This window comes from Kutzneria buriramensis (assembly GCF_003387475.1).
GTDB classification, from domain to species: domain Bacteria; phylum Actinomycetota; class Actinomycetes; order Mycobacteriales; family Pseudonocardiaceae; genus Kutzneria; species Kutzneria buriramensis.
Window position 1 is genome coordinate 55,699 of the sequence record NZ_QUNO01000011.1, and the last position, 57,671, is coordinate 113,369.

Consider the following 57,671-nt stretch of genomic DNA (forward strand, 5'->3'; position numbering starts at 1 on the left):
GCCCGTCGCGCCGCCCGTCGAACCCGAGCTGTCCGAATACGAGGACGCGCCCCGCTCCACCCCCGCCCGCGCCCCGTACCGGCCCCGGCCCGCCCTCAACGGCACCACCGTCGTCGACATCGACGACGAGGACCCCGCCTTCGAGGACCTCGACCTGCCCCACCGTCGCGGCTACCGGCGCGTCGCCGGCTGAACCAGGGGGGTGGCAAAACCACCCCGCGGCCCCTGCTATAGTTCTTGACGTACCGAAGCGAGAGCCGAAGTACGACGGGGCTGTAGCACAGTTGGTAGCGCGTCTCGTTCGCATCGAGAAGGTCAGGGGTTCGATTCCCCTCAGCTCCACGCGAGAGTGCGAGAGCTGTGTCCGCTGGAAAGCGCGGACACAGCTCTCGCTTTTTTTGTATCTGGGGGCCGAGCCCCCAGGCCCCACGGTGCGGTTGGTATCTGACCCGGCGTGGTCCCGTTTAGGGCAAGGCGGGGCTCTGGTCCCAAGACGTCTGTCCGAGCCGGGTGAGCGTCCCCCGGCGCTGGAAGTTACTGACGGTAGTTATCGGGGGCGTATGGAAAAGCGCATACGGGGTGGCAACATCCAGGTGCCTTGACTGGGGGCATGTCCTACAGCGAGCCGGCGCGGGCGGCGGATGGCGGGACCCGATTGCTGGCGGCCTCGTCGTTCTCGGCCGTTGCGAAAACGGGCATCACGGTTTACGGGTGCGGCCAGGACGAGGCGGCGGTGTTCCGGGCGATGGCGCCGAGGTTCGGGGTCGAGCCGGTCATTGTCGAGGCGGCGGTGGCCGAGGGGAACGTCGAGCTGGCGTACGGGAATCGGTGCGTCAGCGTCGGGCACAAGACTCGGGTTGCCAATTCCACGTTGCTCGCTCTGAGTCGGGTGGGGGTGGAGTACGTCTCGACTCGGAGCGTGGGGTGCAACCACATCGATGTGAAGTATGCGGAGAGTATTGGGCTCGAGGTGGGGACCGTCAGTTATTCGCCGGACAGCGTGGCGGACTACACGGTGATGTTGATGCTGATGGCGGTTCGGCATGTGAAGTCGGTCATGCGGCGGGCTGATGTCTTCGACTACCGGTTGGGGGAGGTTCGTGGCCGGGAGTTGAGGGATCTCACGGTGGGGGTGGTCGGGACCGGGCGCATTGGCGCGGCGGTGGTGGATCGACTGCGAGGGTTTGGGTGCCGCGTCGTGGCCCATGACAGTGAGCCGCGGGGTGGGATTGAGTATGTGGCGTTGGACGAGCTGTTTCGGGAGAGTGACATTGTTTCGCTTCATACGCCGCTGACGGTGGAGACGTTTCATCTCGTCGATCGTGAGCGCATTGCGGGGATGAAGCGTGGGGCGGTCATTGTGAATACGGGGCGCGGGTCGCTGGTGGATACTCGCGCGTTGTTGGTGGCGCTGGAGAGCGGGCGGCTGGGTGGGGCGGCGTTGGACGTCGTTGAGGGGGAAGAGGGAATCTTCTACGCCGACAGCCGGGAACGGCTGGTCGGAAATGAGCCGTTGGCGCAGTTGCAGCGGATGGGCAACGTGATCGTGAGCCCGCATTCGGCGTATTACACGGACCACGCGTTGAGCGACACGGTCGAGAACAGTCTCATCAACTGCCTGAACTTCGAGGATGGGAAGCGGAATGACTAGGTTGAAGGTCGGGATCGTGTTCGGGGGCTCCTCGGAGGAACACCCCATTTCGGTCAAGTCCGCGCAGGAGGTCGCTCGGAACCTCGATGCCGAGAAGTACGAGGCGTTCTGGATCGGGATCACGAAGGGCGGGGAGTGGAAGCTCTGCGACGGGCCCGGTCCGGAGTGGGAGAGCGGCGAGAGCCGGCCGGTGGTGTTGTCCCCGGACCGCGGGGCTCGCGGGCTTCTGGTGTTGGACGAGGGGAAGTACGACACGGTCGGGCTGGACGTCGTGTTTCCCGTTCTGCACGGGCGGTTCGGTGAGGACGGCGCCATGCAGGGGTTGCTGGAGCTGTCGGGAATTCCGTACGTCGGGTGCGACGTGCAGAGTTCCGCGCTGTGCATGGACAAGTCGCTTGCCTACGCGGTTGTCCGGAGCGCGGGGATTGCGACGCCGAACTTCTGGGTGGTGCCGGCGGGTGGGAGTGTCGACGCCGACGGCCTCGAATACCCCGTGTTCGTGAAGCCGGCGCGGTCGGGGTCGTCGTTCGGGGTGAGCAAGGTGACCCGGGCTGACGAACTGTCGGTGGCGATGGACGCGGCGCGGAAGTACGACTCGAAGGTGGTGATCGAAGAGGCTGTTGTCGGCAGCGAGATCGGCTGCGCGATCATGGGCAGCGGCGCGGATCTGTTCGCCGGCGAGGTGGACCGCATCGCGCTGTCCCACGGCTTCTTCCGGATCCACCAGGAGGCCACCCCCGAACAGGGGTCCGACAACTCGACTCCGATCGTGCCCGCCGACATCTCGCCGGAGGCGCGTGCGCGCGTTCAGGAGACGGCCAAGGCCATCTATCGGGCCCTGGGCTGCGGCGGGCTGGCGCGGGTGGACCTGTTCCTCACGGAGGACGGGACGGTCGTGCTCAATGAGGTCAACACGCTGCCGGGGCTGACTTCGTACAGCCGTTACCCGCGGATGATGGCGGCGGCCGGGCTGCCGATGGCCGAGGTGATCGATCGGATCATCGCGGCGGCGGTGGCGGACAAGGTCCGATGAACGACGATTTCGTCTTCGTCGACGAGGTCGTGCCCGGAATACGCTGGGACGCCAAGTACGCCACCTGGGACAACTTCACCGGCAAGCCGGTGGACGGGTACGTGGCGAATCGAATCGTCGGCACCCGGGCCCTGTGCGCGGCCCTGGGAACCGCGCAGGAGAAGGCCGGACCCCTCGGGTTCGGCCTGCTGCTGTGGGACGGATACCGCCCGCAACGCGCGGTGGAGTGCTTCCGGCGCTGGTCGGAGCGGCCCGAGGACGGCCGGACCAAGCCGCGGCACTACCCGAACATCGACCGGCCGGAGATGTTCGAAAAGGGCTATGTGGCGGTGAAGTCGGGCCACAGCCGGGGGAGCACGGTCGACCTGACCCTCTACCACCTGGACACCGGCGAGCTCGCGCCGATGGGCGGCGATCACGACCTGATGGATCCGGTGTCACATCACGGGGCACCTGGGATCACGGCGGTCGAGGCGAGGAATCGCGACCACCTCTGCTCCATCATGGAGGACTGCGGATTCGCCCGGTACGACGGTGAGTGGTGGCACTACACGCTGCGGGACGAGCCCTATCCGGACACCTATTTCGACTTTCCCATCGCATAGCCGGGCGGGGCCGCCGGAAGGCGCACGGTGACGAGGAGCCCGCCGGCGACCCGTGGGGTGAGGGTGAGGGCGCCATCGTGTGCGTGCGCGATGCTCTTGACGATGGCCAGGCCGAGACCGACACCGGCATGATCGCCGTGAATGCGTTCGGTGCCGCGCTGGAAAGGCTCGGTGAGGGTCGAGACGATGTGCGGCGCCAGCTTCTCGCCGGTGTTCTCGACGGTGAGCACGACCGATTCGGCGCCGATGGCGGTGCCGACCTGCACGGTGCCGTGTTCGGGGAGATTGTGGACGATGGCGTTGTGCACGAGATTCGTGGTCATCTGAAGCAGCAGCGCGTGTGAGCCGTTGGTGGGGGTGATGTCCCCGGCGGTCTCGATGGTGACGCCGTGCTTCTCCGCGAAGGGGAGCAGTGTTTCGGCGGCCTCCTCCGCGATGAGGGAAAGATCGATGCGCTCCCGGTTGAATGCGCGCCGATCGGCCCGGCTGAGCAGCAGCAGCGCCTCGGTGAGTTCGATCGCCCGGGTGTTGACGGCGCGCAGGCGCTCGTCGATCTCGCCGCCGTCGCGGTGCGGATCCTTGCTGGCGACATCGAGCAGGGCCTGCATGATCGCCAGCGGCGTACGCAGCTCGTGCGAGGCGTTGGCGGCGAATCGCTGCTGTTCGGCGTCATGCGCCTCGAGTCGGGCGAGCATGGCGTCGAAGGCGTCGGCGAGTTCGCGGAACTCGTCCTGACGGCCCGGCAGCCGAATTCGGTGCGAGAGCGATCCGTGCGCGGCCATGCGGGTGGCGTCGGTGATCCGACTCAGCGGCGCCAGCATGTGGCCGGCGAGAATCCAGCCGCCCAGGAGGCCGAACACGAGCAGGAACGCCAATACGACGGCGGCAGTCGGCGCGAAAGCACGCAGCACGGCCAACTCGTAGTCGGGCATGAGGAGCAGACCGGGATGGGGCACCCTACTCAGGAACACCCAGCCGGTGGCGAGCAGCAATACGCCGGCAACCATCAGGAATCCGGCGTAGCTGAGGGTGAGTTTGAGGCGGACGCTCCAACCGGGCTCCCTGTCCACGATTCCTCCCTCGCCCGGTGGCCCGGTCCGTCATGGCGCACATGCGCCCCCGATGCTACGAGACGGGGTATCTCGTCGGCATATCCAAAACCGCAGACGTGCCGGCAACACGAGGCTGCCTTCACTGAAGGCATGAACCGCAACGCAGGAACTCGCCGGGCGCCCAGGATCGTTCTCGTCGGCCTGGCCGTGGCCGGCACGAGGCTGGTCGGCGCCCTCGGTCACCGGTCCCTGGCGTCCAGGTCCTTCTCGGCCGTCCGGCGCGTCCTCGGCAAGGCGCACGGCGCGGTCCCGCCCGGTGTGACGGTTTTCGACGACGAGATTCCGGCCGTGGCCAACCTGGATCCCGCTTTGCTGCGCGCCCTGCGCCGAGCCGCGACCGACGCCGCGGCCGACGGGATCCGGTTCTTCGTCAACAGCGGCTGGCGTTCCCCGCAGTACCAGGAGCAATTGCGCCGTGAGGCGGTGATGAAGTACGGCTCGGAAACCGCGGCGGCCCGCTGGGTCGCCACTCCCGACACATCCGCGCACGTCGCGGGGGAGGCCGTCGACATCGGACCGATCGGCGCCGCGGCCTGGCTGACCGTGCACGGCGTCAAGTACGGGTTGTGCCAGATCTACCGCAACGAGCCTTGGCACTATGAACTGCGGCCCGAGGCCGCCGTGCACGGCCGGCCGCCGATGTACGCCGACCCCAGCCAGGACCCGCGGATGTGGCGATGAGATTTATTGCCAGTAATTGGCGATTGAACGGCATCGACGGCGTCGCGGTTGCCGGCGATCGGGGCAGCGCTCCGGTCCATCGCGCTGTGCGCCGCCTGCCAGTACAAGTGCGTGATCGTGTTGCCGGACAACACGAACCGGGAGCGGTGCAGATGCTGCGGCGTTCGGCGCCGAGAGCGTGCAGACGCCGCGCGAGAAGGGCTACGCGGCGGCGATCGAGAAGGCCGAGGAGGTCCACCGCGACTGGCCGGGCTCCTGGTTCGCCTGCCAGCACGAGAATCTCGACAACGTGCGGGCGCACTAGTCCACCACCGGCACGGAGATCTGGAGCGACACCGAGGGCCGGATCTCCGTGCTGGTCTGCGAGGGCGGCACCGGCGGCACGCACGCGACCGGCGTCTGATCGGCACGCCGCCTTCATGTACCTGATCGGCGCGGTCAACCTGGTGGGCCTGGCCGGCGCCAGCGTCGCGGCCGGGCTGCCCTGGCACGCCCCCTCGGCTGCCGGTGTTGTTCGCGGCCGGGATGAGCCTGCTGGACACCCTCGACGGCGCCTTCATGAACTTCGCCCACGAATGGGCGTTCGCCAAGCCGGTGCGCAAGGCCTACTACGACATCACCATCACCGGTCTGTCGGTGGCGGTGGCGCTGTTCATCGGCGCCATCGAGTTGCTGTCGATCGTCGCCGACCGATTTCACCTGGTCGGCGGATTGTGGGATTGGATTTCGGGGGTCGGCCTGAATCGGATCGGATTCGGCGTGGTCGGGTTGTTCGCGCTGACCTGGCCGGTCGCGCTGGGGATCTGGCGGTTCGGCCGGATCGAGCAGCGGTGCGCCGGCGCGGACTGACGCCGTCCGAGATCGACAGTCGACGCGTTCCGTCCCGGGCGTGTCGGCTTTCTCGCCGCAGGGGTGCGGGATGGATCCTCGGGCGGTCGGCGTCATCAACTTTGATTACGCCGATCGGGTGATGTTGCGCGGCCCCGTCGGCGGTCCGCGGCGGGGCCGCGTCGCGATGAGCTGGGCCGATGCTCGTTGAATGATCAACGGTCCGGTGTGGACGGTTTCGGGCGACCGGCGCGAGACCCGTTGCGGTCCGTGTTCCTAGGTCGATAGTGGTGGCATGACCGAACACGGAACGTTGCCCGGTGAAAAGCGGATGGTTTTCGGGTAAACTACTTGCAATTTGCTCCAACAAGATCCGAATTCAATTCGCCACGTCGGGAGCAATCATGAAGCCGGGTGCCGATCAGCACGCAGACTCCGTCCACATCCGCCGCGACCGCTCGCTCAACCCCGTCCTGCTGCCATTCATGATCGTGTTCTTCCTGCTGACCGCGGTCGCCATCGCGGTGCTGATCACCGTCGCATCGGCGGTCTACCTGCTGGCCGTGGCCGGCGCCGCGCTGTGGGGCCTGGTCAGACCCAGACCCGAGGGCCTGGACCGCCGGCAGACCGTTCGCCGCACCGTCGAGGTGATCAACCAGCTCGCCCTGCGGTCCCGCCGGGGCAAGCACGCCCGGCCCGGATTCGTGCCACGCGCGCTGGTCCCGTTCACTCGCTGAAGGTGATCCACTCCACCACCCTCTCCACCACGAATTCCTCGTTCTCCTCGCAGGTGCCGTCGATCTCCACCAGCACGTCGTCGATCTTGAGCCGCCGCGCCGCGGCCCGCGACGACTCGACCGGCACCCGGGTGTCCTTCGTCCCGTGCACGATCAGGGTCGGCGGCAGGATCTCGCCGAACACGAAGCTGGGCCGCACCCAGAACGCCTCGTTCAGGAACGCCCGCCCGTGCCTGACGCCGGGACCGTGCTCCAGGTAGCCGACCTCCGCCAGTTGTGGCGTGGCCAACCGGCCGTGCGACCAGTTGGGGTTCTGGTCGATGTAGTCACCCTTGAAGTTCAACTGCGGTGTGAGCAGCGCGAGACGGTCCAACTCCGTCGGCCGCCGCGCGGCGTAGAACGCGGCCAGCCCGCCGCTGAACCGGTTCCCCACGAGGGACACTCGGCGGGCGCCCGTCTCGGTGCGGACGAACGCGAGCGCCGCGCGGATGTCGTTGAGGTGCTCGGTGAACGTCCGCGTCTCCTGGGCGCCGTCGCTCTCGCCGTGCCCACGGTGATCGAAACGCAGCGTCGCCGCACCCTCGGCGGCCAGCGCGTCGGCCAGCAGCGGGAACAACCCGTTCTCGTCCCGGTCCAGACCCTCGCTGTGGGCCAGCACCACGGCTCTGGCCGCGTCGCCCGTCGACGGCACCGTCAGGGTCCCGGCCAGCCGGAGACCGTCGAGCGACTGAAAGCTCCCCATCCACCGATGGTCCCACGGCGCCGCTAGCCCACAGCCCCGTCGACGACGACGGTCGGCTCATCGCTGCCGCGGGCACACACGGCATGGCCCAGCGCCACCAGGCGGGCCCCGAAGTCGGCGTGCTGTTCTCGGCTGAAGGTGCCGTCCAGCATCGCCAGCGTCACCCGGGGCACGGCGTCGTTGACGCTCATGAGTTCGGCGAGCAGTTCACGGTCCGCACGAATCACTGCTACCTCCCGTCCGACCAACCCACGCGCCCCGGTCGCTGCTAGAGACGACTGGCGGGGGCTCGGGGTTGCGTGGACGGAGAGCGCTCTCCGGCCGTGCTACAAATGCGGTATGAGCACCGAGCAGGCGCCGCCCACGCTGGAGCACGTCGCAAAAGTCGCCGGCGTGTCCCGGGCGACGGTGTCCCGCGTGGTCAACGGCATCCGCAACGTCGACCCCGAGCTGCGGGAGGCGGTCGAGCGGGCGATCGAACAGACCGGGTACGTGCCCAACCGGGCGGCGCGCTCGCTGGTCACCAGGCGGACCGGCGCGGTGGCCCTGGTGGTCTCCGAGCCGAGCAAGCACACCGACGCGTTCCCCGGCGGCGTGTTCGCCGACCCGTTCTTCGGGCGCGTGGTCAGCGGCGTGCTGAGGGTGCTCGGGCCGATGGACGTCAACCCGGTGCTGATGCTGGTCGACTCGGAGAAGGCCCGCAAGCAGCTGGTGAACCGGCTGCGGCAGGACCGCTTCGACGGCGTGCTGCTGATCTCCATCGACCCGCGCGACCCGCTGCCGTCCCTGCTCACGGTGGCCGGCGTGCCGACGGTGATGTTCGCCCGCCCGGTGCAGTCGATCCCGATGAGCTACGTGGACGTGGCGCACGAGGACGGCGCGCGGCTGGCCGCCGAGCACCTGGTGGCGCGGGGCTGCAAGCAGGTGGCGACGATCAGCGGACCGCTGGACACGCCGGCGGGACAGGACCGGCTGGCCGGCTTCCGGTCGGCGATGGCCCGGCACGGCCAGGCGTACGTGCCCAGCGCCGAGGGCGACTTCACCCAGACCGGCGGCGAGCGGGCCACCGAGACGCTGCTGGCGCAGTCCTTCGACGGCCTGTTCGTGGCCAACGACCTGATGGCGATGGGCGCGCTGGACGTGCTGCGGAAGCATGGAAAGCGCATTCCCGAGGACGTCGCGGTGATCGGCTTCGACGACAGCGGGGCGGCGCTGAGCTGCCGGCCACAGCTGACCACCATCCGGCAGCCGGTCGAGGACATGGCCGCCGAGATGGCCCGACTGGTGATCGAGCGCATCGGCGGCGAGGGCGAGCGGGTGACGTCGGTGATCTTCGAGCCGTCGCTGGTGGTCCGCGACTCCGCCTGAGCATCGGAGAGCGCTCTCCTTGACGGGTACGGGGCGTCGGGGTACAACTGCCTGGCAATACGGAGAGCGCTCTCCCGCCAGAGGGGCTACTCGGTCCGCTGCCACGACGTACCTCTGGAGAACCGATGAAGGCTCTCTCCTGTGCGCTGCTGCTCGTGCTCGGCCTGTGCGCACTGGTGCTCGACCCGCCCCCCGTCCACGCCGCCGGAACCCTGCTCTCCCAGGGCCGGCCGGCGACCGCCTCGTCCACGGAGGGCGCCGGCTACGCGGCCGGGAACGCCGTCGACGGCGACCCGAACACCCGCTGGGCCAGCTCCTGGCACGACGACCAGTGGGTCCAGGTCGACCTCGGCTCGTCGCAGGCGATCGGCCAGGTCGTGCTCCAGTGGGAGGCCGCCTACGCGTCGGCGTTCGAGATCCAGCTCTCCGACGACGGCAACACCGGCTGGCGCGACGTCTACGCCACCACCACCGGCACCGGTGGCACGCAAACGCTTTCCGTGAGCGGAACCGGCCGCTACGTCCGCATGCACGGCAGCAAGCGCGCCACCGGCTACGGCTTCTCGCTGTGGGAGTTCCAGGTCTACGGCGGCGGCGCGTCGCAGCCCGGCTGGACGCCGGTCTGGACGGACAACTTCCCCGGCGCGGCCGGCAGCGTCCCCAACGGGGCCAACTGGATCACCGACACGGGCCCGAACCCGTCCAGCGGCGAGGTGGAGACCAACACCGCCGCCAACGTTGCCCTGGACGGCAACGGACACGTGAACCTCACCGCCGTCAACAGCGGCGGCAACTGGACCTCCGGCCGGATCGAGTCCCAGCGGACCGATTTCGCCGCCCCGGCCGGCGGCCAGCTCATGATCACGGCGTCCATCAAGCAGCCCGACGTTTCCAACGCCCTGGGCTACTGGCCGGCCTTCCGCGCCTACGGGTCCGCCTACCGCGGCAACGTCGGCGCGTGGCCGGCGGTGGGCGAGACCGACATCATGGAGGGCGTCAACGGCCGCGCGCAGTCGTCGGAAACCCTGCACTGCGGCACGGTTCCCGGCGGCAACTGCAACGAGTACAACGGGGTGACCAGCGGGCTGGGCACTTGTGGCGACTGCCAGACCGCGTACCACACGTACGCCGAGGTGATCGACCGGACGCTGAGCGACGAGCAGATCCGGTTCACCATCGACGGACAACAGGTCTGGCAGGTGAGGGAAAGCCAGGTCGGGGTCAGCACCTGGCAGGCCGCCGTCGATCACGGGTTCTTCCTCGTGTTCGACCTCGCGATCGGCGGCGGCTACCCGAACACCGTCTGCGGCTGTACCTCGCCGAGCCCGCAGACGTCGTCCGGCGGCGTGCTGTCCATCGGCTCGGTCGGCGTGTACCAGAGCACCGGCGCGGTGCCGCCGCCGCTGTCGGCGCCGCCGGTGCCGGGCGGGTCGAGCGTGGTGAAGGTGACCGGCGGGCAGGGCAACTGGGGCCTGTCGGTGAACGGAAACCCTTACTACATCAAGGGGGTCACCTTCGGCCCGCAGAGCGCGACCGCCGACGCGCACATGCAGGACCTGCGGGAGTTGGGCGTCAACACGGTCCGGACCTGGGGCACCGATGCCTCGAGTCAGCCGCTGCTGGACCGCGCCGCCGCCAACGGGATCAAGGTGATCAACGGGTTCTGGCTCAACCAGGGCACCGACTTCGTGAACGACACCGCGTACGAGGACAGCACGCTGGCGTCGATCGTCCAGCAGGTCGACGCGTACAGGAACCATCCCGGCGTGCTGATGTGGGACGTCGGCAACGAGGTGCTGCTGACGTTGCAGAACACGTATTCCGGCGCGCAGTTGGAGGCCGAGCGCAACGCGTACGCCCGATACGTGGAGCGGGTCGCCCAGGCGATCCACGCGGCCGACCCGAACCACCCGGTGACGTCGACCGACGCCTGGACCGGGGCCTGGCCGTACTACAAGGCCAACACCCCGTCGCTCGACCTCTACGCCGTCAACTCCTACGGCGCTGTCTGCACCGTGCGGCAGGACTGGCTCAACGGCGGCTACACCAAGCCGTACATCGTGACCGAGTCCGGCGAGCCGGGGGAGTGGGAAGTTCCGGGCGACGCCAACGGTGTCCCGACCGAGCCCACCGACCAGCAGAAGGTCGCCGGCTACGCGAACGCGTGGAACTGCGTGCACGGCCACACCGGTGTGGCGCTCGGCGCGACGTTGTTCAACTACGGCAATGAGAACGACTTCGGCGGCATCTGGTTCAACCTCGAACCGGGTGGCTGGAAGTTCCCGACCTACTACCAGGTCGCGCAGCTCTACGGCGGGTCGCCGTCGACCCCGGCCGGTCCGGTGATCACGGACATGTCCGTGCCGCAGACCGTCAGCGCCGGCAGGCAGTTCACCGTCAGCGTCGCCGTGCCGGGCACCGTCCGGTACAACCTGATGTACACCAGCAAATACGTCGACGGCGGCACCACCTTGCGGTACGCCGACTTCATCCAGACCGGCGCGAACTCGTTCAGCGTCACCGCGCCGAACCAGCTCGGCGTCTGGAAGGTGTACGTGTACGCCTATGACGGCCACGGCAACGTCGCCGTGGAGACGCGGTCGATCAAGGTGACCGTGCCGCCTGTCAACGGAACCAATGTCGCCCTCGGCAAGCCGACCACCGCCTCCAGCTACCAGCAGACCGGCAACGGCGCGCCGTACCCGCCCTCGAACGCCGTCGACGGCAACACCGGGACGCGGTGGGCCACCGACTGGAGCGATCCACAGTGGATCCAGGTCGACCTCGGTCAGACCACCGCGATCCACCACATCCAGCTGGTCTGGGAATCCGCCTACGGCAAGGCGTACACCATCCAGGTGTCGCCGGACGGGGTGTCCAACTGGACCACCATCCACAGCACCACCACCGGCGCCGGCGGCGTGGAGGACTTCGACGTCAGCGGCTCCGGTCGGTTCGTCCGCCTCACCGGCACGCAGCGCGGCACCACCTACGGGTACTCGCTCTACGAGTTCGGCGTCTACCAGTAGCCGGGGGCCGGAACGGGCCATTCCACCACCAGGAGCGGTGGAATGGCCCGTTCACGCCGTTGTCCGGTTCCGGCCAGAAGCGCGGCGAGGGGATGCGGGGTCGTGAGAGCGCTGCCATCCTGCGAAGGGTGATCAGGCTCCTGCCGCTCCTCCTGATCGTCCTGGCGCTGCCGCCCGCCCCTGCCGCGGCGGCCACGACGACCGTCTGCGCCCTGTCCTGCGACACCCTCGACCCGTCGAGGGCCCAGCAGGAGACCTTCCCCCTGCCGGACAAGAACATCAACGGCCGCAAGATCCAGCTGCACGTCTCGGTCCCGGACGGCATGGACTGGGCCAGCATCGACCTGGGCCAGGCCGGCGACTCGGTGTGGCTGGACCGCTCCTGGGACGGCGGCGCCACCTGGGAGGGACTGCTGGGCAAGGCCAGCATCCCGAGCACGTGGACCGGCACCAGAACGCTGATGTACAACATCTACGACCCGGTCGGGCACCGCCGCGGCGTGATCCGGGCCTGCGGCGACGCGAACGCGGTCGGCTGCACCGATTGGCTCTATCCCAACGTGTGCGACAAGCTGTGCGACAACACGAGCCCGTCGCAGGCGGTCGGCGACACGCAACCCGTTGCGCCGACGAGCATCTACGGTCGGACGATCCGGCTGCACACCGACGCCAACGGTATGGCCTGGGCGACGATGGAGGGCAACGGTCCCGGCGACGAGGTCTGGCTGGACCGGAGTTGGAACGAGGGCGCGAGCTGGCCGGACGGGTCCTCGCTCGGCCGCACGACCACCGGCAGGACGACCATGTTCGCCACCAGGGATCCACGGGCCAAGCTGTACGGCGGCGCGATCCGGGCCTGTGGCAAGGAAGCCACCCACTCCAACGGAAGCTGCACGGCGTGGGCGCGCCCGACGCCGACGCGGGCCGGTGCGGCGGCGGACGCGCTGATGTACTCCTACGACACCTACCAGGCCTGGTGGCCGAGCAGCTGGTGGAACTCGGCGGCGACGCTGACGGCATTGATCGACTACGCGAGGCAGACCGGAAACCATGACTACGACTGGGTCATCGGCCGCACCTTCGACGTGAACAAGGGGTCGTTCCCGGCCGGCGTCAAGTCGAGCGACCCGATCGACGGCGACTTCATCAGCCGCGCGATCGACGATTCGGCGTGGTGGGGCCTGGCCTGGATCGCCGCCTACGAATACACCCACGATCAGCGATACCTGACCGAGGCGACGACGATTGCCAACTACGTCAACGGGTTCTGGGACACGAGCACCTGCGGCGGTGGCGTGTGGTGGGATCGCGAGCGTACGTACAAGAACGCGGTGACCAACGGCCTCTACCTCAGACTGACCGCCGCGTTGCACCTAGACACACCCGGCGACTCGACCTGGGGCCAGCGCGCGATCACCGCCGGCAACTGGTACCTGAACAGCGGCCTGATCAACGGTGCCAACCAGGTCAACGACGGCCTTACCGCGGACTGCCGCAACAACGGTCAGACGGTGTGGACCTACAACCAGGGCCTGGCGATCGGCGGCTTCGACGAGCTCTACAAGGCCACCGGCAACGGCGCTTGGCTGACCATCGCGTCTCGGCTGGCCAACGCCGCCAGCACCGGCATCATCACCGAGTCCTGCGAGCCGAACTGCGACGACAACCAGAAGCAGTTCAAGGGCATCCTGGCCCGCTACCTGGCCGAGCTCGGCGACCAGCCGTTTCTTCAGACGCAGGCGAATTCGTTGTGGGCCAACGATCGCGACGCGCTGAACCACCTCGGTCTGCGCTGGGCCGGCGGCTCGCCGAACCCCGCCGACTGGCGGACGCAGGCCAGCGCCCTGGAAGCCCTCACCGCGACGCAGAGTCCAGCAGGAGGTTGACCAGCGCGATGACGTTGTCGGTCTCCGGCTCGTGGCCGCCGAGCAGGTGGGTGTACATGAACGAGTCGCCGATGCGCACGATTGCCTGTGCCAGGACGCCGGTCGGCACGGCGAAGTCGACGCCGGCATCGGCCAGCAGCTTGGCGAACAGCGTCGTGGCGCGCTGCTCGACCAGGCCCGGGGCGAGCACGGTCCGGATGAACAGCAGCGGGTCGCGGGTGATGAACGCCCGCAGCGGCTCGGCGCCGATCACGGCGTACATGAACCGTTCGAAGACCGCCCGCACCCGGTCCAGGCCCTCGGCGGACACGCTCTCCAGGCAGAACCGGAAGGTGCGCTCGGTCTGGTCGGCGAGCACCATGCCGACCAGTTCGTCGTGGTTGCCGATGCGTCTGTACAGCGTGGCGCGGCTGAGACCGAGCTCGCCGGCCAGTGCGGACATGTCCAGCGGACGGCCGGCGAGATAGGCGGCGGTCGCCGCGCGGACCACGTCCTCGGTGCTGTTCCTTGTCAAATCCGACCTCCCTGTGAGACAAATGAATGGATTGTCTCACAGGGAGGCGCGGCGTGACGCACTTCGTTGACCACGGCGGCGGCGGCCCGGCGGTCGTCCTGCTGCACAGCTTCCTCATGGACGGCGAGATGTTCGCGCCGCAGGTCGCCGCGCTCGGCGATGCGTTCCGCCTGGTCACGGTGGACATCCGTGGCCACGGCCAGAGCCCGGTGGACGGCCCCTTCACCTACTGGGACGTCGCCAACGACGTGCTCGAGGTCCTCGATCAGCTCGGCATCGACCAGTTCGCGGCGGTCGGCACCAGCCAGGGCGGCTTCGTCGCCATGCGGCTCGCGCTGATCGCGCCCGAGCGTGTCACCGCGATCGCCGTGCTGGGCAGCTCGGCCGCGGCGGAGGACCCGCAGGTCGCCGAGGCGTACCGCGGCCTGGGCACGCTGTGGGCCACGCAGGGGCCGACCGACCAGCTGCTCGACATGGTCGCCACCATCTGCATCGGCGCCATGGATTCATCGGCGTGGCGGATCAAGCTGCGGGCGTTGCCGATCGACCGCGTGCACGTGCTGCTGAACGTGCTCGTCGACCGCGACGGCCTGCTGGACCGGTTGGGTGAGATCTCCTGCCCGGCGCTCGTGCTGCACGGGGGCGCCGACGCCGCCTATCCGGTGGAGCGGGCCGAGGAGATCGCCGCGGCGGTGCCCAAGGCCGAGCCGGTGGTGCTGGTCGAGGGCGGTGCGCACTTCCTGAGCCTGACCAACCCGGACGAGGTCAATCCGCCACTACGCGCATTCCTGACGGCCAACGCCTAGCTCGACCGAACGGGACGGCACCGCTGCCCGTTCGCGGACCTGATTTGTTCGGCGCCGTGACCGTTTGTGATGCTGCTCCGGTGAGCAGACGGCCCTGGCGGATCCTGCTGCCCGTGCTGTGCCTGGCACTGGTCGCGGGCGGAGTCGTGGCCTACCGCTGGTTCAGTGTGCCCGGCGGCGCGACCTACGTCGACATCGCCGACGCGAGCCCGGCGCCGACGCCGGCCGCGTTCACGTCCGCCGGCTCGCGCGGCAGCTGGCACGTCGACTGCGGGCACAACCAGGAGCGGATGTACAACTCCGACAACCTGGTCGCGCAGCCCGGGGTCCCCGGCGGCGCGCACCACGTGCACGACTACGTCGGCAACACCTCGACGAACGCGCTTTCCACGGACGCGACCCTGGCCGCCGCGAACACCACCTGCCAGTTCGGCGACAAGTCGACGTACTACTGGCCGGTCCTGCTGATGCCGTCCGCGATGACGCAGATGGACGGCATGGACGGCATGTCCATGAACCACAGCACCATCGCGGTGCCGACCTCGGTGCGTGTCGAGTACCGCGGCAGCCCGGTCAGCAGCGTCATCGCGATGCCGCGATTCCTGCGTGGCACCACCGGAAACCCGCACGGCTACAGCGAGGGGCTCGTCAACACCGACCACGTGCAGTGGACGTGTTCCGGCGTCCGCGACAAGGCCACCGTCGACTACCCGGAGTGCGGGGCGGGGCAGCAGACGATCCGCGTGTTCGACTTCCCCAACTGCTGGAACGGCACCACCACCGACAGCCCGGACCACCGCGCCCACCTGGTGTTCCCGGCGGTGGGCGGTGGTTGTCCGCTGGGCACGTTCCCGGTGCCGGAGCTGCACATCGAGGTCGCGTACACGCTGCCGCCGGGCACGCACTACGCGATCGACGCCTTCCCGGAGGAGCACTACAGCTCCGTCACCGACCACGCCATGTTCGTCGACGTGATGCCCGATTCGCTGATGGCCACCGTCGTCGACTGCGTGAACTCCGGTCGGCACTGCTGATCACTTGCCCGGCAGCGGCGGGGTCTTGCCGCCGGTCGGGTTGACCGCGAACCACACGTTCTTGATGCCCTGGCCGTTGAGGTCACCCGGGTTGTGGTCGCCGGAGTAGTAGTACACGGGCCAGCCGTTCACGGTCACCTGGCAGGTGCCGTCGGCGCGCTCGACGTAGCCGATGAGCTGCGGGTCCACCCCGGTGGGGAAGATCTTGCCGGGGGAGGCGATCAGCAGCGGCGGCCAGGTCTTGGCGCATTCCCCGTTGCAGGTCGACTTCGGCGGCATGTTGCTGTCGTTGTCGAAGCGGTAGAGCGTGTTGCCGTCGCCGTCGGTCAGGTACGAGCCGATCTTGTCGGACAGGCCCACCTTGAGCTGGACGTCGTGGCTGCCCGGGGCGATGTTCGGCGTGGCCACCACCGGCTGGTCCGACGGGCCGCTGAAGATCTGCACGCGCTTCTGGGTCTTGGCGACCGTCGGCGGCGGGACGGCGACGGGGCTCGGCAACGTGACGACGTGCTCGACGTTCTTGATCTTCACCGCCTGCGGCGTGCCCGCGACGCTGCCGCAGGCCGTCACCGTGATCAAGGCGGTGACCAGGAAGGACGTGGACAGGATCAGCTTCGGTAGCCGCATGGCACTCAACTCCTCGATGGTTGCCGCAGACACGGCTGTCCGGCGCCGCCGGTTCAGGTCGAAATTTCTTTGAACCGATGCGGCGATCCGCTCGTGTGTCTCGCAAGGGCCGGGTCCGCGCGGTGTGCAGGGCGTCGCGCGGGCCCGGCCCTGCTCCACTGTGGACGGTTGTGCGAACGGGCAGGCGTCGGCGGCCGGCGGCACGCGGCGGTCAGCGGGCCGCGCGGCACGACCGTGTTCCTCGATGAGGCCGATCGGATTTGCCGGTCGGTGCACGGGGGTCGACACGGAAGGTGGTAGCGATGGCAGGGCTGAGCAGGAGCGCCCGCCAGAAGGTCGCCGACGAGGCGCTGCTGCGCTCGCTGTTCCGCGAGCACGGCGGCGCCATGCTGGCGTACGCGTATCGACTCATCGGGGACCGCGCCGCGGCGGAGGACGTCGTGCAGGAGGCGCTGGTGCGGGCCTGGCAGCACCCGGACGCCCTGGTCAACGGCCGCGGCTCGGTGCGCGGCTGGCTGCTCACGGTGGTGCGCAATCTCGTCACGGACCGGGCCCGCGCGCGGGCGTCGCGGCCGCTGGAGGTCGCCGAGCCGCCGGTCGAGGCGGCCGTCGCCCACGACCATGCCGACGGGGTCGTCAACTCGCTGGTCGTCGGGGCCGCGCTGGGGCGGCTGTCCGCCGAGCACCGCGAGGTGCTGGAGCAGATCTACCTGCTCGGGGCCACCGCCAGCGAGGCCGCGTCCGCGCTGGGCATTCCGCTGGGGACCGTGAAGTCCCGCTCTTTTCACGCACTCCGCGCGCTGCGCGCCTTTCTCCCGGGGCTCGAAGCGGGATTGGAACGGTCGGTGTCATGAAGAACCCTGATGTGGAGCGCTACCTCGCCGGCGCCCTGGACGAGGAGCGCTCGCGGCTGTTGGAGCGGCACCTGCTCACCTGCGAGCAGTGCAGCGACGAGGTCGCCGAGTTCCACGAGTTCCAGCGCATCGTCGACACCGTGCTCAACGGTCCACCGCCCGACGGCGACCAGGTGCTGCAACGGGCCCTTCGGCAGATCCGGGCCGAGTCCGCCGCCTCCCGCCGCCGTCGCGGGGCCTTCCTCGCCTCCGCTGCCGCAGTCGTCACCGCCGTCGCCGTGACGACCGGTGTGATGGTCGGGCGATCCGGTGATTCCCTCGGTCCCGTACGGGCCAGCGGTGTGGACGCCGGCACCGGCGCCTCGCTGGCCGTGTCCTTCGCCCCGACCACCGGCTGGTCGCACATCTCCGCCGCCGTCAGCGGGCTGCCGGTGGGGGTCGAGTGCGAACTCGTGCTCGTCGGCAAGGACGGCCGCCGCACCATCGCCGCCGGCTGGCGGGTCAGCTCCCCACAGTCCACGGTGGACGCCAGCGCCCTGGTCGATCCGGCCGACATCACCAGCATCCTCCTGGAAAGCCCCGCCGGCACGAAGTTCGTGTCGGTCACTCTCTGATCGACCTGCGAGAAGGGGACCGGCCGGTGGGCCGGTCCCCTTCTGGCGTGCGGGTGTCAGTCGGCGAAGCGGATGGAGGCGACCATCTTGTCGAAGCCGATGGTGCTCAGGTCCAGCTGGTTGCCGGTGACGATCATGGACTTGCCGGTGCAGTTGGGGCCGGTCCACAGCTTGTAGGTGCCGTCGGCCTGGATGGAGGACACGCCGGACGGGTTGCCGACGTTCTGGCAGCCGTGGCCGGCGACGGCCTGCGAGCCGTCGGGCTCCTGGAGGTTCTTGCCGCTGTCCAGGATGGCGCTGGTGGCGGTCAGGTTGCTGTTGTTCTTGGTCGTGGTGGTGGGCGGCGTGGTGGTGCTGCCGCCGTCGCCGAAGCGCACCGAGCGGATGGCGTTGTCGAAGCCGATGGACGCGAGGTCGCGGACGTCACCGTTGATGACGATGGACTTGCCGGTGCAGTTGTCGCCGGTCCACAGCTTGAGCGTGCCGTCGGTGGTGATCGACGAGGTCACGCCGGGGCGCGCCACCGGCTGGCAGCCGGGACCGGCCACGCCCTGCGAGGCGCCGGAGTCGGCGAAGTTCTTGTCGTCGAACAGGATCGCGCTCTTGGCGGTCAGCGCGGCGGTGGGGGCGCCGGTGGGCGGGGTGGTGGTGCTGGTCGCCGGCGGGGTGGACCCGGGCGGGGTGTGGCCGCCGAAGTTGCGCGAGCCGTCGGGCTCGACCGCCCACCAGATGTTCTGCACGGCCTCGCCGTTGGTGTCGAACGGCTTCACGTCCTTGCTGAACGTGTAGATCGGGTGGTGGTTCAGGGTGAGCTGGAAGTTGCCGTCGTCGGCGCGCTTGATGAAGCCGACCGCCCGCGGGTCGACGCCGGCGACGAAAACTTTGCCGCCCTTCGGGTTGATCTCCACCGGCGGCCAGGTGGTCTTGCACGCGCCGGTGCAGTTGGAGGTGTCCTCGGTGTCCTTGTCGAAGACATAGAGCACCTTGTGCGCGCCGTTGGTGACGACCGGATCCAGGTTCCCGGCGACGCCGGCGGACAGCTGCACCCACTTCTGGGCGACGGCGGCGGGCGCGCCGGGCGGGGCCCAGTCGCCGGTGCCCATGGTCGCGTTGTTGGACTTCGCGGTGCCCTGCAACAGGTTCAAGGGCGTGGCGTCGGCGGCGTTGGTGGCGGCGGGAGCCGTCTGAGGCTGCGTCGCCTCCTGGGTCCCGCATGCGGCGAGCATCGCGGCGCCGGCGGCGACGAGGGCAGCAAGGGACACAACATGCTTGCGGGACATGGGGTTTCTCCTGTGTGGGCTCGCGGGTTCCGGTCGTCCGGAAGCCGTTCGCGATCTACACGGGGACCCACGGCGAACGGTTCAACGATTTTTCGAGGAACCGTTCGCCGCCCGTCGTAAGTCAGGGAATCAGCACGATCTTGCCGCGGGTGTGCCGGCGCTCTAGCTCGGCATATGCGTCCCGAACCTCGGCCAGAGGGTAGGTTCGGGCAACGATCAGTTCCAGTTCGGACGCCGCGATCTTGCCGGCGAGCTCGGCCAGCACCTCGGCGCTGGCGCCCTGGGCGTTGCCCTCGGCCTTGATGCCGTACTTCTCGACGGCGGGGAAGTTGATGATCGTGTTGATCCGGTCCTTGTCGACGCCCAGTTCCAGCGCCAACTCGACGTAGTCCGCGCCGTAGGTGTCGATGAAGGCGTCGACAGTGCCCCCGGCGGCCTTGCGCACCCGTTCCGCGAGACCGTCGCCGTACTCGACCGCCGTCACGCCGTGGGCGGCCAGCCAGTCCTGATTGGACGGTCCGGCGATGCCGATCACATTCGCGCCCTCGGCCACCGCGAGCTGTACCACCAGCGAGCCGACGCCGCCGGCCGCGCCGGACACCACGACGGTGTCGCCCTTGGACAGCGCGACCGCCCGTACCGCCGCCCACGCGGTGGTGCCGGCGACAAACAGCGAGCCGGCCTGCTCCCACGTCACACCGGCGGGCTTCGGCGTGAGCTGCGTCACCGGCACCACGACGAACTCGGCCTGGCTGGCGCGATCGTCGGTCCAGCCGATCACCTCGTCGCCGACCGAGACCTCGCTCACATCCGCACCCAGTTCGGCGACGACACCGGCCAGGTCGCTGCCCTGCCCCGACGGGAACGTGGACGGCCACACCTGCGCGAACGCGCCCTGGCGGATGCTCGCCTCGCCGGGATTGATGCCGGCCGCCTTCACCTGCACGAGCGCCTCGCCGGGGCCGGGGACCGGGCGGTCCACCTCGACCACGTCCAGCACGTCGATGCCGCCGAACTCGTTGTACCTGACCGCCTTGGGCATGTCCGAGCCTCCTCGTCGGGTTATGTGAACCCTCAACCACCCGGTGGCGGGATTTATGCCAGCAGTCCCCGCTCGTATGCCAGCGACACGGCCTCGGTGCGGCTCGAAGCACCCAATTTGGCCATCACCCGGGACAGGTGCACGCTGGCGGTCTTCTCACTGATGTAGAGGCGGTCGCCGATCTGACGATTGGTCAGGCCCGACGACACGAGCTCCAGCACGGCGAGTTCCCGTGGCGTCAACAGGTCATCGCTGTCCGGTTCCACGCCGTCGACGGCGATACGCGCCCGTCGTGCCAACGACTCGATGGCCGCTCGAAGCGGATTGGCCCCGCAGCGGACGGCGTCGGCGTGGGCGGTGTGCAGCTCCGAGGCGGCCTCATCGCGCCAGCCGCCGGCCAGCAGCGCCTCGGCCAGCCGCCAGCGCGCGACAGCCTGCCAGTACTTGGTGTGCTTCCCGGCCTCCACCGCGACGCGCCAGGCCTCGACGTCGCTCTCGCCGCGGAGCCGGCTCAACTCGGCGTGCATCCGGGCGTCCATGCAGACGGCCTCCGGGCTGCGCATCTCCTGTCGCCACTGCCGCTCCAGCGTGCGGGTGTCGTGCGCCATCACCGATTCGTACAGCCGCTCGCCTTCGGCGATGGCGTCGCGGGCGGCCTCCTCGTCCCGACGGCTCCAGGCCTGTTCGGCGAGGTCGGCCAGCGCGGCCAGCGTGATCGTGCCGACGATCCGGGACCGGATCGGCACCGGATGGGGCAGCTCGGCCAGCCAGTCCAGGGTTCGCGCGCACTCGTCGACGGCCTCGCGGAGCCTGCCCCGCCACAGCGCCGCCTCGGCCACCGCGAGGCGCACCCGTTCGATGGTCACGGCGTCGTCGGTGCTGGTCATGATGCGCGCCGCCGCCGCGTCGACCTCCTCGAACCGGCCGGCGATCGCCAGCCGGTACAGGGCGGCGGACTCGATGATCAGCGCGGCCCGCGGCGGGGCGGCCGAGTGATCGCCGTCCGAGTCGCCGGCGGCCAGCTCGCCCGCGTGGAACAGGGCCTCGGCCCGCACCATCCGGCTCGTGACCGCGTAGTCCGACCAGGTCAGGCCGACGGCGGCGGCGCGGTCGGCGATCTCGTCCGCGATCGCGACCGCCGGACCGGTCCGCCCCTGGTCGAGCAGCAAGATCATCGCGTTCGCCAGGGCGCGGAGCTCGACGTTGTACGCGCCGACCGCCGCCGCGCGCGTCGCGGTGTCCCGGAGCATCGCCAGCGCCTCGTCGGGCTTGTCGTGCCAATAGGTGAAGACCGACAGCGTGACCATGGCGTCGACCGCGATGTCGTGCGCGCCGATCCGGGTGGCGATGTCGCGGGCACGGACGGCGAACCGCTCCAGCACGTCGAGGTCGAGGACCGCGCCGCCGTGCCACCGCCACTCCAGCGCCCGCAGCGCGAGGATCTTCGCCTGCACCACGCTCGGCGGGTGGTCCTTGATGAGGTCCCAGGCCTCGGCGGCGGCGGCCGCGATCTCCGCCGACTCCGACTGCATCGGGAACAGGGTCAACACGAGCTGGTGCCGGGCCTCGGCGCCGGTCTCCGGGTCGTCGGCCAGGGCCACCGCCGCGCGGGCGTAGGCGACCGCCCGTTCGATCTCGCCGGCGGCCAGCGCCATCCGGGATGCCAGGCGCTGCAACGAATACTCGGTGACGTCAGGGTCCGGGACCGCCTCGAACAGTCGAAGCGCCTGCTCGACGTGACGCAGAGCCTCGGCCGGGGCGCGCAGCTCGGCCGCCTCTTCGGCGGCCTGGACGGACGCCGTCAACGCCTTGGGGAGGTCGTTGCTCTGCAGGCTGTGATACGCCAGCGAGGCCGGCGAAGTCACCAGCCGGGCGTAGTTCCCGTGCAGACGGGCCCGCTCGCCCGGCAGCAGATCGCCGTACACGGCCTCGCGCAGCAGCGCGTGCCGGAAGGCGTAGCCGTGGTCGGCGGTGACCAACACGTTGTGCTGCACGGCTTCTCGCAGCGCCTCGTCGAGGTCGCCGATCTCGGTGACGGCTTGCAGCACCGAGTGTTCCACTGCGCCGCCGGCTCCCGAGGCGGCGCGGACCACCCGCTGGGCGTTGGGGCCCAGGTGTTCCACGCGCGCCAGTAGCACGTCGGCCAGGCCGGAGGGAACGCCCGTGCCGCTGCCGTAGACTGCGGTCAATTCCTCGCAGAAGAAGGCGTTTCCCTCGGAGCGATCGGCGATGCTCCGCAGCGTCGCCTCCGGCAACACGCTGTCCGACAAGGCCGCTACGAACGCCATCGCGTCGGTGCGGTCGAACGGGCGCAGCTCGATCCGTTCCACGGTGGACAGGCGGGCGAGTTCGGTCAGCAGCGGCCGAAGCGGGTGCCGGCGGTGCAGGTCGTCCAGACGGTAGGTGCCGACGATCAGCAGTCGTTGCCGGCTGAGCCGGGACACCAGGAACAGCAGGAGGCCGCGCGTGCCGGCGTCCGCCCAGTGCAGATCCTCCAGGGCCAGCAGGACGGTGTTGTCGGCGGCTCGTTCGGCCAGCTCGGTGTAGACGGCCTCGAACAGGCGCAGCTGCTCCATGGCGTCGTCGAGCCGGGAGCCGCCGGCGACCGGCAGCTGGCCCAGTGCCTCGACAAAGGGCAAATACGGCAGACCGGCGCCCTCGATGTCCAGGCAACGGCCGGTCAGCACGGTGACCCCCGCCCGTGCGGTCAGCTCGGCCAGCAGCCGGGACTTGCCGACGCCCGCGTCGCCGGCCAGCAACACCGCGCCGGCCCGGCCCTCGGACGCGGCGGCCAGCGCCGACTCCAGCGCCGCCAGCTCCGCCTGGCGGGCGACCAGCGGGACTCCGGATCCGATGCGCGGCACACTGCATGGTTGCACAGCTACGTGAGCAGCCCACGCTCGTACGCCACCGACACTGCCTCCGTACGGCTCGAAGCCCCGAGCTTGGCCATCACCCGCGACAGGTGCACGCTGGCGGTCTTCTCGCTGATGTAGAGCCGCTCGCCGACCTGGCGGTTTGTCAGCCCCGTCGACACGAGTTCCAGCACGGCGTATTCGCGAGGCGTGAGGAATTCCGTCTCCGGCTCCACCCCGGCCAGCGCGACGCGTGCCCGCCGGGCCAACGCCTCCACCGCTTCCCGCAGCGGCGTCGCTCCCATGTGGACGGCATCGGCGTGCGCGGCCTGGAGCTCCACGGCCGCCTCCTCGCGCCGACCATGGTCGAGCAACGCCTCCGCGAGCCGCCAGCGTGCCGTGGCCTGCCGGTACCGGAACATGTCGGCGGTGGTCACCGCGGTTCGCCAGACTTCGACGTCCTTCTCTCCGCGCAGCCGGCTCAGCTCGGCGTTCATCCGGGCTTCCTGGAGGATCGTTTCGGGGTGGCGGACCTGCTGCTGCCAGTGGATCTTCAGTGCGTAGTTGCCTAGCGCCAATACCTTCTCGTACAGGCGTTCGCCCTCCGTGACGGCGTTGCGCGCCGCCTCCTCGTCCCGGTTACGTCGGGCCTGCTCGGCGATGTCGGCCAGCGCGGCGAGCGCGGTCGCGCCAGCCATCCGCGAGTCAGTCACGCCGGCACTGGGCAGCTCGACGAGCCAGTCGATGACCCGGACGCTCTCGTCGACAGCGACGCGGGGGTCGCCGCGCCACAGCGCCGCCTCGGCCACCGCGAAGCGGACGCGTTCCACGGCGACGGCGTCGTGGGTGCCGGCCAAGATCCCGCCCGCGGCCTCGTCCACCTCGTCGAACCGGCCGGCGACGGCGAGTTGGTACAGCTCGGCGGCCTGCAACCGCAGCGCGGCCGACCGCGGCGCGGCCGAGTAGTCGCCGAACGGCTCGGCCGTCGACCGCTTGCCGATCATGAACGGCACCTCGATCAGTGCGATGCGGGCCTCCACCGCGATCTCCGCCCAGGTCAAGCCCACCGCAGTGGCTCGTTCGAGGATCTCTTCGACGACCGCGAGCATCTCGCCGAACGAACTCTGGTAGTAGCGGACGAACGCCAGATTCTTCAGGGCACGCAGCTCGATGGCGTACGTGCCGAGCGCGGCCGCCCGGCTCGCGGCGTCGCGCAGCAGATGTTCGGTCTTCTCGACCTCGCGTCGCCAGTGCGCGTACATGGCGAGCGTGATCTGCGCGTCGATGGCCACGTCCTCGGCCCCGACCAGGGTGCCGATCTCGGCGGCCCGCTCGGCCAGCCGCTCAAGGTGTTCGAGCTCGAGACCGGGTCCGCCGTACCAGACCCATTCCCGGGCGCGCAGCGCGAGGATCTGGGCCTGCACCACGCTCGGAGGCCGATCCTTGATCAGTTCCCACGCCTCGCCGACGGCGGCGGCCACCTCTGCCGCCTTTTCCATCGGCAGCAGCGTCAGCACGAGTTGATGCCGGGCCTTCGCGCCGTCCTCCGGATCGTCCGCCAGCGCCACGGCTGAGCGGGCGTAGGCGACGGCCCGCTCGGCATGGCCGGCGGCCAGCGCCATCCGGGATGCCATGAGCTGCAACCGATACTCCGTGACGCCGGGGTCCGGGACGGCGTCGAACAGTTGCAGTGCCTGCTCGATGTGGCGCAGGGCTTCGGCCGGGGCGCGCAGGTCCGCGGCCTCGTTGGCGGCCTGGACCGACGCACGCATCGCGGTCGGCAGGTCGTGGCTTTGCAGGCTGTGATACGCCAACGCGGCCGGCGAGGTGGCCAGTCGGGCGTATCGAGCGTGCAGCCGGGCCCGCTCTCCGGGCATCAGATCCCCATATACGGCCTCGCCGAGCAGTGCGTGCCGGAAGGCGTAGCTGTGGTCGGCGGTGACCAACACGTTGTGCTGCACCGCTTCCCGTACGGCATCGTCGAGGTCGTCGACTTCGGTGACGGCTTGCAGTACCGAATGCTCCACCGCGCCGCCGGCGCCGGAGGCGGCGCGAACCACCCGCCGGGCATTGGGCCCCAAGCGTTCCACGCGCGCCAGCAGCACGTCCGAGAGACCGGACGGCACCCCGTCGCCGTAGACGGCGGTCAGTTCCTCGCAGAAGAAGGCGTTGCCCTGCGACCGCTCGGCGATGCCCCGGAGCGTCGTCTCGGGCAGATCGTTGTCCGACAGGGCCGACACGAATGCCATGGCGTCGGCCCTGTCGAACGGTCGAAGCTCGATACGATCCACAGCGGACAATCGCGTCAGTTCGGCCAGCAGCGGCCGCAGCGGATGCCGGCGGTGCAGGTCGTCCAGCCGATATGTCCCGACGATCAGCAGCCGCTGCCGGCTCAGCCGGGACACCAGGAACAGCAACAAATCCCGGGTGGCCGCGTCGGCCCAGTGCAGGTCTTCCAACGCCAGCAACACAGGCCCCGGCTTTTCCGCCAACTCCGTATGTACGGCCTCGAACAGCCGCAGCTGCTCCATGGCGCCGTCGAGCCCGGAGGCGCCGGCGACCGGCAGCTGTCCCAGAGCCTCCACGAACGGCAGGTACGGCAAGCCGGCGACGTCCAGGCAGCGACCCGTCAGCACCGTGAATCCGTTTGCCCGCGCGCACAACTCCGTCAGCAGCCGCGTCTTGCCGACTCCGGCGTCGCCGGCGAGCAGCACCGCCCGCGCCTGCCCCTCAGACGCGGCCGCCAGCGCCGACTCCAGCGCCGCCAGCTCCTGCTGGCGGCCGATCAGCGGGACCCCCGACCCGGTGCGCACTACGCCAGCAGTCCCCGGTCGTAGGCCAGCGACACGGCCTCCGTGCGGCTCGAAGCCCCGAGCTTCGCCATCACCCGCGACAGGTGGACGCTGGCGGTTTTCTCGCTGATGTAAAGGCGTTCGCCGACCTGGCGGTTCGTCAGCCCGGACGACACGAGCTCCAGCACCGCCCGCTCTCGTGGCGTGAGAAGCTCGTCGCTCGTGGGGGTAATACCCGGCAGGGGTATACGTGCCCGCCTTGCCAAGGCCTCGATCGCTGCCAGCAGGGGTGCAGCGTTCATACGATGGGCCTCGGCGTGCGCGGAATTCAGCTCCTTGCCGGCTTCTTCGCGCCGGCCGGCATCCAGCAGCGCCTCGGCCAGCCGCCAACGCGCCACGGTGCGCTGGTAGATGAACCCGTCGCTCGGAGCCACCGCGGCTTGCCACAGGTCGACGTCGTTGACGCCGTGCAGCCGGCTCAACTCGGCGGCCATGCGGCCCTCCATGACTACAACCTCCGGATTCCCCGACTCGAAGGCCCACAGCGCGTGCATGGCGTGCGAGCCGTGCCGCTCGACGATCTCGCGGACACGCTCACCCTCCGCCACCAGCTCACGCACCGCCGTGTCGTCACGCCGACGCCGGGCCTCCGCCGCGAGGTCGGCCAGCGCGGTCAGCGCGATGGCCCCGGCCATCCGCGAGTCCGCCACGCCCGACCGGGGCAGGCTGGCGAGCCAGTCGAGGATCTGCCGCGCCTGGCCGAGGGCCTCGCCGGGATCCCCGCGCCACAGCGCGGACTCCGCCAGCGCGAACCGGATCCGTTCGAGGGTCCGCAGGTCGTCGATGTCGGCCATGAGCCGCTCGGCGGCCTCGGTGACCTCCTCGAACCGGCCGGCGATGGCCAGCCAGTACAGCCCGGACGCCTCGAACCGCTGTGCCGCCCACCGCGGCGCGGCCGACAGGTCCTCGATCGGCGTGTCCAGCGGCAGGTCGCCGAGGCTGAACCGGTTGAAGTGCCGGGATATCCGGGCCTCGATCGCCTTGTCGGACCAGGTCAGGCCGACGGCGGTGGCCCGCTCGATGATCTCCTCGGAGATGCGCAGCGCCTCGCGGGGCCGGCCGCGGACCGTCATGCTCACGGCGAGGTTGTTCAGCGCCCGGAGCTCGACCGCGTAGGCGCCGGTCGCCGCCGCCCGGGTCGCCGCGGCCCGGTACAGGCGCTGTGCCTCGGCCATCCTGCCCCGCCATTCGGCGAACACCGCCAGCGTCACCAGCGAGTCGATCTCGACGTCGTCGTCGCCGAGTTCCGCCGCCATCTCCCGGGCCCGTTCGGCCAGGTCCGTCAACTCGTCGACGTCGAGACCGCTGTGCCAGGCCCAGACCCATTCCCGGGCCCGCAGCGCGAGGATCTTCGCCTGCACCCGGCTCGGCGGCAGTTCCTTGACCAGCTCCCACGCCTCGGCGACGGCGACACCGATCTCCGGCGCGGCCGTCTCCAGCGGGATCAGCGCCTCCGCGAGCTGATGCCGTGCGTAGGCCCCGGACTCCGGGCCGTCGGCCAGCTCGATCGACGAGCGGGCGTACGCGATGGCCCGGTCGGCGTGACCGGCGGCCATCGCCGTCCGGGATGCCATCCGCAGCAGCGTGTACTCGGTGACGCCGGGCTCCGGCACCGTGTTGACCAGCTGCAACGCCTGCTCGATGTGCCGCAGCGCCTCCACCGGGGCCAGCATCGCGGACGCCTCCTCGGCGGCCCGGATCGACGCCGACAACGCGGTCGGCAGGTCGTGGCTCTGGAGGGCGTGATACGCCAGCAACGACGGCGACTCCACCACCTTCGCGTAGCCGGCGTGCAGCCGAACCCGCTCACCCGGCAACAGATCCCCGTACACCGCCTCGCCGAGCAGCGCGTGCCGGAAGGCGTAGCTGTGGTCGGCGGTGACCAACACGTTGTGCTGCACCGCTTCCCGTACGGCCTCGTCGAGGTCGTCGAGATCCGTGACGGCTTGCAGCACCGAATGCTCCACCGCGTTGCCGGCGGCGGAGGCGGCGCGGACCACCCGCTGGGCATCCCGCCCCAGCCGCTCCACCCGCGCCAGCAACACATCCGCCAGAGCGGCCGGCACGCCGGTGCCGCTGCCGTAGACGGCGGTCAGCTCCTCGCAGAAGAAGGCGTTGCCCTGCGACCGCTCGGCGATGCCCCGCAGCGTCGCCTCCGGCAACGTGTCGTCCGACAGGGCCGACACGAACGCCATTGCGTCGGCCCGGTCGAACGGCCGGAGCTCGACGCGTTCCACAGTGGACAAGCGGCCCAGCTCGGTCAGCAGCGGCCGCAGCGGATGCCGGCGGTGCAGGTCGTCCACCCGGTACGTGGCGACGACCAGCAGCCGCTGCCGACCCAGCCGGGACACCAGGAACAGCAACAGGTCCCGTGTCGCCGCGTCCGCCCAGTGCAGGTCCTCCAACGCCAGCAGCACGGGGCCGGGCATCTCCGCCAACTCCGTGTGCACCGCCTCGAACAACCGCAGCTGCTCCAGGGCGTCGTCGAGCCCGGAGGCGCCGGACACGGGCAGCCGGCCCAGCGCCTCCACGAACGGCAGGTACGGCAGGCCGGCGCGCTCGACGTCGAGGCACCGGCCCGTCAGCACCGTGGCCTGTGACCGTGCGATGAACTCGGTCAGCAGGCGGGTCTTGCCGACGCCGGCGTCGCCGGCAAGCAACACCGCCCCGGCCTTGCCCGCAGCGGCGGCCGCCAGCGCGGATTCCAGGACCGCCAGTTCCGCCCGGCGGGCGACCAGCGGGACTCCGGATCCGATGCGCGGCACATCGCATGCTTGCACATCGTCACCGCGACTGCGGCGGGTTGGACCGCTTCCACCAGCGCCGCCGCTGCCCCTTGCGAACCAGCCTGGTCTCCTGGGCCGCCTGCCTGAGCGCCTCCTGCTTGTCCAGCACGAACTGGTAGTTCGAGTCCTTGGCCTGCCACATGACGAACCTCCCCTTCCCGACGGTTACGAGGTTCGTGCTGAGGCGCCCCCGCCCACATTGGGCAGCCACGCAGTCCGGGCGCATGATCGGCGCATGGGCACTGAGGAGGGCTACCTGCTGGACAACGCCAGGACCGAGGCCGGCATCCGGTTCCGGGCGCTCGGCGAGCTGTTCGACCCCGGCACGTTCCGTCGCATCGAGGCCCTCGGAACCGGCCCCGACCTGCGGGTTTGGGAGGTCGGGGCGGGCGGGCCGACCGTGCCGGAGTGGCTCGCGACACGATTCGGTGACGTCCTGGCGACCGACTTGGACACCTCATGGTTCGCCGCCGCGCCGGGGGTAAGGGCCCTCAGGCACGACGTCGCCGAGCCGCCGCCGGAGGTCGGCTTCGACCTGATCCACGCCCGGCTGGTGCTGCTGCACGTGCCCGATCGGGAGCGGGCGCTGCGGCACCTCGTCGACGCGCTGAACCCGGGCGGCTGGCTGTTCCTGGAGGAGGCCGACCCCGCCGCGCAGCCGCTGATCTGCCTCGACGAGTACGGCCCGGAGCAGGAGCGGGCCAACCGGCTGCGGCGCGGGTTCCGAGAACTGCTCGCGGCTCGCGGCGCCGACCTGGCGTACGGGCGGAAGCTGCCGCGGCTGCTCCGCGAGGTCGGGTTGACCGAGGTGGGGGCGGAGGGTTACTTCCCGATCACCTCGCCGGCGTGCGTGGCGCTGGAGGCGGCTACCGTGCGTCAGATCCGCGACCAGTTGGTGGACAACGGACTGGCCACCGCGGACGAGGTCGGCCAGTACCTGGGGGACATCGAGGCCGGGCGGCTGGATCTGGCCACGTCCCCGATGATTTCGGCGTGGGGGCGCAAGTCGGGCATACCCGGCGGGCGACCTTGACGGCCCGTGATCACCGGCCTACCTTCTGGTACGCGGTAAGGAAACTTTCCTTACCAAATGTGGAGCCGCCGCCCTCCCCTTCCCTGCAAGGAGGGATGGATGTCAGCACGGTTCACCCGACTGCTGGTCGCGGTGCTGAGCCTGGGGCTGGTCCTCACGCTCGGGTCCGTGGCGAGCGCCTCCGCCGGCCGCAACACCGCAACCACGCCGGCCGCGTCGACGCCGAAGGCGTCCGACGCCCTGTTCTACGTGACGCTCTACGGCTTCGTGGACAACTCGCCGCCGAGCGCGATCATCAGCAACCCGGTCATCCACAGCAAGGCCGGCGGCACGGGGACCTTCTCCGACCCGGTCACCTTCGCCACCGACACGCGCGAGGAGAAGCCGGGCACCATCGTCTACTACGCGTACCTGAAGAAGTACTTCATCATGGAGGACACCTGCACGGAGTGCACCAAGGACTGGAACGGCAGCAACGGCGACAACCCGACGCCGGTCCGCAACGGTCACCACTGGCGCATCGACCTCTGGGCGGGCGGCAACTCCAGCGATCTGCACAACCCCGGCAAGCAGGCCCTGCTCGACTGTGAGGACGCCCTCACGCAGGACAACGGCGGCCAGGTGACCCTGAACCCGGCGTCCAACCTGCCGGTCGACACCACGCCGATCTTCAACACGAGCACGAACAAGTGCTACACGCCCTGACGGGCGGCTCGGCGGCCCGGACCGCGTGGCGGTCCGGGTTCACCGGGCTCGCGGCGATTCTGGTGGCAGGGGCGTGTTCCCAGCCGTCCGCTCCGGTGGCCCCGGCCGCCGAGACGACGGCGGCCGCCCCCGCCGACACAGCCGTGCTGACCCAGCGCGGCGACCCCACGCGGGTCGGCTGGAACCGGCACGAGACCGTGCTCACCCAGGCGACCGTCGCGGACGGCAGGTTCGGGCAGCGGATCGCCTATCCGCTGGACGGCGCCGTCTACGCGCAGCCGCTGTTCGTACCGGGGCTGCACGGCCACAACGCCGCCATTGTCGCGACCGAACACGGCAGCGTGTACGCCCTCGACGCGGACGCCAAGGGCGCGGCGCGGGCCCCGCTGTGGCAGCGATCCCTGCTGCCGGCCGGCGCGAAGCCGGTGTCCGCCAGCGACGACGTGAAATGCGAGTCCATCTCACCCGAGGTGGGCGTCACCGGCACGCCCGTGATCGACCCCGCCACGAACACCCTGTACGTGGTCGCGACCATGCACGGCCAGGCCGGCATCGTGGACCGCATGTACGCGCTGGATGTCAGCACCGGCAAGGACAAACTGTCGCCGGTGACGTTGTCGGCCGCCGTCGCCGGAAGCAACTCCAGCAACGGCAAGGTCCGCTTCGACGCCGCCTTCGAGCAGCAGCGCGTCGGGCTGCTGCTCCAGGACGGCGTCGTCTACGCGGCCTTCTCCTCGTATTGCAGCCGAATGCCGTACGAGGGCTGGATTCTCGGCTACCAGGCCAAGGACCTGCGGCAGGCCGTCGTCTACACGGACAACCCGGACCAGGGCAGCAGCGGCCGGCGCCCCGGTGGCGGCGGCATCTGGCAGTCGCAGACCGGGCTCGTCGGCTACCAGGGCTCGATCTTCGTGACAACCGGGAACGGGCCGTACAACCTGAACCAGCCGGGCGGCCGCAACGCGGGCATGAGCCTGCTGCGCCTGGTCCGTGACGGCGGGACGCTGCGCGTCGCCGACGCCTTCACCCCGTTCAACGTCACCTGTCTCAACGACCACGACCAGGACCTCAGCTCCGGCGCGCCGCTGCTGCTGACCGGGCAGGGCGAGGTGCTGGAGATCAGCAAGGAGGGCCGGATCGAGGTCACGAAGATCGACTCGCTCGGCGGCTTCCACACCATCGACGCCCCGTGCGGCCACCAGGACCGCACCGACGTCGACCAGATCGTGCAGGAGCTGCCGATCCAGACCGTGGCCGGCGGGGTGTGGGGCGCGGAGACCACGTGGACCGGCGGCGGCAGGACCTACGTCTACACCGCGGGCGTCGCCGACAAGCTCACCGCCTGGCAGCTGGTGGACGGCAAGATCGTCGAGCCGGCGGCGTCGCAGGCGCCGGAGGGACTGTCCTATCCGGGCGGCATCCCGGTCGTGTCCAGCAACGGCGACCAGCCGGGCACGGCGGTGGTGTGGATCGTCGGCAACCAGGCCGGCGGCCCGGTGCTGCGCGCCTACGACCCGACCGACCTGCGGCGCGAGCTCGTGCACGAGAAGCTGACCGGCTACACCAACTTCACCGTGCCGACGGTGGCGGACGGCCGCGTCGTGGTGGGCACCCAGCAGTCGGTGCTGATCTACGGCCCGCTTTAGGCTGCGTCCCATGTCGGCGACGAGGTTGTTGGTGTTGGGAGTGGTGCGGGGCTACGGCCGCGCGCACGGCTACCTGATCGGCCACGACCTCATGGCGTGGGGCGCGGACGAGTGGGCCAACGTCAAGTGGGGCTCGATCTACCACGCGTTGAAGCAGGGCGTGAAGGCCGGTTTCCTGCGTGAGGACTGGGCGGTGCCCGGACGCACCGACTACGAGCTCACCGAGAAGGGGGAGCACGAGTTCCAGCGGCTGCTCGCCGACGCCCTGCGCAAGCCGGACCCGCGGCCGGACATGCTGGCCGCCGGCCTGGCGATGCTGCCGGCGCTGACCCGGGCGCACGCGCTGGCCCTGCTCGACCTCCGGCTGGCGATGGTGACGGCCGTCCGCAAGGAGGCCGACGCCCAGTTGGCAGGCCGGCAGGAGCCGCTCCACGTGCGCGAGCTGTACCGGCTGCGGGTCCGCAACGCGTCCGACGACCTGGCCTGGACCAGGGGACTGATCGATCGGCTGGAGGCCGGCGAGTACGCGATGGCCGGCGAGCCGGGCACCGTCGGCAAGCCCGGCAGCTGGCCCCATCCGGACTGAACCTTATTCAAGTTTGCATACCGGCGGTCGGCTGGGCACACTGGCTGGACGGGTATTCAAGTTTTAGTACTCAGGGTCAGGGGGGACACATGTCGGTTCTGGTCGACGGGCTGCGCAAGCGGTTCCGCGACAAGGTCGCGCTCGACGGCTTCGACCTGCGGGTTCGTCCCGGCACGGTGTGCGGGCTGCTCGGTCCGAACGGGGCCGGCAAGACCACGGCGGTGCGCGTGCTGAGCACGCTGGTGCGGGCCGACGCGGGGCGCGCCGAGGTCGCCGGCTTCGACGTCGGCCGGCAGCCGGCCCAGGTGCGTCGGCGGATCGGCCTGGTCGGCCAGCACGCCGCCGTGGACGAGGTGCTGAGCGGCCGGCAGAACCTGGAGCTCTTCGGCCGGCTCTATCACCTGACCGGGTCACGGGCCCGCGCGCGGGCGTCCGAGCTGCTGGACCGGTTCGGGCTGGCCGACACCGGGAACCGGGCTGTGCGGCACTACTCCGGCGGCATGCGACGAAGGCTCGACCTCGCCGCCGGCATGATCCTCGCGCCGCCGGTGCTGTTCCTGGACGAGCCCACCACCGGCCTGGATCCCCGGGCCCGCAACGAGGTCTGGGACGCCGTGCGGTCGCTCGTCGCCGACGGCACCACCGTGCTGCTCACCACCCAGTACCTGGACGAGGCCGACCAGTTGGCCGACCAGATCGCCGTCATCGACGCCGGCCGGGCGATCGCCGGCGGCAGCCCGGCCGAGCTCAAGTCCCGTATCGGCGGGGACCGGCTGGAGGTCGTCGTGCACGACGCGGCCGACTTGCCGGTCGCGGCGGAGCTGCTGCGCACGATCGCCGGCGCCGAGCCGGAACGGGACGTCGACCGGCGCCGGGTCGGCGCGCCGGTGCGGGACCGCGTGGCGGCGTTGACCGAGGTCGTGCGGGCCCTGGACGCCGGAGGCGTGCCCGTCGAGGACATCGCGCTGCGGCGACCCACCCTCGACGAGGTCTTCCTGACCCTGACGGATGGAAAGGTGTCCGCGTGAGCAGCCTCTACTGGACCGTCGCCGACGGCTGGACGATGACCCGGCGCGACCTCGCGCACTGGGCCCGCCGGCCCGCCCCGGTGGTGGTCGGCCTGCTCTTCCCGATCCTGCTCGTGCTGATGTTCGGCTACCTGCTCGGCGGCGCCATCGCCGTGCCCGGCGGCGGGGACTACCGCGAGTTCCTGCTGCCCGGCATGTTCGTGATGACCATGGGCTTCGGCGTGGAGAGCACCCTGCTCGCGGTCACCACCGACGCCTCCCGCGGCGTCACCGACCGGTTCCGGTCGATGCCCATGGCCCCGTCCGCGGTGGTGGTCGGCCGGTGCGGCGCCGACCTGCTCAACTCCGTGCTGGTGCTGGCCGTGATGGTCGGCTGCGGGCTGGCCGTCGGCTGGCGGCCGCACGGCGGCGTCGGGGCCACCCTCGGCGCGTTCGGCCTGCTGCTCCTGCTCCGGTTCGCGTTCCTGTGGCTGGGCATCTACCTGGGCCTGGTCGTCGCCGACCCGGGCGCGGTCACCCTCGTGCAGACGGTGATCTGGCCGGTCACCTTTCTGTCCAACGTCTTCGTGTCGCCGGACTCCATGCCGGGCTGGCTCGGCGCGATCGCCACCTGGAACCCGCTGTCGGCGACCGCCGCCGCGACCCGCGAGCTGTTCGGCAACCCCGGTGCGGCCGCCGGGTGGATCGGCGTGGCGGCGGTGTGGCCGCTGCTCCTGGTGGCGGTGTTCGGCCCGCTGTCGGTACGAGCGTTTCGGAGGTTGAGCCGATAGTGGACGAACTCGTGCGCTGTCCGGTCGTGTTCGAGCCCGCGGATCCGCCGAGATTGGGCAGAATGGCGTTCTGGGGTGCCGAGCTCCCCACGGGGATGGGGGAGCTCGGCGCTCTGGACGTCGTCGAGGCCCGGGACGGCGAGGTGCGCGTGCGCACCGTGCCGGCCCTGCGCCTGCCGGTCGCCCAGGCGGTGCCGCTGCTCAGCCGGGCCCGCCGCGACCGCCGGGCCCATCCGGCGACCGCGTTCTGGGGCGCGGCCACCGTCGTCGCCCTCCAGCTGGTCGCCCGCGGCCGGCTGCTGCCCACGGTCTCGCCCGGCGACTTCGACGCGTGGCGGGTCGGCCCGCTCGACCCCGCCGACCAGGGCCGGATCGGCGAGCTCGTGGACGCCATGCCGGCCGACGCCCGGGCCGTGCCGGTGCCGGACCGGCTGCCGCTGGAGCTGCCGGACGCCCGCGTGCTGGTCGAGGGCTTCCTGGACGCGGTCGCCGACGCCATGCCCCGCGGCGGCAGCGAGGCCGCGTTCCTGGCCGCCACCCCGCAGCGCGTGCCCGAGCTGCGGGCCTGGGCCGACGGCGTCAGCGTGTCGCTGCGGATCGAGTTCGACGGCCGGTTCCGAGCCGTCGTCCAGCTGCACAGCCTCGCCGATCCGGGGCTGGTCAGCGACGCCGCCGAGGTGTGGGCCGGGGCCGGCCGCGCCCGTGCCCAGTCGCAGGCGATCGTCGTGCTGCGTCGGGCGGCAAGGGTGTGGCCGGCGCTCGACGCCGTGCTGCACAAGGAGGTGCCGGACGAGTTCGTGCTGCTCGACGACGAGGTCCGGCAGCTGCTCGGCGGTGCCGCCGACCGGCTCGCCGCCAAGGGCGTGCCCGTGCACTGGCCCAAGGACCTCGCCCGGCAGCTGGTCGCCCGGGTCGCCATCGGCGGCGACTCGCCGCCGCGGGACATGCCCGGCTTCCTGAGCGGCGACCAGGCGCTCCGCTTCGACTGGCAGGTCGCCCTCGGCGACGACCCGCTGACCCGCGACGAGCTGGAGCAGCTCGCCCAGGCCCACCGGCCCGTCGTGCGGCTGCGGGAGCAGTGGCAGCTCGTCGACGCCGACCTCGCCCGGAGGGCCCAGCAGCGCACGCTGGAGCCCCTCAGCCCGTTGGCCGCGCTCGGGCTCGCCCTCACCGGCACCGCCGAGATCGACGGCGAGCAGGTCGAGGTCGTGCCCAACGGCTGGCTGGGCGCGCTGCGGGACCGGATCGCCGACGCCGAGGGCGGCGCCGAGCAACTCGCCCAGCCGCCCGCCCTCGCCGCGACCCTGCGCGACTACCAGCTCCGTGGCCTGCGCTGGCTGGCCCGCATGACGTCGCTCGGCCTCGGCTGCTGCCTCGCCGACGACATGGGCCTCGGCAAGACGATCACCGTCATCGCCCTGCACCTGCACCGCTCGGCGGGCCCCACGCTGGTGGTCTGCCCCGCTTCGCTGCTGGGCAACTGGGAACGCGAGATCCGTCGCTTCGCGCCGGGAGTGCCCGTGCGGCGGTTCCACGGCTCGGCCCGTGACCTCTCCGAGGTCACCGGCTTCGTGCTCACCACCTACGGCACCATGCGCCCGTCCGCATCGGAACTCGCCGCAGTGCCGTGGGACCTCGTCGTCGCCGACGAGGCCCAGCACGTCAAGAACGCCCGGTCCGCCACCGCCAAAGCCTTGCGCACCATTACCTCCGGCGTTCGGATCGCCCTCACCGGCACGCCCGTCGAGAACACCCTGTCCGAGCTGTGGGCGATCCTGGACTGGGCCACCCCCGGGCTGCTCGGCTCGCTGCCGTCGTTCCGTCGGCGCTGGGCCAAGCCCATCGAGGCCGACAAGGACGAGGAGACCGCCCGCCGCCTTTCCCGCCTGCTGCGACCGTTCCTGTTGCGGCGCAGCAAGTCCGACCCCGGCATCGCGCCCGAGCTGCCCGCCAAGACCGAGACCGACCAGCTCGTGCCCCTCACCCGTGAACAGGCCGGCCTCTACGAGGCCGCCGTCCGCGAGGCCATGGCCGAGATCGCCGACAGCACCGGCATGGCCCGCCGCGGCAAGATCGTCAAGCTGCTCACCTCGCTCAAGCAGATCTGCAACCACCCCGCCCAGTACCTCAAGCAGCCCGACGCCCGCCTCACCGCCCGTTCCGGCAAGCTCGCGCTGCTCGACGAGCTCCTCGACACCATCGTCGCCGAGGACCATGCCGTGCTCGTGTTCACCCAGTACGTGAGCATGGCCCAGCTGCTCGTCCGCCATCTCGCCGACCGGGGCCTGCCCTGCCAGTTCCTGCACGGCGGCACCCCGGTTCCGCGCCGCGAGGCCATGGTCCACCGCTTCCAGTCCGGTGAGGTCCCGATCTTCCTCATCTCGCTCAAGGCCGGCGGCACCGGCCTCAACCTCACTCGTGCCGACCACGTCGTGCACTACGACCGCTGGTGGAATCCCGCCGTCGAGGACCAGGCCACCGACCGGGCCCACCGCATCGGGCAGACCCGCCCCGTCCAGGTCCACCGCCTCATGACCGAAGGCACCATCGAGGACCGCATAGCCGCGATGCTCACCGCCAAACGCGCTCTGGCCGACGCCGTCCTGACCGGCGGCGAGGCGGCGTTGACCGAGCTCACCGACTCCGAGCTCGCCGACCTGGTGGAGTTGCGATGAGCGATGTCCAAGGGTTTCCCGCCTTTCCCACCGGCAGCCGTCGCCGCCGGCGCACCTGGTGGGGCTCGGCGTGGATCCAGGCCATGGAGGACACGGCCGTCGACGCCACGCTCGCGCGCCGCGGCCGACGTATCGCGGCCGAGGGCCGGATCGGGCCCGTCACCATCAGCCCGGGTCGGGCGGCCGCCGTGCTCGACGGGGCCGCGCCGATCGTCGTCGCGGTCGAACCCCTGTCGGCCGACCGCTGGGCGCACCTCGCGGCCGAGGCGACCGTCCAATCGGGACACTTGGCGGCGCTGCTCGACGGTGAGCTCCCGCACGCCCTCGCCGACCTGCTGCCGGGAATCGGCGAGCTGGAAACCCAGTGCGGCTGCGACGATTGGGGCAACCCCTGCGATCACGCGGCGGCGCTCTGCTACCAGGTGGCCTGGCTGCTCGACGCCGATCCATCGCTGCTGCTGGTGTTGCGAGGCGGCTCGGTGGAGACGTTCGGCGCACGGCCGGCGGGCGTCAGCGCGGCCGACGCCTTCGCGCGACCGGTGCGGGCGCTGCCCGAACCGCCGCCACCGGTAGGCGACGAGCCGAGGCCGCTCGTCGTCGCCCCGCCGGGGATCGACGCTTCGGCGCTCGCCGACGCCGCGACCGAGGCGGCGGCGCGGGCCCGCGAGCTACTGGCCAACGGCGCGGTAGACAGCTCCAGGGGCCGCCCGTGACAGTTGTCATGGCGGGGTCCTGACAGAAGTGCCAGGGCCGCAACGGGTTCGACCGCCAGCCTGGGACGCATGAGGAGCACAGACACCGTCACCCGGGGCGCCGCGGTGCACATCAGGGGACTGGCCAAGCACTACGGCGACGTGCGCGCGGTCGACGGCGTCGACATGACCATCGCGCCGGGCGAGGTCGTCGGCCTGCTGGGCCCCAACGGTGCCGGCAAGTCGACCACCATCGACATGCTGCTGGGCCTGGCCGACCCGACCCGGGGGACGGTGTCCGTGTTCGGCCGCGCGCCGCGGGACGCGGTCGGCGCTGGTCTGGTCGGCGCGATGCTCCAGTCCGGCGGCCTGCTCGACGACGCGACCGTCGCCCAGACCGTCGGGCTGTTCCGGGCGATGTACCCGAACCCGTTGCCGTTCAAGGAAACCCTGGCGCGCGCCGGCATCGCCGAGCTGGCCGGGCGCCGGGTCGGCCTGCTGTCCGGCGGCGAGAAGCAGCGCGTGCGCTTCGCATCGGCGCTGGTCAGCGACCCCGACCTGCTCGTCCTGGACGAGCCGACCGTCGCCATGGACGTGGAGGGCCGGCGCGAGTTCTGGACGGCGATGCGCTCCTACACCGACACCGGCCGCACGGTCGTGTTCGCCACCCACTACCTCGCCGAGGCCGAGGACTACGCCGATCGCGTCGTGCTGCTGCGCTCCGGCCAGGTCGTCGCCGACGGCTCGGTGAGCCAGGTCCGCGCGCTCGCCGCCGGCCGCGTGATCACCGCCAAGATCCCGCACGCCGACGAGTCCGCGCTGACCACGCTGCCGGGCGTCACCTCGGTGCTGGTCCGCGGCGCCATCGTCGAGCTGACGTGCGCCGACTCCGACCGCGCGCTGCGCGAACTGCTCGCCCGGCACCCGCAGGCCCACGACGTCGAGGTCCGCGGCGCCGGCCTCGAGGCCGCGTTCGTCACTCTGACCAGGCAGGAGGCCGCCTGATGGGCGCGCTGTTGACGTTCGAGGTGAGCCGGATCGTCCGCTCGCCCCGGTTCTTCCTCTTCACGGTCGGCTTTCCGCTGGTCATGTTCCTGGTGTTCAGCTCCGTGTACGGCAGGTCCGACCCGAGCACGGTCGACTACCTGATGATCAGCATGGCCGCGTACGGCGCGGTGGCCGCCTCCATCGTCACAGGTTCCCGCACGGCGATCGAACGACAGGTCGGCTGGAACCGCCAGCTCCGGCTGACGCCGCTGAGCAGCGTCGACTACCTGGTCTCCAAGGTCGCCGCGGCGATGGTGGTCACGCTGCCTTGCCTGGTGCTGGTGTTCGCCGGCGGTGTGCTGTTCGAGCACGTCAGCCTCGGCGTCGGCACGTGGACGCAACTGCTCGTGTTCTGCTGGCTGGGCGTGCTGCCGACGGCCGTGCTCGGCTTGCTGATCGGACTGCTCGCCACCGGTGACTCGGCCCAGGCGATGGGCATGGTGTCGATGCTGGCGCTGAGCATGCTCGGCGGGCTGTGGTTCCCGCTGAACACCCTTCCTGCCGTGATGACCACCGTCGCGCAGGCGCTGCCGTCCTACTGGCTGGCGGAATTCGGTCATGAAGCGTTGGCGGGCAACGCGCCGAGCCTTCAGGGCGTGATCACCATGGCTGCGTGGGTCGCGGCGGTGGGGGCGCTGGTCGTGGTCCGCTACCGCCGGGACACCGCCCGGGGCTGACCGGCGGTTCGCGGGCCAGAGGGGAGCCCGCGAACCGCCGGTCAGGCGGAACAGGTCGCGGTGCCGGGGCAGCTGCGCAGCAACCGCACCACCGGGGGCGCCGTGATCCTCGACGGCGTCCCCGCCGCCTTGCCCGGCCACTGGATGGACACGGCGATCGACGACGAGTCGTTGTCGTAGTTCGACTCGGTCAGCGTCCGGTCCGGGTTGACGGTGTTGACCACGTCGTAGACGCCCGAGGCCACCGACGTGATGTCCAGCCACTGGAAGTCCACGTCGTACCGGTAGTCGTCGCCGCTGCCGACCGAGATGCCCTCGGTCACGTCGGTCGCCTCCGGGTGCTGGTGCTCGCACATGTTGTAGATGAGGAACTGGTGCAGCTTGGCCTCGGGCTGGTCGTCCTCGTGCACCCGGTGCTCCAGCGTGACCGCGTCCGCCACGCCGTAGCGGTCGCCGAGGCAGAAGCCGTTCTTGCGGTCGGAGACCACCGCGTTGCCGCCGAGCGTGCGGAGCTGGAACCGCTCGAAGTTCAACAGGTGCCAGTGCATGTGCGCCGGCGCGGGCTCGTAGTACGCGCTGGTGCCGGACGAGCGCTGCGCCGCGGCGTAGGAGTCGGGGATCGAGCCGTGCTCGCCGTTCTGGAAGGCCTGCCGCACCGACATCTTCGGGAACAGCGCGCTGTCCCGGTGCGCGTAGAACAGCAGCGGGCCGTCGCCGACGTTCTCCTCCGACGAGGTGAACCGCAGGCGCACCGCCTTGATGTCGCCGGTCGTCACACACGGCGCGTTGGGGGCGTTGACGTCCGTGACCATGCAGACGTCCCAGTCCTTGCAGTCCACCGGGTTGCCGCGCCAGCCGCCCGAACAGCCCACCGGCGCCTGCCGGAGATCGGGCAGCAGCATCGGCGTCGCCGCCCCGGCCGGTGGCGTCGTCGCCAGCAGGGCCAGAACTCCGGCCGCCGCAAGGAACCGCGCAGTCGCCTTCATGCCCGTCAACCTAGCCAGGGGCCCGCCGACTCGATCGGGTGATGTCTGCTGTGACGGTGCGTGGATGGCCTTAGCCTCGGCGGGTGTCGACTGCTGCCACCGAACCCGTCACCGCCCCGCTTCCGTCCCTTCAGGACGCTCGCGTCGTGCCGGCGCCCGCGCTGCGCGAGGCCGCGCTCGTGCTGGACGCCATCGCCGCCGTCGTGCAGAAGTCCGACAAGGACACCGCCACCCGCGTCCGCCAGATCGTCGCCGACCTGGAGGCCGGCGACCGGATCGACCGCCCCTGCTGCGACAACCCCTGGAAGCCCACCCTCACCACCGCCCTGACCAACTGACCACCGCCAACCACGAGGAGCCGCGAGGCCGCCGCCGATGCCTGGACCGCGGGCAGTTGTCGATCGAGTCTTTCCATCGATCGACAACTGACAAGGGAAGGCATCGGCCTCGTGGGCGGCCGAGCCCCGCGCGGAACGCGCGGCAGAGTTACTGAGCTACCGCCAGCTGGGGAGCCAGAGTTCGGCCTGCCACTGGGCGGCGCTGATCGGGTCGCCGTTGAGGATCGGCCACAGCCAGACGAAGTTGGCCACCACCAGCCCGGTGTAGATGGCCACCACCAGCAGCCCCGTGCCCCGGCGTTCCGCGCCGGCGCGGGCCCGGCCGAGGATGTCGCCGCAGGCCAGCACCAGCCCCAGCACCAGGAACGGCGCCATCGGCGTGACGTAGAAGAAGAACATCTGCCGGTCGATGTTGAGGAACCAGGGCAGCAGACCCGCCATGTAGCCGACCATCACGGCCGCGTGCCGCCAGTCGAACTTGACGAACGCCCGCCACAGCGACCAGCCGATCATCGGGAACGCCAGCCACCACATCGCCGGCGTGCCGACGAGCATCTGCGCGCTCACGCACTCCGTCGCGCCGCAGCCGGCGGCCAGCGGGCTCGGCGTCTGCTCGATGTAGTACAGCATCGGCCGCAGCCCCATCGGCCACGTCCACGGCTTCGACTCCCACGGGTGCGTGCCCACCCCCGGCGCCCCGGTGATGAGGTTGGCGTGGAAGTGCAGCACGTTCCCCTCGTAGTAGAAGAACGACTGGAAGGCGTTGGGCAGCCAGCTCGACACGGCGACCTGGTTGCCGGCGGCGTGCCGGTCGACGCCGGTCTCGCTGCCGAACCACGCCCACCAGGACGCGAAGTACACCAGCACGGCCATGATCGCGATGCCCCACAGCGCCGGCAGCACGTCCCGGACGATCGCGCCGGCCCACGGCCGTTCCACGCCGGCGGCGCGGCGGGCCGTCGCGTCCCACAACACCGACAGCAGGCCGAACGCGATGATGTAGTAGATGCCGTTCCACTTGACGCCGCAGGCCAGGCCCAGCGAGATGCCGGCGGCGAAGCGCCACCAGCGGAAGCCGAGCCGCGGCCCCCACTGCGACGCGCCGACCCAGCCCTCGGTGACGGCGACGGCCAGCCGGCCGCGCACGACGTCCCGGTCCACGAGCAGGCAGCCGAAGGCGATCACCACGAACAGCGCGCCGAAGATGTCCAGCATGCCCAGCCGCGACTGCACGTGGCTGACGCCGTCGCAGATCAGGAAGATGCCGGCCAGCGCGCCCAGCATCGTCGAGCGGGTCAGCCGCCGGCCGATGCGGACGATGAGGAAGATGCAGACGGTGCCGGCGATGGCCGAGGAGAAGCGCCAGCCCCAGCCGTCGTAGCCGAACAGCCACTCGCCGACGGCGATCATGTACTTGCCGACCGGCGGGTGCACCACCAGCTCGTAGCCGGGGTTGTCCTCGTAGCCGCCGTTGCGCAGCATCTGCCACGCCTGCGGCACGTAGTGCTTCTCGTCGAAGACGGGTGTGCCGCGGTCGGTGGGCCAGCCCAGGTCCCAGAACCGGATGATGCCGCCGAGCAGCGTGACGCTGAGCGTGACGAGCCAGCCGCGCACGGTGTCGGTGGGTCGCCACACCGCCAGCCGATCCAGCGGTCCGGCGGTGGAGGGCTGCGCCGCCGGCGGCACTTCGCCGACGTCCACCACGCCGTCGGGCTCGGGGTCGGTCCGCTCCACGATCGTCGTCACGGGGGCGATCGTAGGGTGAGCGACGTGAATACCGTATCGGGCACCGGCCGCCTGCTCCTCGCGGCGACGCCGCTGGGCAACCTCGGCGACGCGTCGAAGAGGCTGGTCGACGCCCTGGCCACGGCCGATCTGGTGGCCGCGGAGGACACCCGCAAACTGCGCTCGCTGGCCTCGGCGCTCGGGGTCACGCCCGCCGGCAAGGTCGTCAGCTTCTACGACGCGGTGGAGACGGCCCGGCTGCCCGGACTGGTCAAGGCGGTCGCTTCCGGGCAAACCGTGCTGCTGGTGACCGACGCGGGCATGCCGAGCGTGTCCGACCCCGGCTACCGGTTGGTCGCCGCCTGCGTCGCCGAGGACCTGCCGATCACCTGCCTGCCCGGCCCGTCGGCGGTGGTCACCGCGCTGGCGCTGTCCGGCGTGCCGGTGGACCGGTTCTGCTTCGACGGCTTCCCGCCGCGCAAGTCGGGGGAGCGCCGCAAGTGGCTGTCGGCGCTGGCCACCGAGACCCGGGCCTGCGTGTTCTTCGAATCACCGCATCGGGTGGCCGCGACCCTGGCCGACGCCGTCGAGGTGCTGGGCGCCGACCGCCGCGGCGCGGTCTGCCGGCAGCTGACCAAGTCCGACGAGCAGGTCCGCCGCGGCACGCTGGCCGAGCTGGCGGAGTGGGCCGCCGAGGGCGTCGGCGGCGAGGTGACGGTGGTGTTCGCCGGCGCCGAGCCGGTCGCCGTGGACGTCACGGACGTGGCCGATCTGGTGCCGGCGGTGCAGTCCCGGGTGGCCGCTGGACAACGCCTCAAGGACGTGGTTGCCGAGGTCGCGGCGGCCGCCGGCGTCAGCAAGAAGGCGCTGTACGACAGTGTGGTAGCGGCCAAGCGGTAATGCGCGGGCGCGCCCCCGTACGCTTTGTCGCATGAGTGCCCCCGTGCTGACGGCGGTGGCCTGGCCCTACGCCAACGGCCCCCGTCACATCGGCCATGTCTCCGGTATCGGTGTCCCCTCCGACCTGTTCGCCCGCTACATGCGAATGTCGGGCCACGACGTGCTCATGGTCTCGGGCAGCGACGAGCACGGCACGCCGATCCTGGTGCAGGCCGACAAGGAGGGCCTGACCCCGCAGCAGACCGCGGACAAGTACCACCGCGTGGTCGCCGAGGACATGCGCGCGCTCGGCGTCACCTACGACCTGTACACGCGCACCACCACGCGCAACCACTACGACGTGGTGCAGCAGATCTTCCTCGCGCTCAACGACAACGGCTACATCCTGCCCAAGACCACGACCGGCGCGGTCAGCCCGTCCACCGGCCGCACCCTGCCCGACCGCTACATCGAGGGCACCTGCCCGATCTGTGGCTACGACGGCGCCCGCGGCGACCAGTGCGACAACTGCGGCAACCAGCTCGACGCCGCCGACCTGATCAACCCCAAGTCGCGGATCAACGGCGAGACACCCAAGTTCGTCGAGACCGAGCACCTGTTCCTGGACCTGCCCGCGTTCACCCGGACGCTGGGCGAGTGGCTGGCGTCCAAGACCGACTGGCGCCCCAACGTCGTCAACTTCACCAAGAACCTGGTCGACGACATGCGGCCGCGGGCCATCACCCGCGACCTGGACTGGGGCGTGCCGATCCCGCTGGACGGCTGGCGCGACCAGGGCCTCAAGCGGTTCTACGTGTGGTTCGACGCGGTCATCGGCTACTTCTCGGCCAGCGTGGAGTGGGCCCGGCGCAGCGGCGACCCGGACGCGTGGAAGCGCTTCTGGAACGACCCCGAGACGCCGATCGTGCACTTCATGGGCAAGGACAACATCACCTTCCACGCCCAGATCTGGCCGGCGCTGCTGATGGGCCACAACGGGGCCGGCGACTTGGGCGGCCGGCCGGGTCCGTACGGCACGCTCAACCTGCCCACGGAGATCGCCTCCAGCGAGTTCCTCACCATGAGCGGCTCCAAGTTCTCCACCTCCCGGGGCCGCGTCATCTACGTGCGGGACTTCCTGGAGGGCTTCGGCCCGGACGCGCTGCGCTACTTCATCTCCGCGGCCGGCCCGGAGACCCAGGACGTGGACTTCACCTGGGAGGAGTTCGTCCGGCGGATCAACTTCGAGCTGGCCAACGAGTGGGGCAACCTGGTCAACCGCTCGGTCTCGATGGCGCACAAGAACGTCGGCGCGGTGCCGGCGCCGACCGCGCCCACCCAGGCCGACGAGGACCTGAAGAACCTCGCCAAGGCCGCGTTCGACACGGTCGGCACGCATCTGCGGCACTCGCGGTTCCGCGCCGGCATCGGCGAGGCCATGCGGGTCGTCTCGGCGGCCAACAAGTACCTGTCGGAGCAGGAGCCGTGGAAGCTCAAGGACGACCCGGCCCGCCGCGACACGGTGCTGCACACCGCGTTGCAGGTGGTCAAGGACGCCAACACGCTGCTCACGCCGTTCCTGCCGCACTCCGCGCAGAAGATCCACGAGCTGCTCGGCGGCACCGGCCTGTGGGCGTCGCAGCCGGAGATGCGCGAGGTGACGGACCTGGACGACCCGTCGCGCGAGTACCCCATCCTGACCGGTGACTACGCGGCCGAGCAGGCCAAGTGGGAGTCCACGCCGATCGAGGTGGGCGTGCCGCTGGACAAGCCGACGCCGCTGTTCGCCAAGCTCGACCCGGAGCTGGCCGAGACCGGTCCGGAGTGGGCTCCCATCGAGAAATGACTCCTCGCAAGGGAGAGCGGCCGCCGATACCGGAGCGTCTTCCGGTGTCGGCGGTCGACGCCCACACCCACCTGGAAGCCTGTGGCGCCAAGGATTCCGCCGACGTGCGGTCCATGATGGACCGTGCCGAGTCGGCGGGCATCGGGCACGCGATCACCGTCGCCGACGACATGGCGGCCGCGCGCTGGGCGGTGGAGGCGTCCACCTGGGACGACCGCGTGTTCGCGGCCGTCGCGCTGCATCCCACGCGTACCAAGGACTTCGGCGACGCCGAACGTGAGGAGCTCGCGGCCCTGGCCGCGCACCCGCGCGTGGTGGCGGTCGGCGAGACCGGTTTGGACTACTACTGGGACTACTCGCCGCACGACGCCCAGCAGGACGCGTTCCGTTGGCACATCGGGCTTGCCAAGCGGCTGGGCAAGCCCCTGATGATCCACGACCGGGACGCGCACGAGGACGTCCTGCGCATCCTGGAGGAGGAGGGCGCACCGGACACCGTGGTGTTCCACAGCTTCTCCGGCGACGCGGACCTGGCGCGACGCTGCGTGGACGCCGGGTACGTGCTGTCGTTCTCGGGCACGGTCACGTTTCGCAACGCAGGTCCCTTGCGGGAGGCGGCAAAGCTTGTCCCACCGCAACAGTTGCTTGTGGAGACCGACGCCCCTTTCCTGACGCCCCACCCGTTCCGGGGTCGTCCGAACGAGCCGTACTGCGCCGCGTACACGCTGCGTGAGCTCGCTGATCTACGCGGCGTGAATGTCGGTGAGTTGGCAACTGTTGTCACCGCAACGGTGAACCGAGTCTTCGGCCTGCGCGTATGACGGTCCGTGCGGAAAAGAAATCACCCCGTGGTGTGACTGGAGCCACAACAACCCGGGGAATGTTTGCGACTCGGGCCGACCTCCGTTACGGTCCCGTGATCGGTGCGCCGGACAGGGATGTCCAGCCACCGGCCCGCAGTCAGGTCGGCGTTCGTCGGGGACGGCCGGCACCCGCGAGGGGAGCCAGCCGGACGGCGTTGACTACGGGACCAACCAAGGCAGTCGGAGCACGAGAGACCCGAGCGAAGCGAGGAGATGTACCAGCGGCTGACGTCGGCTAGGCGAGACAGCCGCGGAACTCTTCGCGGACCATCGGCTTTTCGGAGGTAACGACCCCGTGACTGGGACCGGTAGGCACCGTAGACCGCGCGTGGACGAAGCACCCACCCAGGTGCAGAGTTCACAGAGCTTCTGGGCACCCCACGCCGGGGTTGCCGTGGCCGAGCGGCAGACGTCCACCTGGACCGCGGTGCGGCCCGATCTGGACTGGGACTGGGACTGGGAGGCCGAGCTCGAGTCCACCCGCCAGTTCGTCCCCGGCGGCGCGTACGTCTCCACCCAGGACGTCATGGACGTCCTCGGGCCGGATGCCCAGAGCATCCTCGACTCCGTAGACCTCGAGCTCGACCAGCTGCTCGAGCTGATGAACGCCAAGACCACGGTCCTGCCGATCATCAGGGACGACCACGGCCCGCTCACCGAGGGCCTGGCGCAGTGCTGGGAGGAGCTGGAGGAGGGACTCGAGGACCGCAACCTCGTCCCGGAGCCCCAGCGCAAGACGGTCGTCAAGACCGACCAGGACAACCGCTCCCCGTGGAAGCGCCGGTTCATCAAGGCCGCGATCATGGCCACCCTGGTCAGCATCACCGGTGGCGGCGCCACCGCGCTGGCCATGGACAAGGCCGTCACCGTCGACGTCGACGGCCACGAGATCATGGTGCACACCTACAGCGGCACCGTCGGCGAGGTGCTGGCCAAGCAGGGCCTGTCCGCCGGCGCGCACGACTCGCTGATGCCGTCCGCCACCTCGTCCATCGCCGACGGCGGCAAGATCGTCCTCAACCGCGGCCGCATGATGACCGTCTCGATCGACGGCGTGCAGCAGACCCAGTGGGTCAAGTCGCAGACGGTGGCCGACGCGCTGCGCGAGATGAACGTGAAGACCGCCAACGCCAAGCTGTCGGTCGACCCGTCCAAGCAGATCCCGCTGTCCGGCATGTCGATCGACCTCAAGACGGCCAAGACCGTCACGATCAGCGACGGCGGCAACGCCCCCAAGCAGCTCACCACCTACGCGGTGACCATCCAGGAGCTGCTCAAGTCGCTGAACGTCAACCTCGGCGCGGACGACAACGTGTCGCCGGCCCAGGACACCAAGCTGGCCACCGGGGCCCAGATCACCATCAGCCGCAACGGCGTGACGGTGGTCCAGGAGGACCAGGACATCCAGCCGACGGTCCAGACCATCAACGACCCGACCATGGACGAGGGCACGACGCAGGTCGTGGACCCGGGCGCGGCCGGCAAGCAGACGGTGACCTACCGGGTCACCATGCACAACGGCCAGCAGACCGACAAGCAGCAGATCGGCGTCCAGATCCTCACGCCGATGAAGCCCAAGGTCGTCAAGAACGGCACCAAGCCGCTGCCCGGCGACGAGGTCTGGGACAAGATCGCGTTCTGCGAGTCCAGCGGCAACTGGCACATCAACACCGGCAACGGCTACTACGGCGGCCTCCAGTTCAACCAGCCGACCTGGCTGAGCAACGGCGGCGCCGACTTCGCGCCGCGCGCCGACCTGGCCACCCGTGAGCAGCAGATCGCCGTCGCCGACCGGGTCCGCGCCGCGCGCGGCCTGGAGCCGTGGGAGTGCGCCGCGAAGCTCGGTTTGATCTGAGCCTAGAATCCCGCTTCGTGCCCGAACTGCTGGGACCCGTGGAGGTCCGCGCCCTCGCCAAGGAGTTGGACGTCCGTCCGACCAAGAAGCTGGGCCAGAACTTCGTGCACGACACCAACACCGTGCGGCGCATCGTCGTCGCCTCGGGTGTCGGTCCCGATGACGTGGTGTTGGAGGTCGGTCCCGGGCTCGGCTCGCTGACCCTGGCGCTGCTGCCGGCGTGCAAGGCCGTCGTGGCCGTGGAGATCGATCCGGTGCTGGCGGCGCGTCTGCCCGTCACCGCCGCCGAGTTCGCGCCGTCGGTCGCCTCCCGGCTCACCGTGGTCGGCGCCGACGCCATGCGGGTCACCGCCGCCGAGATCGGCCTGGAGCCGACCGCGCTCGTCGCCAACCTGCCGTACAACGTGTCGGTGCCGATCGTGCTGCACCTGCTCGCCGAGCTGCCGTCGCTGCGCACCGGGTTGGTGATGGTGCAGTCCGAGGTCGCCGACCGGATGGCCGCCGGGCCCGGCAGCCGCGTCTACGGCGTGCCCAGCGTCAAGCTCGCCTGGTACGCCGACGCCCGCCGCGCCGGCCCCGTGCCGCGGTCCGTGTTCTGGCCCGTGCCGAACGTCGACTCCGCGCTGGTCGCCTTCACCCGGCGCGAGCCGCCGTCATCGGTGTCGCGGCAGGAGCTGTTCACCCTGGTCGACGCCGCCTTCGCCCAGCGTCGCAAGACGCTGCGCGCCGCCCTGGCCGGCTGGGCCGGCTCGGCCGAGCGGGCCGGGCAGCTGCTGGTCGCCGCCGGTATCGACCCGTCGCTGCGGGGCGAGCAGCTCGACATCGCCCAGTTCGCCCGCCTCGCCGAAGTCGCCTCCGCGTAGTTCCCCCATAACCTGCTGCAACGCCGGCGTGGCGCAGGATTCTTCCCGTGACACCGTGACTTCGCACAGTGCCGAACAACCGCATGTTCGATCTCGTCACCGCCTGTGAATCACCGGGCATCTGTGTGACGTACCGAACGATCCGTGGTTCTTCGCGGGCACCGCTTGCTTTTCCACATACGGGTCAGGTGTACTGCTACTTGCATCCATCCCGAGCGGCCGAGAGACCTGGATCGACGAAGCCGCAGCAACCACCCGACCCCGGGCAGGTGCTACAGCCAGGACCGATGGAGGACGTCATGGACCTCGCTCGAGTATGCGCAGCGCTGCTGCTCACTCGCCGTCGAGTCGTCGATCAGTGCCGTCGCACGGCAACGGGCTGTCAGGCCGGCCGGTAACACCCTCGCCGCCTGCTGTCGGTTCACCCTCATTCGCCTCGTCCGGTTAGGACGGTCCAAAAAGGACGGCCTTCGCGCGCCATGAGCGCGCGTGGCCGCGCGTGCCGTGGAGCATAAAGTGATCACAGTCGACAATCTGGTCAAGTCATTCCCCGCCCGGGGCGGCGCCGTGCGCGCCCTGGATGGCGTCACCCTCGAGGTCCAGGCCGGCGCCGTGTGCGGCGTGGTCGGCCCGAGCGGCTCCGGCAAGTCGACCCTGGCCCGCTGCATCGCCCTGCTGGAGCGCCCGGACAGCGGCGCCATCCGGGTCGACGGCACCGACCTCGTCACCCTCGACGACGCCCGGCTGCGCGCCGCCCGTCGGCAGATCGGCGTTGTGCCGCAAGGGGATTCGCTGCTCCGCCAGCGCACCGCGGCCGGCAATGTCGCGCTGCCACTGGAAACCGCGGGCGTGGACGGCCCGACCCGCCGTCGTCGCGTCGGCGAGCTGCTCGATCTCGTCGGCCTGACGGACAAGGCCGCCTCCTACCCGGACCAGCTCTCCGGCGGGCAGCGCCAGCGCATCGCGGTCGCCCGCGCGCTGGCCGCGAGCCCGTCCGTGCTGCTGGCCGACGAGCCGACCTCGGCGCTGGACCCGGAGACCACCGGCTCCGTGCTCACCGTTCTCGACCGGGCGCGGGCCGAGCTCGGCGTCACGGTTGTCGTTGTCACACATGACATGGCGGTGGTCCGCCGGATCTGCGACGACGTCGCCGTGCTCGACGGCGGTCGCATCGTGGAGAACGGCCGGCTGCTCGACCTCGTGTCCGATGTGGACAGCCGCACCGCCAACGCGCTGCTGCCCGCGCTCGACCAGGCCGACGGCATTCCCGCCAACCACGACCGCGTCGCCGACGTGGTGCTGGTCGGCTTCGCTGCGGTCGGCGCGCTGCTGCCCGAGGCGTCCAACCGGTTCGGCGTCGACCTCGCCGTGCTCGGCGGCGGACTGACCCGGCTCGGCGAGACCCCGGTCGCCCGGTTCCGGCTGGGCCTGACCGGCGAGCGGGCCGACTCCGCGCTGGAGTGGATCTCCGAGGCCGGCGCTCTCGTCCGACGGGCTCAGAAGGGCCCGCAGGGAGTCGCTGCGTGAAACAGACCACTCCGTGGTCCGATGTGTTCGACCTGCTCCACCCCGCGCTCGGCCAGACGCTGTACATGGTCGGTGTGGCGACGTTGTTCGCCACGGCGCTCGGGATTCCGCTGGGCGTGCTGCTGCACGTGTCGGCGCCGGGCGGGCTTCGGCCCGTCCCGGTGCTGCACCGGATCCTGGGCACCGTGGTGGACTTCGGCCGATCGCTGCCGTTCATCGTGCTCATCGTGCTGCTGCAACAGGTTGTCACCCGGCCACTGATCGGGACCTCGATCGGGCCCACCGCCGCCATCGTGCCCCTGGCCATCGGGGCGGTGCCGTTCCTCGGCCGGCTCGTCCAGTCCGCGCTGCGTGAGGTCGACGCCAACGTCGTCGAGGCGGCTGTCACCACCGGCGCCACGCGTGCCCGCATCGTGCGATCCGTGCTGCTGGGCGAATCCGCCCCGGCACTGGTGTCCGCGGTCGGCGTCACCGCCGTCACTCTCGTCGGTTTCTCCGCCATGGCCGGGGTTGTCGGCGGCGAGGGCCTCGGCGACCTCGCCATCCGCTACGGCTATCAGCGCTACGACGACCGCGTGCTCTGGTCCACGGTCATCGTGCTCGGCGCCCTCGCCATGATCATCCAACTGCTGTTCGACGTCACGTCACGGCTGATCGACCGCCGTCGCCGCGTCACCGCCTGACACCACAAGGAATCCCAGTCCCATGAAGCTTCGTGTTGCGCTCCTTGCTGCCCTCGTGACGGCCACCGCGGCCGCCTGCGGGTCGGGCGGCGGCGCGGCCGCCGACCCGAACGCCCCGCTGGTCGTCGGCGTCAGCCCCACCCCGCACGGCCAGATCCTCCAGTACGTCGCGGACAAGCTCGCGCCGGCCAAGGGCCTCAAGATCCAGGTCAAGGAGTTCACCGACTACGTCACGCCGAACACCTCGCTGGTCGACAAGTCGCTGGACGCCAACTACTTCCAGCACCAGCCCTACCTCGCCGACTTCGAGCAGAGCCACGGCGTGCAGCTGTCCTGGATCACGGCGGTGCACCTGGAACCGCTCGGGCTGTACTCGAAGAAGGCACACAAAGCGGCCGACCTGCCCGACGGCGCGAAGATCGGTGTGCCCAACGACACCAGCAATGAGGCGCGGGCGTTCACGCTGCTGGCCGACAACGGGCTGATCAAGCTCAAGCCCGGCGTCGAGGCCTCGGCCACGCCGCGCGATGTCGCCGACAATCCGAAGCACCTTCAGTTCGTCGAGCTGGAGGCGGCGCAGCTGCCACGCAGCCTGGACGACACCGACGCGTCGATCGTGAACGGCAACTACGCGCTGTCGGCCGGTTTGGACGTCAGGAGCGCGGTGCTCGTGGAGAAGGCGCAGGGCAACCCGAACGCGAACGGCCTGGTCACGCGGCCGGAGCTGGCCGGCGACAAGAGGATCAAGGAACTGGCCGAGCTGCTGACCTCCCCGCAGGTCAAGGACTACATCGACCAGACGTTCCACGGTTCGGTCCTGCCGGCCTTCTAGCCAGCACAGCAACAGCCCGTAGGCTGGACGGGTGCTAGCCGTCGTACCGACACCAGTGACCGTCCGGGCCCCAGCGAAGGTCAACCTCCATCTCGCGGTGGGTGACCTGCGCGCAGACGGCTATCACGACCTGACGACGTTGTTCCAGTCGCTGTCGCTGACCGACGAGGTGACCGTCGCCGTCGCCGACGAGCCCGGGCTCGAGGTGCACGGCGAAGGCGCCGACGCGGTGCCGACCGACTCGTCGAACCTAGTCTGGAAGGCGGCGCGGGCGCTGGCCGCGCACGTCGGCCGCGACCCGGACGACACCAAGCTGCGGATTGCCATCAACAAGGGCATCCCGGTGGCCGGCGGCATGGCCGGCGGCAGCGCCGACGCCGCCGCCACCCTGGTCGCGCTGGCCAACCTGTGGCGGCTGGAGATCGGCCGCGACGAGCTGGCCACCGTCGCCGCCGAGGTCGGCAGCGACGTGCCGTTCGTGCTGCAGGGCGGCCTGGCGCTGGGCACCGGGCGCGGCGAGCAGCTGGTGCCGGTGCTGTCCCGGCACACCTATCACTGGGTGATGGCCCTGGACAGTGGCGGTCTTTCCACGCCCGAGGTGTTCCGCGAGCTGGACCGCCTGCGCGCCGAGGGCAACCCGCCGCGCGTCGGCGCCGTCGAGCCCGTGCTGGAGGCGCTGGCCTCCGGCGACCCCAACCAGCTGGCGCTGCTGCTCGGTAACGACCTCCAGGCCGCCGCCGTCTCGCTGCGCCCCGGCCTGCGGCGCACGTTGCGGGCCGGCGTCAACGCCGGGGCGCTGGCCGGCATCGTCTCCGGCTCGGGCCCCACCTGCGCGTTCCTCTGCTCCGACGGCGACGCCGCCGTGCGGGTCGCCGCCGAGTTGTCGGGCGCCGGCGTGTGCCGGACCGTGCGGGTGGCGCAGGGCCCGGTCGCCGGCGCCCGCGTGATCACCGGTGACGACAGCGCCCGCCCCACCCCGCCAGAGGTGCACGCCTAGGCCCGTAGGCTCTCCACGTGGCAAATCTCGTCAACCTGGAAGCCGTGAGCAAGTCGTACGGCGTGAAGGCCCTGCTCGACGCCGTGTCCCTCGGGGTCAACGAGGGCGACCGGATCGGGGTCGTCGGGTTGAACGGGGGCGGCAAGACCACGCTGCTCGAGGTGCTGACCGGGCTGGAGCCGCCGGACGAGGGGCGGGTCAGCCAGACGAGGGACCTGCGGATGGCGGTCGTCACGCAGCGCACCGAGCTGGTCGGCGACACCGTGCGCGCGGCGGTGCTGGATCCGCACGGGTACTCCTCGGAGCACGAGTGGGCGTCGGACGCCCGCGTGCGGTCCATCCTGGACGGGCTGGGCATCACCGCGCTGGGCCTGGACTCGCCGGTGGGGACGATGTCCGGCGGCGAGCGCCGTCGGGTGGCCCTGGCGGCGGCGCTGATCAAGGACCTGGACCTGCTGGTGCTCGACGAGCCGACCAACCACCTGGACGTGGAGGGCGTTCGCTGGCTGGCCGAGCACCTGCTGGCCCGCCGCAGCGCACTCGTCGTGGTGACCCACGACCGGTGGTTCCTGGACACGGTGTGCACCCGGACGTGGGAAGTCGTCGGCGGCGCCGTCGAGCAGTACGAGGGCGGCTACGCGGACTGGGTGTACGCCCGGGCGGAGCGCGCGCGGCTGGCCGACGCGGCGGAGGAGAAGCGTCGCAACCTGGCCCGCAAGGAGCTGGCCTGGCTGCGCCGCGGCGCGCCGGCCCGGACGTCCAAGCCGCGGTACCGGATCGAGAACGCCGAGGCGATCATCTCGGACGTCCCGGCGCCGCGGGACAAGGTGGAGCTGATGGCGTTCGCCAAGCGCCGCCTCGGCCGCACGGTCGTCGAGCTGGAGGATGTGTCGTTCTCGTTGGGCGACCGCACACTGCTCGACCACGTGACCTGGCGGGTCGGCCCGGGCGACCGGATCGGCCTGGTCGGCGTGAACGGCTCGGGCAAGACGTCGCTGCTGCGACTGCTGGCCGGCGATCGCGAGCCCGACAGCGGCAAGCGGATCCAGGGGCAGACCGTGCGGCTGGCGCACCTCACCCAGGAGCTGCACGACCTGCCCGGCGAGCTGCGGGTGCTGGAGGCCGTCGAGGAGGTCGCGCGGCGGGTCGTGCTGGGCAAGGTGGAGCTGTCGGCGTCGCAGCTGGCGGAGAAGTTCGGCTTCACCAAGGCCAAGCAGTGGACGCCGGTGTCCGATCTGTCCGGTGGCGAGCGGCGGCGGCTCCAGCTGGCCCGGCTGCTGATGGCCGAGCCGAACGTGCTGCTGCTCGACGAGCCCACCAACGACCTGGACATCGACACCCTCCAGCAGCTGGAGGACCTGCTCGACTCGTGGCCGGGCACCATGGTCGTCGTCTCACACGACCGGTACCTGATCGAACGGGTCTGCGACCAGGTGGTGGCGCTGTTCGGCGACGGCCGGATCTCCGACCTGACCGGTGGCATCGAGGACTACCTGCGCAAGCGCGATCAGCAGCTCGCCGCCGCCGCGGCGGCGCAGGCCGTGACAGCGGCGCCGAAGGTCAGCGACGCCGCCGAGCAGCGGGCTGCCCGCAAGGAGCTGTCCCGGCTGGAGCGGCGGCTGGACGTGCTGACCAAGAAGGAGGGCGAGCTGCACGCCAAGCTGGCCGAGGCCGCCACCGACCCCGACAAGCTGCTCGCCCTGGACGCCGAGCTCCGCGCCGTGCTGGCCGAGAAGGACGACGTCGAGGAGCAATGGATGCTCGCCGCCGACGCCGCCGAGTGAACCCCGGCGAGTCACGCTCTCAGGCACACCGAATGTAGGTTTCGGGCAGAAACGAGTCTCGAGACTCAGCTCTGCCCGAAACCGCATTTCGGTGTGTCGCTGAGCGCGACTCGCGGGGGTGGACCCGGGGTGGGCGGGGACGCCTTAGGCTCAATCCCATGAGCAAGTTCGTCGACACGTTGCGGGCCACCGGCGCCGGGGGCCGCGACAAGGGGTTCATCACCGGCGAGCCGCACGCGCCGCTGCGCCGGACGTGGGGCGAGGTGCACCGGACCGCGACCGAACTGGCCGGCGGGCTGGTGGCGGGCGGGCTGCGGCCGGGCACCGCGGTCGCCGTGCTGGCGGCGGACCCGGCGGTCATCGCCCCCGCGGTGCAGGCGGTGTGGCTGGCCGGCGGCAGCGTGACCATGCTGCACCAGCCGACCCAGCGCACCGACCTCGGCGAATGGGCCCAGGACACGCTGAAGGTGCTGGGCATGATCGAGGCGGGCCTGGTCCTGCTCGGCAGCCCGTTCGACGCGCTGTCGGCCGTGCTCGACGAGCACGGTGTCACCTACCGCAAGCTGACCGATCTCGAGGGCGCGCAGCCGCTGACCGAGCCCGTGGACGTCGATGAGGACGCCACCGCGCTGCTCCAGCTGACCAGCGGCTCGACGGCGGACCCGAAGGCGGTGCGGATCACCCACCGCAACCTGATGGCCAACATGACGGCCATGATCACGGCGTCCAAGTTCGACTTCGACACCGACACGATGGTGTCGTGGCTGCCGCTGTTCCACGACATGGGCATGGTCGGCTTCCTGACGCTGCCGATGACCTTCGGCATCGAGCTGGTGAAGGTCAGCCCGGTGGAGTTCCTGGGCGGGCCGCTGCTGTGGTTCGACCTGATCAGCCGCTACCACGGCACCGTCACCGCCGCGCCGAACTTCGCCTACGCCATCGCCGGCCGGCGTCTGTCCTCTGTGGACGAAGACGGCAAGTACGAGCTGTCGCAGCTGCGGATCGCCTTGAACGGGGCGGAACCCATCGACGCCGCTGCCGTGAAGTCCTTCACCGACGCCGGCGCGCGGTTCGGCATGAGCCCCGGCTGCGTGCTCTGCGCGTACGGGATGGCCGAGACCACCCTCGGCGTCTCGTTCGCCGCCCCCGGCGACGGCCTCGCCGTCGACACCGTCGACGCCGACGAGCTGGAGGCCGGTCAGCGGGCCGTGCCCGCCACCGAGGGCAAGACCCGGTCCTTCCCGCTGCTCGGATATCCGTTGCCGGGCCTGCAGATCAAGGTTGTCGACGAGCACGGCAACGCCCGCGGCGACCGCGAGGTCGGCCTGATCATGCTGCGCGGCGAGTCCGTGACGCCCGGCTATCTCACCGTCAACGGCCCGGTGTCCACTCAGGACGAACACGGTTGGCTCGACACCGGCGACGAGGGCTACCTGATCGACGGCCAGGTCGTCGTCTGCGGGCGGCGCAAGGACGTCATCATCATGGGCGGCCGCAACATCTACCCGACCGACATCGAGCGGGCCGCCACCTCCGTCAACGGTGTCCGCGCCGGCAACGCCGTCGCCGTGCGCCTCGACGCCGGCACCCGCCGCGAACGCTTCGCCGTGGCGCTGGAATCCAACCGTGCCGACGATCCCGACGCCGTGAAGGCGATCAAGGACGAGGTCGCCGCCAAGGTCGTGGACGCCGCCGGCGTGCGCCCGTACGCGGTGATCGTGTTGCCGCCGGGCAACCTGCCCAAGACCCCCTCCGGCAAGCTCCGCCGCGCCGCCGCCGGCGAGCAGGTCGCGCAGCTGCTGGCCAAGGACTGAGGAAAACCGGGTGCGGGGCCGAAACCCCGCACCCGGCGATTGTCACGGCGTGGTCGAGTTGACGAGGAAGTAGTAGTCGGTCTGGGCGGTCTGGCTGCCGTCGGCCAGATTCGCCGTCACGTAGAGGTCCTGGCTCAGGGAGGTGGTCGGGGTGATGCTGACCGTCGCGGTACCGTCGGCGCCGGCCGGCACGGTCACCGGAGAGCCGTCGTCGAGCTTGTAGGTGTAGCTGATCGCGTTCGGTACCACCGACGAGAACGTGAACGTGCCGGCAACGCCGACACCGCCGCCCCAACTGCCCTGTGGGTAGTCGGTGCTGGTCACCGTCGGCGCGTTGCTGTCGACGGTCACCCAGTTCTGTGCGGTGGCCGACTGAATGCCGTCGGCGGTCGAGCTGCGGACGGACAACTCCTCGCTGCCGGTCTGGTCCGTCTTCAGTGACAGCGTTGCGGTGCCGTCACTTCCGACCGGCACGGTGACCGGCGCGTTGCCGCCCCAGGTGTAGGTGAACGTCGTCGAGCCGGGCAGCACCGAGTGCAGCGTGAACTGCACGGAACTGCCGATCACCACCTCGTAGTCGGACTGGTCGACCGTCGGCGCACCGGGGTCGAACCGCACGAGATAGTTGTTGGTGTCGGTGAGGTTGCCGTTGCTCAGCTTCGCCCGCACGTTCAGCTGGTACACCGCGTCGGGATCGGTCGGTGTCACGGTGACGGTCGCGGTGCCATCGGCCCCGGGCGTGAGCTCGGTGGTCGGGCCGTTGTTGATCTGGTACTCGAAGGCGACGTCGGTCGCGTCGTACCGGGTTATGGTGCAGGTGCGGGGCGTGCCGACGTATGCGGTCGCCGGCGTGCACGACACCGTCGGCTCGTTGGGCTGCACGA

Annotated in this window: 51 protein-coding genes, 1 tRNA gene and 1 riboswitch (2 of these 53 only partly in view); of the genes, 38 read left to right on the forward strand and 14 right to left on the reverse strand. The window is 70.5% G+C overall.

Features of this window, described 5'->3' with window-relative positions; all coding sequences use genetic code 11:
• The 5 genes from sepX to vanX all read left to right on the forward strand — a co-directional run.
• Window positions 1–193: the 3' end of a divisome protein SepX/GlpR gene (sepX, locus tag BCF44_RS30115; RefSeq protein WP_116178082.1), read on the forward strand. Its footprint begins 590 nt before the window's first position; 193 of the gene's 783 nt are visible here — the last part of the coding sequence; the start codon falls outside the window, past its left edge; the stop codon is at window positions 191–193.
• Between the two features lie 76 nt (window positions 194–269).
• Window positions 270–342: transfer RNA gene (locus BCF44_RS30120), tRNA-Ala, on the forward strand.
• Between the two features lie 403 nt (window positions 343–745).
• A complete protein-coding gene (locus BCF44_RS30125) occupies window positions 746–1,651 on the forward strand; it encodes an NAD(P)-dependent oxidoreductase (RefSeq protein ID WP_246015795.1) in 906 nt (301 codons plus the stop codon).
• Window positions 1,644–2,684, forward strand: a complete 1,041-nt coding sequence (vanA, locus tag BCF44_RS30130) for a D-alanine--(R)-lactate ligase (protein WP_116177808.1) — start codon at window positions 1,644–1,646, stop codon at window positions 2,682–2,684. Before BCF44_RS30125 ends, vanA begins: the two co-directional genes overlap by 8 nt.
• On the forward strand, window positions 2,681–3,289 hold the full coding sequence (gene vanX, locus BCF44_RS30135) for a D-Ala-D-Ala dipeptidase VanX (protein ID WP_116177809.1): 609 nt from the start codon (window positions 2,681–2,683) through the stop codon (window positions 3,287–3,289). The genes vanA and vanX overlap by 4 nt, the downstream gene beginning before the upstream one ends.
• Here the strand turns inward: vanX and BCF44_RS30140 are convergent.
• The gene (locus tag BCF44_RS30140; RefSeq protein ID WP_116177810.1) at window positions 3,265–4,359 is read right to left on the reverse strand and encodes a sensor histidine kinase; all 1,095 of its coding nucleotides are present in this window, start codon (window positions 4,357–4,359) and stop codon (window positions 3,265–3,267) included. The two genes, vanX and BCF44_RS30140, sit on opposite strands and share 25 nt — an antisense overlap.
• 132 nt (window positions 4,360–4,491) lie before the next feature.
• Between BCF44_RS30140 and BCF44_RS30145 the strand changes: the two genes are divergently transcribed.
• From BCF44_RS30145 to BCF44_RS30160, 4 genes are all read left to right on the forward strand, one after another.
• Window positions 4,492–5,082, forward strand: a complete 591-nt coding sequence (locus BCF44_RS30145) for a M15 family metallopeptidase (RefSeq protein ID WP_116177811.1) — start codon at window positions 4,492–4,494, stop codon at window positions 5,080–5,082.
• A gap of 178 nt (window positions 5,083–5,260) precedes the next feature.
• Window positions 5,261–5,386, forward strand: coding sequence for a hypothetical protein (locus tag BCF44_RS58640; RefSeq protein ID WP_281283155.1), 126 nt, complete (start codon window positions 5,261–5,263; stop codon window positions 5,384–5,386).
• A 221-nt stretch (window positions 5,387–5,607) separates the two neighbouring features.
• Window positions 5,608–5,931 (forward strand): HoxN/HupN/NixA family nickel/cobalt transporter, encoded by a 324-nt coding sequence (locus tag BCF44_RS57870; protein ID WP_342775661.1) that lies wholly within the window; start codon window positions 5,608–5,610, stop codon window positions 5,929–5,931.
• 383 nt (window positions 5,932–6,314) lie between these two features.
• Entirely contained in the window at window positions 6,315–6,647 is a 333-nt protein-coding gene (locus BCF44_RS30160; RefSeq protein ID WP_116177812.1) for a hypothetical protein, read from the forward strand.
• On the opposite strand, the gene BCF44_RS30165 is transcribed toward BCF44_RS30160, so the two are convergent.
• Together BCF44_RS30165 and BCF44_RS30170 are read right to left on the reverse strand one after the other, a co-directional pair.
• The gene (locus BCF44_RS30165; RefSeq protein ID WP_116177813.1) at window positions 6,637–7,389 is read right to left on the reverse strand and encodes an alpha/beta hydrolase; all 753 of its coding nucleotides are present in this window, start codon (window positions 7,387–7,389) and stop codon (window positions 6,637–6,639) included. The genes BCF44_RS30160 and BCF44_RS30165 overlap by 11 nt on opposite strands.
• A gap of 23 nt (window positions 7,390–7,412) precedes the next feature.
• Window positions 7,413–7,616 carry a hypothetical protein gene (locus tag BCF44_RS30170; RefSeq protein ID WP_116177814.1) on the reverse strand — a complete coding sequence of 68 codons (204 nt, stop codon included), beginning with the start codon at window positions 7,614–7,616 and terminating at the stop codon, window positions 7,413–7,415.
• A gap of 112 nt (window positions 7,617–7,728) precedes the next feature.
• Between BCF44_RS30170 and BCF44_RS30175 the strand changes: the two genes are divergently transcribed.
• The 3 genes from BCF44_RS30175 (at window position 7,729) to BCF44_RS30185 (ending at window position 13,672) form a co-directional block, all read left to right on the forward strand.
• Window positions 7,729–8,757, forward strand: a complete 1,029-nt coding sequence (locus BCF44_RS30175; protein WP_116177815.1) for a LacI family DNA-binding transcriptional regulator — start codon at window positions 7,729–7,731, stop codon at window positions 8,755–8,757.
• Window positions 8,758–8,882: 125 nt separating this feature from the next.
• Window positions 8,883–11,786, forward strand: coding sequence for a discoidin domain-containing protein (locus BCF44_RS30180; protein ID WP_116177816.1), 2,904 nt, complete (start codon window positions 8,883–8,885; stop codon window positions 11,784–11,786).
• Window positions 11,787–11,914: 128 nt separating this feature from the next.
• A complete protein-coding gene (locus BCF44_RS30185) occupies window positions 11,915–13,672 on the forward strand; it encodes a glycoside hydrolase family 76 protein (protein ID WP_246015741.1) in 1,758 nt (585 codons plus the stop codon).
• On the opposite strand, the gene BCF44_RS30190 is transcribed toward BCF44_RS30185, so the two are convergent.
• The gene (locus BCF44_RS30190; RefSeq protein WP_147328693.1) at window positions 13,641–14,186 is read right to left on the reverse strand and encodes a QsdR family transcriptional regulator; all 546 of its coding nucleotides are present in this window, start codon (window positions 14,184–14,186) and stop codon (window positions 13,641–13,643) included. The genes BCF44_RS30185 and BCF44_RS30190 overlap by 32 nt on opposite strands.
• Before the next feature lie 53 nt (window positions 14,187–14,239).
• Here BCF44_RS30190 and BCF44_RS30195 point away from each other — a divergent pair, with 53 nt between their 5' ends.
• Both BCF44_RS30195 and BCF44_RS30200 read left to right on the forward strand, forming a co-directional pair.
• A complete protein-coding gene (locus BCF44_RS30195) occupies window positions 14,240–14,992 on the forward strand; it encodes an alpha/beta fold hydrolase (protein ID WP_170217832.1) in 753 nt (250 codons plus the stop codon).
• Between the two features lie 80 nt (window positions 14,993–15,072).
• Entirely contained in the window at window positions 15,073–16,026 is a 954-nt protein-coding gene (locus tag BCF44_RS30200; RefSeq protein WP_116177819.1) for a DUF1996 domain-containing protein, read from the forward strand.
• Here the strand turns inward: BCF44_RS30200 and BCF44_RS30205 are convergent, their stop codons facing one another.
• Window positions 16,027–16,653 carry a COG4315 family predicted lipoprotein gene (locus BCF44_RS30205; protein WP_116177820.1) on the reverse strand — a complete coding sequence of 209 codons (627 nt, stop codon included), beginning with the start codon at window positions 16,651–16,653 and terminating at the stop codon, window positions 16,027–16,029.
• A 302-nt stretch (window positions 16,654–16,955) separates the two neighbouring features.
• Here BCF44_RS30205 and BCF44_RS30210 point away from each other — a divergent pair, with 302 nt between their 5' ends.
• Both BCF44_RS30210 and BCF44_RS30215 read left to right on the forward strand, forming a co-directional pair.
• Complete coding sequence (locus BCF44_RS30210; RefSeq protein ID WP_116177821.1) at window positions 16,956–17,507, forward strand: sigma-70 family RNA polymerase sigma factor; 552 nt, start codon at window positions 16,956–16,958, stop codon at window positions 17,505–17,507.
• Window positions 17,504–18,121 carry an anti-sigma factor family protein gene (locus BCF44_RS30215; RefSeq protein ID WP_147328694.1) on the forward strand — a complete coding sequence of 206 codons (618 nt, stop codon included), beginning with the start codon at window positions 17,504–17,506 and terminating at the stop codon, window positions 18,119–18,121. Before BCF44_RS30210 ends, BCF44_RS30215 begins: the two co-directional genes overlap by 4 nt.
• Before the next feature lie 56 nt (window positions 18,122–18,177).
• On the opposite strand, the gene BCF44_RS30220 is transcribed toward BCF44_RS30215, so the two are convergent.
• The 6 genes from BCF44_RS30220 to BCF44_RS55780 form a co-directional block, all read right to left on the reverse strand.
• Window positions 18,178–19,401 carry a COG4315 family predicted lipoprotein gene (locus BCF44_RS30220; RefSeq protein ID WP_116177823.1) on the reverse strand — a complete coding sequence of 408 codons (1,224 nt, stop codon included), beginning with the start codon at window positions 19,399–19,401 and terminating at the stop codon, window positions 18,178–18,180.
• Window positions 19,402–19,522: 121 nt separating this feature from the next.
• Window positions 19,523–20,443 (reverse strand): NADP-dependent oxidoreductase, encoded by a 921-nt coding sequence (locus BCF44_RS30225; protein WP_116177824.1) that lies wholly within the window; start codon window positions 20,441–20,443, stop codon window positions 19,523–19,525.
• Between the two features lie 53 nt (window positions 20,444–20,496).
• Window positions 20,497–23,307: a helix-turn-helix transcriptional regulator gene (locus tag BCF44_RS30230; protein WP_116177825.1), complete on the reverse strand. Its 2,811-nt coding sequence runs from the start codon at window positions 23,305–23,307 to the stop codon at window positions 20,497–20,499.
• Between the two features lie 17 nt (window positions 23,308–23,324).
• Complete coding sequence (locus tag BCF44_RS30235) at window positions 23,325–26,111, reverse strand: helix-turn-helix transcriptional regulator (RefSeq protein WP_116177826.1); 2,787 nt, start codon at window positions 26,109–26,111, stop codon at window positions 23,325–23,327.
• Window positions 26,111–28,915, reverse strand: coding sequence for a helix-turn-helix transcriptional regulator (locus BCF44_RS30240; RefSeq protein ID WP_116177827.1), 2,805 nt, complete (start codon window positions 28,913–28,915; stop codon window positions 26,111–26,113). Before BCF44_RS30240 ends, BCF44_RS30235 begins: the two co-directional genes overlap by 1 nt.
• A 19-nt stretch (window positions 28,916–28,934) precedes the next feature.
• Window positions 28,935–29,078 carry a hypothetical protein gene (locus tag BCF44_RS55780; RefSeq protein ID WP_170217833.1) on the reverse strand — a complete coding sequence of 48 codons (144 nt, stop codon included), beginning with the start codon at window positions 29,076–29,078 and terminating at the stop codon, window positions 28,935–28,937.
• Between the two features lie 93 nt (window positions 29,079–29,171).
• Here BCF44_RS55780 and BCF44_RS30245 point away from each other — a divergent pair, with 93 nt between their 5' ends.
• The 10 genes from BCF44_RS30245 to BCF44_RS30290 all read left to right on the forward strand — a co-directional run bounded on the left by BCF44_RS30245 (window position 29,172) and on the right by BCF44_RS30290 (window position 39,795).
• Entirely contained in the window at window positions 29,172–29,969 is a 798-nt protein-coding gene (locus BCF44_RS30245) for a class I SAM-dependent methyltransferase (protein ID WP_116177828.1), read from the forward strand.
• 99 nt (window positions 29,970–30,068) lie between these two features.
• Window positions 30,069–30,674 carry a hypothetical protein gene (locus BCF44_RS30250; protein ID WP_116177829.1) on the forward strand — a complete coding sequence of 202 codons (606 nt, stop codon included), beginning with the start codon at window positions 30,069–30,071 and terminating at the stop codon, window positions 30,672–30,674.
• Complete coding sequence (locus BCF44_RS30255; RefSeq protein ID WP_116177830.1) at window positions 30,659–32,320, forward strand: hypothetical protein; 1,662 nt, start codon at window positions 30,659–30,661, stop codon at window positions 32,318–32,320. Before BCF44_RS30250 ends, BCF44_RS30255 begins: the two co-directional genes overlap by 16 nt.
• A 10-nt stretch (window positions 32,321–32,330) precedes the next feature.
• Complete coding sequence (locus tag BCF44_RS30260) at window positions 32,331–32,906, forward strand: PadR family transcriptional regulator (protein ID WP_116177831.1); 576 nt, start codon at window positions 32,331–32,333, stop codon at window positions 32,904–32,906.
• Between the two features lie 89 nt (window positions 32,907–32,995).
• The gene (locus tag BCF44_RS30265; protein ID WP_116177832.1) at window positions 32,996–33,934 is read left to right on the forward strand and encodes an ATP-binding cassette domain-containing protein; all 939 of its coding nucleotides are present in this window, start codon (window positions 32,996–32,998) and stop codon (window positions 33,932–33,934) included.
• Window positions 33,931–34,704, forward strand: a complete 774-nt coding sequence (locus tag BCF44_RS30270) for an ABC transporter permease (protein WP_246015743.1) — start codon at window positions 33,931–33,933, stop codon at window positions 34,702–34,704. The genes BCF44_RS30265 and BCF44_RS30270 overlap by 4 nt, the downstream gene beginning before the upstream one ends.
• 95 nt (window positions 34,705–34,799) lie before the next feature.
• Window positions 34,800–37,379, forward strand: a complete 2,580-nt coding sequence (locus BCF44_RS30275) for a DEAD/DEAH box helicase (RefSeq protein WP_425460093.1) — start codon at window positions 34,800–34,802, stop codon at window positions 37,377–37,379.
• On the forward strand, window positions 37,376–38,092 hold the full coding sequence (locus BCF44_RS30280) for an SWIM zinc finger family protein (protein ID WP_211353291.1): 717 nt from the start codon (window positions 37,376–37,378) through the stop codon (window positions 38,090–38,092). Before BCF44_RS30275 ends, BCF44_RS30280 begins: the two co-directional genes overlap by 4 nt.
• Window positions 38,093–38,161: 69 nt before the next feature.
• The gene (locus BCF44_RS30285; RefSeq protein ID WP_116177833.1) at window positions 38,162–39,076 is read left to right on the forward strand and encodes an ABC transporter ATP-binding protein; all 915 of its coding nucleotides are present in this window, start codon (window positions 38,162–38,164) and stop codon (window positions 39,074–39,076) included.
• Window positions 39,076–39,795, forward strand: a complete 720-nt coding sequence (locus BCF44_RS30290) for an ABC transporter permease (protein ID WP_116177834.1) — start codon at window positions 39,076–39,078, stop codon at window positions 39,793–39,795. The genes BCF44_RS30285 and BCF44_RS30290 overlap by 1 nt, the downstream gene beginning before the upstream one ends.
• Before the next feature lie 41 nt (window positions 39,796–39,836).
• Here BCF44_RS30290 and BCF44_RS30295 read toward each other — a convergent pair whose 3' ends face one another.
• Window positions 39,837–40,781: a lysyl oxidase family protein gene (locus BCF44_RS30295; RefSeq protein ID WP_116177835.1), complete on the reverse strand. Its 945-nt coding sequence runs from the start codon at window positions 40,779–40,781 to the stop codon at window positions 39,837–39,839.
• A gap of 83 nt (window positions 40,782–40,864) precedes the next feature.
• On the opposite strand from BCF44_RS30295, the gene BCF44_RS30300 reads away from it, so the two are divergent.
• A complete protein-coding gene (locus BCF44_RS30300) occupies window positions 40,865–41,119 on the forward strand; it encodes a hypothetical protein (RefSeq protein WP_116177836.1) in 255 nt (84 codons plus the stop codon).
• Between the two features lie 156 nt (window positions 41,120–41,275).
• Here BCF44_RS30300 and BCF44_RS30305 read toward each other — a convergent pair whose 3' ends face one another.
• Window positions 41,276–42,865 carry a dolichyl-phosphate-mannose--protein mannosyltransferase gene (locus BCF44_RS30305; RefSeq protein WP_116177837.1) on the reverse strand — a complete coding sequence of 530 codons (1,590 nt, stop codon included), beginning with the start codon at window positions 42,863–42,865 and terminating at the stop codon, window positions 41,276–41,278.
• A 24-nt stretch (window positions 42,866–42,889) separates the two neighbouring features.
• Here BCF44_RS30305 and rsmI point away from each other — a divergent pair, with 24 nt between their 5' ends.
• The 11 genes from rsmI (at window position 42,890) to BCF44_RS30360 (ending at window position 56,787) form a co-directional block, all read left to right on the forward strand.
• Entirely contained in the window at window positions 42,890–43,744 is an 855-nt protein-coding gene (rsmI, locus tag BCF44_RS30310; RefSeq protein WP_211353292.1) for a 16S rRNA (cytidine(1402)-2'-O)-methyltransferase, read from the forward strand.
• 31 nt (window positions 43,745–43,775) lie between these two features.
• Window positions 43,776–45,569: a methionine--tRNA ligase gene (metG, locus tag BCF44_RS30315; protein WP_116177839.1), complete on the forward strand. Its 1,794-nt coding sequence runs from the start codon at window positions 43,776–43,778 to the stop codon at window positions 45,567–45,569.
• Window positions 45,566–46,390, forward strand: coding sequence for a TatD family hydrolase (locus tag BCF44_RS30320; protein WP_116177840.1), 825 nt, complete (start codon window positions 45,566–45,568; stop codon window positions 46,388–46,390). Before metG ends, BCF44_RS30320 begins: the two co-directional genes overlap by 4 nt.
• Window positions 46,391–46,760: 370 nt before the next feature.
• Entirely contained in the window at window positions 46,761–48,287 is a 1,527-nt protein-coding gene (locus tag BCF44_RS58645; protein WP_147328695.1) for a resuscitation-promoting factor, read from the forward strand.
• Window positions 48,288–48,304: 17 nt separating this feature from the next.
• Window positions 48,305–49,150: a 16S rRNA (adenine(1518)-N(6)/adenine(1519)-N(6))-dimethyltransferase RsmA gene (gene rsmA / locus BCF44_RS30330; RefSeq protein ID WP_116177842.1), complete on the forward strand. Its 846-nt coding sequence runs from the start codon at window positions 48,305–48,307 to the stop codon at window positions 49,148–49,150.
• A gap of 203 nt (window positions 49,151–49,353) precedes the next feature.
• Window positions 49,354–49,444, forward strand: a riboswitch (SAM riboswitch).
• 222 nt (window positions 49,445–49,666) lie between these two features.
• Window positions 49,667–50,677, forward strand: coding sequence for a methionine ABC transporter ATP-binding protein (locus BCF44_RS30335; protein WP_116177843.1), 1,011 nt, complete (start codon window positions 49,667–49,669; stop codon window positions 50,675–50,677).
• Entirely contained in the window at window positions 50,674–51,360 is a 687-nt protein-coding gene (locus tag BCF44_RS30340) for a methionine ABC transporter permease (RefSeq protein ID WP_116177844.1), read from the forward strand. Before BCF44_RS30335 ends, BCF44_RS30340 begins: the two co-directional genes overlap by 4 nt.
• 22 nt (window positions 51,361–51,382) lie before the next feature.
• A complete protein-coding gene (locus BCF44_RS30345; protein ID WP_116177845.1) occupies window positions 51,383–52,192 on the forward strand; it encodes a MetQ/NlpA family ABC transporter substrate-binding protein in 810 nt (269 codons plus the stop codon).
• A 31-nt stretch (window positions 52,193–52,223) separates the two neighbouring features.
• Window positions 52,224–53,189: a 4-(cytidine 5'-diphospho)-2-C-methyl-D-erythritol kinase gene (locus BCF44_RS30350; RefSeq protein ID WP_116177846.1), complete on the forward strand. Its 966-nt coding sequence runs from the start codon at window positions 52,224–52,226 to the stop codon at window positions 53,187–53,189.
• 17 nt (window positions 53,190–53,206) lie between these two features.
• Window positions 53,207–54,973, forward strand: coding sequence for an ABC-F family ATP-binding cassette domain-containing protein (locus BCF44_RS30355; protein WP_116177847.1), 1,767 nt, complete (start codon window positions 53,207–53,209; stop codon window positions 54,971–54,973).
• 158 nt (window positions 54,974–55,131) lie between these two features.
• Entirely contained in the window at window positions 55,132–56,787 is a 1,656-nt protein-coding gene (locus BCF44_RS30360; protein WP_116177848.1) for a fatty acyl-AMP ligase, read from the forward strand.
• Window positions 56,788–56,829: 42 nt separating this feature from the next.
• Here the strand turns inward: BCF44_RS30360 and BCF44_RS30365 are convergent, their stop codons facing one another.
• Window positions 56,830–57,671: the 3' portion of a hypothetical protein gene (locus BCF44_RS30365; RefSeq protein WP_147328696.1), read on the reverse strand. 1,225 nt of this gene lie beyond the right edge of the window; only the last 842 of its 2,067 coding nucleotides appear in the window; the start codon falls outside the window, past its right edge; it ends in the stop codon at window positions 56,830–56,832.

Coding starts and splice junctions, on each gene's coding strand:
- BCF44_RS30220 (WP_116177823.1), bottom strand. CDS start 19,401: ATGTCCCGCAAGCATGTTGTGTCCCTTGCTGCCCTCGTCGCCGCCGGC.
- BCF44_RS30210 (WP_116177821.1), top strand. CDS start 16,956: ATGGCAGGGCTGAGCAGGAGCGCCCGCCAGAAGGTCGCCGACGAGGCG.
- vanA (WP_116177808.1), top strand. CDS start 1,644: ATGACTAGGTTGAAGGTCGGGATCGTGTTCGGGGGCTCCTCGGAGGAA.
- BCF44_RS30260 (WP_116177831.1), top strand. CDS start 32,331: ATGTCGGCGACGAGGTTGTTGGTGTTGGGAGTGGTGCGGGGCTACGGC.
- BCF44_RS30280 (WP_211353291.1), top strand. CDS start 37,376: ATGAGCGATGTCCAAGGGTTTCCCGCCTTTCCCACCGGCAGCCGTCGC.
- metG (WP_116177839.1), top strand. CDS start 43,776: ATGAGTGCCCCCGTGCTGACGGCGGTGGCCTGGCCCTACGCCAACGGC.
- BCF44_RS30165 (WP_116177813.1), bottom strand. CDS start 7,389: ATGGGGAGCTTTCAGTCGCTCGACGGTCTCCGGCTGGCCGGGACCCTG.
- BCF44_RS30205 (WP_116177820.1), bottom strand. CDS start 16,653: ATGCGGCTACCGAAGCTGATCCTGTCCACGTCCTTCCTGGTCACCGCC.
- BCF44_RS30145 (WP_116177811.1), top strand. CDS start 4,492: ATGAACCGCAACGCAGGAACTCGCCGGGCGCCCAGGATCGTTCTCGTC.
- BCF44_RS30285 (WP_116177833.1), top strand. CDS start 38,162: ATGAGGAGCACAGACACCGTCACCCGGGGCGCCGCGGTGCACATCAGG.
- BCF44_RS30180 (WP_116177816.1), top strand. CDS start 8,883: ATGAAGGCTCTCTCCTGTGCGCTGCTGCTCGTGCTCGGCCTGTGCGCA.
- BCF44_RS30215 (WP_147328694.1), top strand. CDS start 17,504: ATGAAGAACCCTGATGTGGAGCGCTACCTCGCCGGCGCCCTGGACGAG.
- BCF44_RS30160 (WP_116177812.1), top strand. CDS start 6,315: ATGAAGCCGGGTGCCGATCAGCACGCAGACTCCGTCCACATCCGCCGC.
- BCF44_RS30360 (WP_116177848.1), top strand. CDS start 55,132: ATGAGCAAGTTCGTCGACACGTTGCGGGCCACCGGCGCCGGGGGCCGC.
- BCF44_RS55780 (WP_170217833.1), bottom strand. CDS start 29,078: ATGTGGCAGGCCAAGGACTCGAACTACCAGTTCGTGCTGGACAAGCAG.
- BCF44_RS30225 (WP_116177824.1), bottom strand. CDS start 20,443: ATGCCCAAGGCGGTCAGGTACAACGAGTTCGGCGGCATCGACGTGCTG.
- BCF44_RS30250 (WP_116177829.1), top strand. CDS start 30,069: ATGTCAGCACGGTTCACCCGACTGCTGGTCGCGGTGCTGAGCCTGGGG.
- vanX (WP_116177809.1), top strand. CDS start 2,681: ATGAACGACGATTTCGTCTTCGTCGACGAGGTCGTGCCCGGAATACGC.
- BCF44_RS30175 (WP_116177815.1), top strand. CDS start 7,729: ATGAGCACCGAGCAGGCGCCGCCCACGCTGGAGCACGTCGCAAAAGTC.
- BCF44_RS30295 (WP_116177835.1), bottom strand. CDS start 40,781: ATGAAGGCGACTGCGCGGTTCCTTGCGGCGGCCGGAGTTCTGGCCCTG.
- BCF44_RS30265 (WP_116177832.1), top strand. CDS start 32,996: ATGTCGGTTCTGGTCGACGGGCTGCGCAAGCGGTTCCGCGACAAGGTC.
- BCF44_RS30290 (WP_116177834.1), top strand. CDS start 39,076: ATGGGCGCGCTGTTGACGTTCGAGGTGAGCCGGATCGTCCGCTCGCCC.
- BCF44_RS30320 (WP_116177840.1), top strand. CDS start 45,566: ATGACTCCTCGCAAGGGAGAGCGGCCGCCGATACCGGAGCGTCTTCCG.
- BCF44_RS57870 (WP_342775661.1), top strand. CDS start 5,608: ATGAGCCTGCTGGACACCCTCGACGGCGCCTTCATGAACTTCGCCCAC.
- BCF44_RS30275 (WP_425460093.1), top strand. CDS start 34,800: ATGGGGGAGCTCGGCGCTCTGGACGTCGTCGAGGCCCGGGACGGCGAG.
- BCF44_RS30345 (WP_116177845.1), top strand. CDS start 51,383: ATGAAGCTTCGTGTTGCGCTCCTTGCTGCCCTCGTGACGGCCACCGCG.
- BCF44_RS30125 (WP_246015795.1), top strand. CDS start 746: ATGGCGCCGAGGTTCGGGGTCGAGCCGGTCATTGTCGAGGCGGCGGTG.
- BCF44_RS30245 (WP_116177828.1), top strand. CDS start 29,172: ATGGGCACTGAGGAGGGCTACCTGCTGGACAACGCCAGGACCGAGGCC.